The sequence below is a fragment of the Anaerocolumna xylanovorans DSM 12503 genome (assembly GCF_900143645.1).
GTDB lineage: Bacteria > Bacillota > Clostridia > Lachnospirales > Lachnospiraceae > Anaerocolumna > Anaerocolumna xylanovorans.
The window spans coordinates 1-43,200 of record NZ_FRFD01000020.1; the positions used below are offsets into that span (position 1 = coordinate 1).

38 protein-coding genes, 3 tRNA genes, 1 rRNA gene and 1 pseudogene are annotated in these 43,200 nt (G+C 35.9%); 21 read left to right on the top strand and 22 right to left on the bottom strand.

Features of this window, described 5'->3' with window-relative positions; all coding sequences use genetic code 11:
• The 5 genes from BUF11_RS23415 to trmB all read right to left on the bottom strand — a co-directional run.
• The coding region (locus BUF11_RS23415) for a DUF6273 domain-containing protein (protein ID WP_073591295.1) at positions 1–463 on the bottom strand (463 nt) is incomplete at its 3' end.
• A 424-nt stretch (positions 464–887) separates the two neighbouring features.
• A tRNA-Lys gene (locus BUF11_RS23420) sits at positions 888–960 on the bottom strand.
• A gap of 226 nt (positions 961–1,186) precedes the next feature.
• Positions 1,187–1,504, bottom strand: coding sequence for a thioredoxin (gene trxA / locus BUF11_RS23425; RefSeq protein ID WP_073591296.1), 318 nt, complete (start codon positions 1,502–1,504; stop codon positions 1,187–1,189).
• Positions 1,505–1,529: 25 nt separating this feature from the next.
• On the bottom strand, positions 1,530–1,676 hold the full coding sequence (locus BUF11_RS24570; protein ID WP_175562142.1) for a hypothetical protein: 147 nt from the start codon (positions 1,674–1,676) through the stop codon (positions 1,530–1,532).
• Between the two features lie 77 nt (positions 1,677–1,753).
• Positions 1,754–2,401: a tRNA (guanosine(46)-N7)-methyltransferase TrmB gene (gene trmB / locus BUF11_RS23430; RefSeq protein ID WP_073591297.1), complete on the bottom strand. Its 648-nt coding sequence runs from the start codon at positions 2,399–2,401 to the stop codon at positions 1,754–1,756.
• Positions 2,402–2,822: 421 nt separating this feature from the next.
• On the opposite strand from trmB, the gene BUF11_RS23435 reads away from it, so the two are divergent.
• The 10 genes from BUF11_RS23435 to BUF11_RS23480 all read left to right on the top strand — a co-directional run bounded on the left by BUF11_RS23435 (position 2,823) and on the right by BUF11_RS23480 (position 13,252).
• Positions 2,823–3,134, top strand: a complete 312-nt coding sequence (locus BUF11_RS23435; RefSeq protein ID WP_073591298.1) for a hypothetical protein — start codon at positions 2,823–2,825, stop codon at positions 3,132–3,134.
• A gap of 25 nt (positions 3,135–3,159) precedes the next feature.
• Positions 3,160–4,194 carry a V-type ATPase subunit gene (locus BUF11_RS23440; RefSeq protein WP_073591299.1) on the top strand — a complete coding sequence of 345 codons (1,035 nt, stop codon included), beginning with the start codon at positions 3,160–3,162 and terminating at the stop codon, positions 4,192–4,194.
• A 16-nt stretch (positions 4,195–4,210) separates the two neighbouring features.
• Positions 4,211–6,112: a V-type ATP synthase subunit I gene (locus tag BUF11_RS23445; RefSeq protein ID WP_073591300.1), complete on the top strand. Its 1,902-nt coding sequence runs from the start codon at positions 4,211–4,213 to the stop codon at positions 6,110–6,112.
• Between the two features lie 26 nt (positions 6,113–6,138).
• Positions 6,139–6,561 (top strand): ATP synthase subunit C, encoded by a 423-nt coding sequence (locus BUF11_RS23450; protein ID WP_073591301.1) that lies wholly within the window; start codon positions 6,139–6,141, stop codon positions 6,559–6,561.
• An 88-nt stretch (positions 6,562–6,649) separates the two neighbouring features.
• Positions 6,650–6,958, top strand: a complete 309-nt coding sequence (locus BUF11_RS23455) for a V-type ATP synthase subunit F (protein WP_073591302.1) — start codon at positions 6,650–6,652, stop codon at positions 6,956–6,958.
• Positions 6,959–6,970: 12 nt separating this feature from the next.
• Positions 6,971–7,540, top strand: a complete 570-nt coding sequence (locus tag BUF11_RS23460) for a V-type ATP synthase subunit E (RefSeq protein ID WP_073591303.1) — start codon at positions 6,971–6,973, stop codon at positions 7,538–7,540.
• A gap of 78 nt (positions 7,541–7,618) precedes the next feature.
• Complete coding sequence (locus BUF11_RS23465; protein ID WP_073591304.1) at positions 7,619–9,385, top strand: V-type ATP synthase subunit A; 1,767 nt, start codon at positions 7,619–7,621, stop codon at positions 9,383–9,385.
• A gap of 14 nt (positions 9,386–9,399) precedes the next feature.
• Positions 9,400–10,785: a V-type ATP synthase subunit B gene (locus BUF11_RS23470; RefSeq protein WP_073591305.1), complete on the top strand. Its 1,386-nt coding sequence runs from the start codon at positions 9,400–9,402 to the stop codon at positions 10,783–10,785.
• A gap of 59 nt (positions 10,786–10,844) precedes the next feature.
• Positions 10,845–11,462, top strand: a complete 618-nt coding sequence (locus BUF11_RS23475; RefSeq protein WP_073591306.1) for a V-type ATP synthase subunit D — start codon at positions 10,845–10,847, stop codon at positions 11,460–11,462.
• A gap of 329 nt (positions 11,463–11,791) precedes the next feature.
• Positions 11,792–13,252 (top strand): D-alanyl-D-alanine carboxypeptidase family protein, encoded by a 1,461-nt coding sequence (locus BUF11_RS23480; RefSeq protein ID WP_073591307.1) that lies wholly within the window; start codon positions 11,792–11,794, stop codon positions 13,250–13,252.
• A gap of 51 nt (positions 13,253–13,303) precedes the next feature.
• Here the strand turns inward: BUF11_RS23480 and BUF11_RS23485 are convergent.
• The 3 genes from BUF11_RS23485 to BUF11_RS23495 form a co-directional block, all read right to left on the bottom strand.
• Positions 13,304–13,377 (bottom strand) — tRNA-Arg (locus BUF11_RS23485).
• Between the two features lie 100 nt (positions 13,378–13,477).
• Positions 13,478–14,374, bottom strand: coding sequence for a DUF3881 family protein (locus tag BUF11_RS23490; RefSeq protein WP_073591308.1), 897 nt, complete (start codon positions 14,372–14,374; stop codon positions 13,478–13,480).
• Between the two features lie 407 nt (positions 14,375–14,781).
• The gene (locus tag BUF11_RS23495) at positions 14,782–15,858 is read right to left on the bottom strand and encodes an HD-GYP domain-containing protein (RefSeq protein ID WP_073591309.1); all 1,077 of its coding nucleotides are present in this window, start codon (positions 15,856–15,858) and stop codon (positions 14,782–14,784) included.
• 420 nt (positions 15,859–16,278) lie between these two features.
• Between BUF11_RS23495 and adhE the strand changes: the two genes are divergently transcribed.
• Positions 16,279–18,894, top strand: coding sequence for a bifunctional acetaldehyde-CoA/alcohol dehydrogenase (gene adhE / locus BUF11_RS23500; protein WP_073591310.1), 2,616 nt, complete (start codon positions 16,279–16,281; stop codon positions 18,892–18,894).
• A gap of 66 nt (positions 18,895–18,960) precedes the next feature.
• On the opposite strand, the gene BUF11_RS23505 is transcribed toward adhE, so the two are convergent.
• From BUF11_RS23505 to rpmH, 14 genes and pseudogenes are all read right to left on the bottom strand, one after another.
• The gene (locus tag BUF11_RS23505) at positions 18,961–19,473 is read right to left on the bottom strand and encodes a DUF4446 family protein (protein WP_084558854.1); all 513 of its coding nucleotides are present in this window, start codon (positions 19,471–19,473) and stop codon (positions 18,961–18,963) included.
• Positions 19,474–19,486: 13 nt separating this feature from the next.
• Positions 19,487–20,383 carry a ParB/RepB/Spo0J family partition protein gene (locus tag BUF11_RS23510; protein WP_073591312.1) on the bottom strand — a complete coding sequence of 299 codons (897 nt, stop codon included), beginning with the start codon at positions 20,381–20,383 and terminating at the stop codon, positions 19,487–19,489.
• 29 nt (positions 20,384–20,412) lie between these two features.
• Positions 20,413–21,174 (bottom strand): ParA family protein, encoded by a 762-nt coding sequence (locus BUF11_RS23515; protein ID WP_073591313.1) that lies wholly within the window; start codon positions 21,172–21,174, stop codon positions 20,413–20,415.
• Between the two features lie 359 nt (positions 21,175–21,533).
• Positions 21,534–22,181, bottom strand: a complete 648-nt coding sequence (locus tag BUF11_RS23520) for a response regulator (protein WP_073591314.1) — start codon at positions 22,179–22,181, stop codon at positions 21,534–21,536.
• Positions 22,174–23,283 carry a sensor histidine kinase gene (locus BUF11_RS23525; RefSeq protein WP_073591315.1) on the bottom strand — a complete coding sequence of 370 codons (1,110 nt, stop codon included), beginning with the start codon at positions 23,281–23,283 and terminating at the stop codon, positions 22,174–22,176. Before BUF11_RS23525 ends, BUF11_RS23520 begins: the two co-directional genes overlap by 8 nt.
• A gap of 181 nt (positions 23,284–23,464) precedes the next feature.
• On the bottom strand, positions 23,465–23,902 hold the full coding sequence (locus BUF11_RS23530) for a GNAT family N-acetyltransferase (protein WP_073591316.1): 438 nt from the start codon (positions 23,900–23,902) through the stop codon (positions 23,465–23,467).
• A gap of 255 nt (positions 23,903–24,157) precedes the next feature.
• Positions 24,158–24,874 (bottom strand): 16S rRNA (guanine(527)-N(7))-methyltransferase RsmG, encoded by a 717-nt coding sequence (gene rsmG / locus BUF11_RS23535; protein ID WP_242952448.1) that lies wholly within the window; start codon positions 24,872–24,874, stop codon positions 24,158–24,160.
• A 110-nt stretch (positions 24,875–24,984) separates the two neighbouring features.
• Positions 24,985–26,921 (bottom strand): annotated as a pseudogene (gene mnmG, locus BUF11_RS23540) (tRNA uridine-5-carboxymethylaminomethyl(34) synthesis enzyme MnmG).
• Positions 26,887–28,263 (bottom strand): tRNA uridine-5-carboxymethylaminomethyl(34) synthesis GTPase MnmE, encoded by a 1,377-nt coding sequence (mnmE, locus tag BUF11_RS23545; RefSeq protein WP_073591319.1) that lies wholly within the window; start codon positions 28,261–28,263, stop codon positions 26,887–26,889. The pseudogene mnmG and the gene mnmE overlap by 35 nt, the downstream one beginning before the upstream one ends.
• 155 nt (positions 28,264–28,418) lie before the next feature.
• Positions 28,419–29,180 carry an RNA-binding cell elongation regulator Jag/EloR gene (gene jag, locus BUF11_RS23550; protein ID WP_073591320.1) on the bottom strand — a complete coding sequence of 254 codons (762 nt, stop codon included), beginning with the start codon at positions 29,178–29,180 and terminating at the stop codon, positions 28,419–28,421.
• Position 29,181: 1 nt separating this feature from the next.
• Entirely contained in the window at positions 29,182–30,456 is a 1,275-nt protein-coding gene (locus BUF11_RS23555; RefSeq protein ID WP_073591321.1) for a YidC/Oxa1 family membrane protein insertase, read from the bottom strand.
• A gap of 48 nt (positions 30,457–30,504) precedes the next feature.
• Positions 30,505–30,717 (bottom strand): membrane protein insertion efficiency factor YidD, encoded by a 213-nt coding sequence (gene yidD / locus BUF11_RS23560; protein ID WP_073591322.1) that lies wholly within the window; start codon positions 30,715–30,717, stop codon positions 30,505–30,507.
• The gene (rnpA, locus tag BUF11_RS23565) at positions 30,717–31,067 is read right to left on the bottom strand and encodes a ribonuclease P protein component (protein ID WP_073591323.1); all 351 of its coding nucleotides are present in this window, start codon (positions 31,065–31,067) and stop codon (positions 30,717–30,719) included. Before rnpA ends, yidD begins: the two co-directional genes overlap by 1 nt.
• Positions 31,068–31,126: 59 nt before the next feature.
• Entirely contained in the window at positions 31,127–31,261 is a 135-nt protein-coding gene (gene rpmH / locus BUF11_RS23570) for a 50S ribosomal protein L34 (protein WP_073591324.1), read from the bottom strand.
• Positions 31,262–31,769: 508 nt separating this feature from the next.
• Between rpmH and dnaA the strand changes: the two genes are divergently transcribed.
• The 10 genes from dnaA to BUF11_RS23620 form a co-directional block, all read left to right on the top strand.
• Positions 31,770–33,131: a chromosomal replication initiator protein DnaA gene (gene dnaA / locus BUF11_RS23575; protein ID WP_084558857.1), complete on the top strand. Its 1,362-nt coding sequence runs from the start codon at positions 31,770–31,772 to the stop codon at positions 33,129–33,131.
• Between the two features lie 265 nt (positions 33,132–33,396).
• A complete protein-coding gene (gene dnaN, locus BUF11_RS23580; RefSeq protein ID WP_073591326.1) occupies positions 33,397–34,509 on the top strand; it encodes a DNA polymerase III subunit beta in 1,113 nt (370 codons plus the stop codon).
• A gap of 32 nt (positions 34,510–34,541) precedes the next feature.
• Positions 34,542–34,751 (top strand): RNA-binding S4 domain-containing protein, encoded by a 210-nt coding sequence (locus tag BUF11_RS23585; protein WP_073591327.1) that lies wholly within the window; start codon positions 34,542–34,544, stop codon positions 34,749–34,751.
• Positions 34,752–34,903: 152 nt separating this feature from the next.
• Positions 34,904–36,034 carry a DNA replication/repair protein RecF gene (gene recF, locus BUF11_RS23590; protein ID WP_073591328.1) on the top strand — a complete coding sequence of 377 codons (1,131 nt, stop codon included), beginning with the start codon at positions 34,904–34,906 and terminating at the stop codon, positions 36,032–36,034.
• Complete coding sequence (gene gyrB, locus BUF11_RS23595) at positions 36,031–37,941, top strand: DNA topoisomerase (ATP-hydrolyzing) subunit B (protein WP_073591329.1); 1,911 nt, start codon at positions 36,031–36,033, stop codon at positions 37,939–37,941. Before recF ends, gyrB begins: the two co-directional genes overlap by 4 nt.
• Before the next feature lie 40 nt (positions 37,942–37,981).
• Entirely contained in the window at positions 37,982–40,588 is a 2,607-nt protein-coding gene (gyrA, locus tag BUF11_RS23600; protein ID WP_073591330.1) for a DNA gyrase subunit A, read from the top strand.
• A 127-nt stretch (positions 40,589–40,715) separates the two neighbouring features.
• Entirely contained in the window at positions 40,716–41,558 is an 843-nt protein-coding gene (locus tag BUF11_RS23605) for a fumarate hydratase (RefSeq protein WP_073591331.1), read from the top strand.
• A gap of 194 nt (positions 41,559–41,752) precedes the next feature.
• Positions 41,753–42,304 (top strand): Fe-S-containing hydro-lyase, encoded by a 552-nt coding sequence (locus BUF11_RS23610; RefSeq protein ID WP_073591332.1) that lies wholly within the window; start codon positions 41,753–41,755, stop codon positions 42,302–42,304.
• A gap of 309 nt (positions 42,305–42,613) precedes the next feature.
• Positions 42,614–42,701: transfer RNA gene (locus BUF11_RS23615), tRNA-Ser, on the top strand.
• A gap of 381 nt (positions 42,702–43,082) precedes the next feature.
• Positions 43,083–43,200, top strand: a 16S ribosomal RNA gene (locus BUF11_RS23620); the annotation flags it as partial.

The window sequence follows — 43,200 nt, forward strand, 5'->3', positions numbered from 1 at the left end:
ACCGAAGCCACCACCACCATACATACCCATCGAATGTCGATCTTCGCTTGTTGTTGTTTTGGTCTTTCCTTTGAAACCAGTATCGTTGTTTGGCGCTGCGGTTTTCAAGGTTTTTACTGCTGTCACCGAAATATTTACACACTACTTCTTCAATGCTTAGAAGAAATATGTAATCCCAAGTATCTTCTCCGCCTCTTGAACCGTACCACTGATTGTCGTGGTTTTTGTTCAATGCCGGAATGATTCTTGACTGTTCGGCCGCGGTGAATTTGTTATAAAACTCACTGTTAAGATATTTTCTTAGCGAGCAGTCAGCCCATGTCACATCACCAGCGCAATTATTATAGGGGTGTTGTTCGATCATGTCTTCAGTTATAATTAAGGCCGCATTGCCTTGTATATCAAGAATGCGCCAATGATAACCGCCAAATGGCACAACCCCGCCGATATTAAACTCCCTCATTCTCTTTCTCCTCGTGTAATATAAATTTTCTGTAGTTCTGTTTCAATGCGCCTGCAAGAGCAAATGCTCATTATCTTCGCGACAAATTCTGATTTGTCGTTGATTTGCATCAATTGTCTTTAACTATACGTTCTTTATGTAATTTTAAATTAAAATAGATAACTTTACCATCCCTCAAATACTATTTTTAAAAAACCCAAACCTTATTTTAATCTATTCCAGATTATAATATAAACTTAAGTATCCATTAAATACATATTTTCCAATCACTTTCTACTATATTAAAAAGCCCCCTTCATCCAATCTTTATTTTATAACCGACAAAATCATCTCTCCGACCTATCCAGTACCGACTTGCCATTCCGTACATAACAAAAAAGCCCTAACCCAGCAACTCTTACGTTTGCCAAACTAGGACTCAAAATGCGCCTCCAGGGGCTCGAACCCTGGACACCCTGATTAAGAGTCAGGTGCTCTACCAACTGAGCTAGAAGCGCTTATCTTGTTATTTGCTTGTTCGTATTTCCCGAACGCAAAAATGATTATATAATATCTATAAACAAATTGCAAGTATTTTTTTAAACTTTTTTAATTTTTATTTTTATTCTTTACAAAAGCTTTATTTTTCTACAATATTTACCCAATTTCATTCTCAAACCCGGCGTATAATATCGTATTATCAAACAGTGCCCTTCTGCAAACGAGAAAGGCACTGAGGATTGACTATTTTAATTTTTCAATTTTGTCGGTTAACTGCCCCTTTGGTACTGCACCAACTACGGTGTCTACAACTTCACCATCTTTAATAAATAAAAGAGTCGGAATCGACATAACTCTATATTTGCTGCTTACATTAGGTGCTTCATCCACATTGAGCTTACCTACCTTAACAGTTCCTTCATAATTCTCTGCAAGTTCTTCGATAATCGGAGCCATCATCTTACAGGGTCCGCACCAGTCTGCATAAAAATCCACGATTACCGGAACCTGGGATTTTAAAACCTCCTGCTCAAAATTATCATCTGTAAATTTGTGCGCCATATTAATTTCCTCCTTCGTTTATCTGCTATTTCCCATTACCTTTCTTTTTTAAACCCTTTCCCAAAATACCGTTTATTTCATCCAGGGAATTTTTCATCTGAAGCGCCCTTTTATTAAGTTCCATGTTGCCGCCAAATGACTTTGCTAATTGGGATTTTATTGTCTTCTTCATTTATAACCCTCTATCCAGGTTTCATATATTAGTATATGCATTTTTTTACGAATTGTACAGGGGTAATAAAAGCTTCTCTAATTCTGTTTTTTCTGCTGTATTACCATCCTGTGAATAGGGTTCCCAAGTGCAGAGAACTTTTCTTCATACTCTGTCATAACATTCCCTTCCATGTATTCACTGTTATGCAGATCATACGTATAATTCTTAATCTCCCATCCTGCAATTTCTGCTTCTTCCAAAGAAAAATCAAAGAGTTCCCGGTTGTCTGTCTTAAAGATAACTTCTCCGTTTTTCTTTAGCAGTTTTTCATATCTTGCAAGAAATTCTTTTGAGGTCAGCCTTCTTTTGGCATGTCTGTCCTTGGGCCAGGGATCTGAAAAATTCAAATAAATTCTATCCACTTCCTCTTTATCAAACACATCATTTATATATTCCGCATCCAGCCTCACAAAATATAGGTTTGGTAAAAAAAGCTCTTTTCTCTTTTCAATCCCTCTGATTAGGACACTGGAATATTTTTCGATACCCAAATAATTAATACCTGGGTTTTCTCCGGCAAGACAGCATATAAACTTCCCTTTTCCCATACCGATTTCTATATGAATGGGGTTATCGTTTTGAAAAAACTCGTTCCACTTTCCTTTATACTGTTCCGAATCCTGAACAACATATTCATTCTGCGCTATTTCCTCCCTGGAACCACGCACATTTCTTAGTCTCATATTTCATCTCCTACAAAATAACAAATTAATATTTTTTACGACTTAATTCTTATTGAAATTTTTGCTAATTCATTATATCATACAGATAAAGAATAACAAGTGGATTCTATATTGATTATCGGAAGTTGGAATTAAATAGTTATAATAGAGTGAGTTTTTAAAAATTTTTTTCAATTATATTTAATTAATTTTTAATAATTTCTCGAAATTTGTACATTTTAACGATAGCATTTTTAAATTTCTGTAGTATTATATAGCTGTGTTCCAGCTTAAAATAGGAGTCTTTTTAACTATTTTGATTTAGCAATAAAGCCACAGCTTTATATTTTTTCAAGGTTAATTCTATCCGGCCTACATTTATTACATATGCTGTGTATATTATGTGTATGCCAAACAGAAAATAAACGCAAGGAGGTTTAACATGGAAAATGTAATTGGTCTTTTACACGACATTGAAGAAAAAGCAAATCTTATCATTGCACGTGCCAACGACGAAAAAGTGAAATTACAGGAAGCCTTAAAGAATGATCTGGAAAAGTTGGATAAAGACGTAGCTGATAGCACTAACGCAAAACTTCTTGTATTAAAGAATCAGGTAAACAAGGAATTAGCCGCCGAAAAAGAAGCTATTACAAAAGATTGGGAAAAGCAAATTTCCGACCTGGAAGCTAATTATACTAGGAACCATGATTTTTATGTTGAAAAGATTATGCAGGAAATCATAAGTGAATAAATAATTAGTTGCAGGGAGGTTTGTTATGAGCAATTTATTAGTCTATAGCGGGATTGTTACAAAGACCAGAGCCCTGGAGGCAAAAACCGTAAAAAATACAGAGTATCAGTCAATAGCAGACTTTGAATCTATCGTCGATTTAATTGCATACCTAAAGTCCCATCCCGGTTATAATGAAATCTTTGCCGGAATTGATGAGAACCTCATTCATAGGGGCCAGGTTGAAAGTATGATAAACAACTGCCTGTATAAAGACTTTTCAAAACTGTACAGTTTTTCAAATCCCGACCAGAAAAAGGTGTTAGATATTGTCTTTCTCCGCTATGAAGTAAACATATTAAAATACTGCATGCATATGGTTTATAACCAGCACAGACAATACGATCTGGATATTATAACCGCTTTCTTTAATAAACATTCTAAGGTTGACATTGCTTCACTTGTCTCTTCAAAATCTATGGATGAATATGTGGAGCATCTAAAAGGAAGCGATTATCATTTTGTACTGACCAGCATTCAGAAAACGGATATAACCTCCTTTGATTATGAAATGAAGCTTGATATCCAGTATTTTATGAAAGCCTGGAAGCTAAAAGACCAAATATTATCCGGCGATAACTTAAAGTATGTTACTGCTACCTTAGGGCTTGAGATTGATCTATTGAATATCATGTGGCTATACCGCTCCAAGAAATTTTATAACCTTCAGGTAAAGGATGCATACGCCTATGTTATCCCGATAACTTACAAACTGAAGAAGGATAAGTTAATAAAACTGATGGAAACCTCCACCATTGATGAGTTCAGCGGGGTATTAAAGGCAACTCCTTATGAGTTTATGATTCCTTCTCTCGCAAATGGAACAGTTGAAAAGGTATATCAGAAAACCCTATATAAAGCCTATAAGCATTACAATGATAAATACCCGAATTCCATGGCACCCATCAGTTATTATTTGTATCTTAAGAGGACAGAAATTGACAGGCTTACATCCGCACTGGAATGTATCCGTTATAAACTGGACCCTCAGGATACATTAAAATACATCACAATTACTTGAATCGGAGGTGCAATAATTGATTGAAAAGATGAGATTTATCACCATTACCGGTCCAAGGACTGAGTTTGACAGAGTAGTAAGTATATATCTCAATAAATATGAGATTCATCTGGAAAACGCCCTGTCAGAACTTAGTTCCGTTCAAGATTTAAAACCTTTCGTTGAAGCAAATCCCTATAAGGATATACATTCGAAAGCTCTTGAATTGGCAGAACGGTTTAACAATAATCGACCTGAAAATCCCATTAAAATGACCCTTTCTGAAGCTTCAGCTATTATATTGTCTGCTTCCAGGGAAATGGAAGATCTGACTGCCGGGAAGAAAAAGCTTGCAGCCGAAAGAGAACATTTATTGGAACTTCAGAAGAAAATTGAACCTTTCCGCCATCTGGACTATGAAATTGATAAGATTTTGGCTTTCAAATTCATCAAATACCGGTTTGGACGAATTTCCCACGAATATTATACCAAGTTCTCCAAATTTGTATACGAAAGCTTAACCACTTTATTTGTGGAATGCCAAAAAGATCCAGACTATGTCTGGGGGGTATATTTTGTTCCTGAAGCCGAAGCTGATAAGACGGATACCATTTATTCCTCACTTCATTTTGAGAATATATCCATTACTTCAGAATATGAAGGAACGCCGGAGCAGGCATATAACGCCCTCGCTAAAAAGCTGGAAGAAAACCAGGCAAAGACCGACAGTATCAATGCTGAAATGACCAATCGTTTAAGCAGCCGCTCTGACCAGATTCTTAATGCCCACGAAACAATATGTGTATATTCCAATAATTTCGAGGTCCGGAAAATGGCCGCCTGTACTACAGTTTCCAAAAGAAACACCTTTTACTTTATACTCTGTGGATGGATAGAGGAAACTAGTGTAGAAGCTTTGATCCGTGATATTAACAAAGACAAAAACATTTACTGCATGGTAGAAAAAGATATCGCTAATGTTTCTACAAAGCCTCCCACAAAACTTAAAAATCCAAAAATATTTCAGCCCTTTGAAATGTTTATTAAAATGTATGGCTTGCCTGCCTATAATGAAATGGACCCTACATTTTTTGTAGCCATTACTTATCCCATTATTTTTGGTATCATGTTCGGCGATGTAGGACAGGGTTTATGCCTTGCCATCATCGGTGCATTAATTTATCGGTATAAAAAAATACCACTGGCGGCCATTATTTCATCATCCGGTATCTGTTCTACTATCATGGGCTTTCTGTATGGCAGTGTTTTTGGATTTGAAAATATCCTGCCCCATATATGGTTAAATCCTATGGAAAATGTCATGACCGTGTTGTTCACTGCCGTAGCTTTTGGCTCCACAATAATTATTATCACCATGCTGATAAATATTATAAACGGAATAAGGACAAAAGATATTGAAAAGATTTTCTTTGATAACAACGGTGTTGCGGGACTTGTATTCTATTCCATGGTTATTGTATGTGCTGTACTTATAGCAACCGGCCATCCGATGCCAGCAGGCGTTTTGCTTGCAGTTTTCCTTGGTATTCCCCTGATTCTTATTTTCTTAAGAGAGCCTCTTACTCATCTTATAAAAAGGAAACCGGAGATATTGCCGAAAGATAAAGGAATGTTTTTCGTAGAATCATTCTTTGAATTATTTGAAATTGTTTTAAGCTACCTTACAAATTCTATTTCCTTTCTGCGTGTTGGTGCCTTTGCAATCAGTCATGCAGCGATGATGGGTGTCGTAATGTTACTGGCAGGCGCCCAATCAGGAAACCCTAATATATTGGCTGTAATTATCGGTAATATTTTCGTAGCGGGCATGGAAGGCCTTGTTGTTGGTATCCAGGTTCTGCGTCTTGAATATTATGAGATGTTCAGCCGGTTTTATACGGGAACAGGAAAAGGATTTAAGCCATATAAAAGTAAATAATAGTATAATTTAAGGAGGAACATATTATGACAATGACAGCAAAAATGATTTTAGTAGTAGCTTTGGTATTAAGTATCGTTATTCCCTTTGGAGCATTCTTACTTAGTGAAAAGAAAAAAGGTAATTTTAAAGCATCTGTAATCGCAAACTCACTTTTCTTTTTTGGTACATTAGTAATCGCACACATCTTGTTATTCACCGGTAAGGTATCCGCCGCTGAGGCAAATGAAGCTGCTAATGCATCTGCAGAAGGCTGGAGATATATGGCTGCCGCTCTTGCAACCGGCTTATCCTGTATCGGTGGTGGTATTGCCGTTGCATCCGCTGCCTCTGCCGCTTTAGGTGCTATGAGTGAAGATTCCAGTATTTTCGGTAAAGCGCTTATCATGGTAGCTCTTGCAGAAGGTATCGCACTCTACGGATTAATCGTATCTTTCTCTATTTTATAATAAAAAATATGACAAGAAGGAGTGTGAAATAGCCTTTTCACACTCCTTCGCATAAGGCTTTTCTCTTACTAATTAAGGAGGTAACTGTATGCGTATGTTTCTTATCAGTGATAATGTTGACACCTACACGGGAATGCGCCTTACAGGCGTGGACGGAGTTATCATACATTCAAAAAAGCATTTAAAAGAACAACTGGATAACGCGCTTGCAGATAAGACCATCGGTGTTCTTCTGATTACAGAAAAACTCAGCCGTGAGTTCCCTGATATTATAAATGATGTAAAATTAAACCGAAAGCTTCCGCTGATTGTTGAAATTCCTGACCGTCATGGAACAGGAAGAAAACCTGATTTTATTACTTCCTATGTAAATGAAGCAATTGGAATAAAATTGTAAAGGGAGATGTCTATGAATTTAGATGAGAAATTAGAACAATTTTATAATTCTGCTATGGAAAGTGCCACCAATCAGAATATTGAAATAATAGAAGAATATCAGAAATCTTTGCAGCAGATATATAGCGAGCACAAAGAAGAGGAATTAAGAAAATCAGAAGCTACTTACCGCGCTGAATCTGAAAAACTGCTTCGCGAAAAAAACAAAGAAGTTGCCAGTGAATTAATTACCCTCAAAAGAAAATTGAGTGACCGCTCACAGGAACTTAAAACCAATCTGTACGAGGATGTATCTGCCAAGCTGCAGGGATACATCAAAACCTCTGATTATAAAGACCTTTTGGTTAAGCAGATAAAGTCTGCAAAAGAATTCGCAGGTCAGGATAAGATTATAATTTACATTAATCCTACTGATGCTGACCTTAAAGCCTCCTTAGAAGCCTTGACAGGTGCCGAATTAACCATAAGCAATCGCGATTTTATAGGAGGAACCAGAGCTGTTATTCAGGAAAAGAGCATTTTAATAGATAATTCATTTCTGACCAGAATGGAAGAATCCAAGAATAAATTCGCTGTAAATTAATCTTTTTTGGTTAATTTATGAGCCAGTCTTATAACTTTAAAATGCCATATGAAAGAAGAAAGGGGAGTTATCTCCATTATGAATATAACAGGAAAAATATACGGAATTAACGGACCAATTGTATATGTGGCAGGCAATCAGGGCTTTAAAATGGGCGAAATGGTTCTTGTTGGCAAGGAAAAGTTGGTTGGAGAAGTAATTGGTCTTACAAAGGACCGTACCACTATTCAGGTATATGAAGAAACCACCGGCATGAAGCCCGGCGAGCTAGTATATTCAACCGGTGCTGCTATTTCCGTAACTTTAGCACCTGGTATTATCAGTAATATCTTTGACGGTATTGAGCGTCCCTTAACAGAAATCGCAAAAATCTCCGGAGCCTATATATCCAGAGGTGTAAGTGTTGACGCCCTTGACAGTCAAAAACTTTGGGATGTACATGTAACGGTAAAGGAAGGGGATAAAGTATACGGAGGCACTATTATTGCCGAAGTTCCTGAAACCCGCGCTATCCTGCATAAATCCATGGTGCCTCCCGGTACCGACGGCGTTGTAATAAAAGCCGTAAAAGACGGACAATACACCATAAGTGATACCATTATTACAATCCGGACACCGGAAGGTGAAGAAAAAGATATAACCTTAACACAGAAATGGCCCATCCGTGTTCCAAGACCCACACAGAAAAGATATCCGGCTGACCGTCCATTGATAACCGGACAGCGTATTCTTGATACACTGTTCCCCATTGCAAAAGGCGGTACTGCTGCTATTCCCGGAGGATTTGGAACCGGTAAGACCATGACACAGCATCAGCTTGCTAAATGGTCCGATGCAGATATTATCGTATATATCGGCTGTGGCGAGCGTGGAAACGAAATGACAGAAGTATTGGAAGACTTCTCAAAGTTAGTGGATCCCAAATCCGGTAATCCCCTGCTTGACAGAACAACCCTTATTGCCAATACCTCCAACATGCCGGTTGCTGCCCGTGAAGCCAGTATTTATACCGGTATTACCTTAGCGGAATATTACCGTGATATGGGTTATCATGTAGCAATCATGGCTGACTCTACTTCCCGTTGGGCAGAAGCTCTTCGTGAATTATCCGGTCGTCTTGAAGAAATGCCCGCAGAAGAAGGCTTTCCGGCTTATCTGGCCTCCAGATTATCCGCTTTCTATGAAAGAGCCGGCTTTATGCAGAATTTAAACGGAACAGAAGGAAGCGTATCCATTATCGGTGCCGTATCTCCTCAGGGCGGTGACTTCTCAGAGCCTGTTACCCAGAACACCAAGCGTTTCGTCCGCTGCTTCTGGGCACTTGATAAATCTCTTGCTTATGCAAGACATTTCCCTGCCATTCACTGGCTGACCAGTTACAGCGAGTATTTAAATGACTTAGCTCCCTGGTATACAGAAAATGTCGGAAGAGACTTTGTAGACTGCAGAAATCAGATATTAGCCCTGTTGACACAGGAAAATCAATTAAATGAAATTGTAAAGCTGATTGGAAGCGATGTACTTCCCGATGATCAAAAGCTTGTTCTTGAAATTGCAAGGGTAATACGTCTGGGCTTTGTACAGCAGAATGCTTACCATCCTTCTGATACCTATGTACCGCTTGATAAACAGCTTAAAATGATGCACACCATACTCTATCTCTATTCCAAGTCAAAACAGCTCATTGGCATGAACATGCCTATGTCCCTGTTAAAACAGGAAGATATCTTTGATAAAGTTATTTCAATAAAGTATGATATTGCAAACGACGAACTATTCAAATTTGATCACTATACAGCTATGATTGATGACTTCTATAATCGCATCATGGCCAAGAACGGTTAAGGAGGATATAAAATATGGCTATTGAATATTTAGGATTAAGCGAAATAAACGGCCCCTTAATTGCTATTGAGGGTGTACGTGATGCCTCCTATGATGAAATCGTAGAACTTACTATAAACGGAAGGAAGAAAATAGGAAGAATCGTTGAAGTATACGAAGACAAAGCAGTTATACAGGTTTTCCAGGGGACAGAGGAAATGTCTCTTAATAACACCCACACCAAGCTTACCGGCCATCCCCTGCAGGTTGCACTTTCTCCTGAAATCTTAGGCCGTGTATTTAACGGTATCGGTCAGCCTATTGATGGACTTGGCCCTATCATACCCGAGGTTATGAAGGATGTAAATGGTCTTCCCTTAAATCCCTGTACCAGAGAGTATCCAAGAAACTATATCCGTACAGGTATTTCTGCAATTGACTGTCTGACAACCCTGATCCGTGGTCAGAAGCTTCCTATCTTCTCCGGAAATGGTCTTCCTCATGACCAACTGGCAGCTCAGATCGTTAAACAGGCTTCCTTAGGTGAAAACAGCGATGAAGAATTCGCTATCGTATTTGCCGCCATGGGCGTTAAACATGATGTTGCTGATTTCTTCCGCCGTACTTTCGAGGAAAGCGGTGCTACGCCTCACGTTGTAATGTTCTTGAACCTGGCAAATGATCCTGTAGTAGAAAGATTGATTACTCCGAAGGTAGCATTAACAGCCGCAGAATATCTTGCCTTTGAAAAAGGAATGCACATTCTCGTTGTATTAACCGATATGACCTCCTTTGCAGAAGCAATGCGTGAGGTTTCCTCCTCCAAGGGCGAGATCCCCAGCAGAAAAGGTTATCCTGGTTACCTTTACAGTGAATTGGCAACCATCTATGAAAGAGCCGGTATCGTAAGGGATTGCAAAGGTTCTGTTACACAGATACCCATTCTTACAATGCCTAATGATGATATCACTCATCCTATCCCTGACCTTACAGGTTACATTACAGAAGGCCAAATTGTATTAGACCGTTCCATTTACCAAAAGAATGTATATCCTCCTATCAATATTCTTCCTTCCCTGTCACGTCTTATGAAGGATGGTATCGGTAAAGGATATACCAGAGAAGATCATCAGGACCTCGCTAACCAGTTATTTTCTTCTTATGCCCATGTAGGAGATGCAAGAGCCCTTGCCAGTGTAATTGGTGAAGATGAACTTTCTCCCATTGATAAAAAGTACTTAAAATTTGGTGCAGCTATGGAACAGGAATTCATTACCCAGGGAATGGATGAAAACCGTACAGTTATCCAAACTCTTGATTTAGGCTGGAGACTGCTTCGTATGCTTCCTAAAGAAGAGCTTGACAGAATTGATACAAAGATACTGGATAAATACTATATCTCATCAGAGGCTTCCAACTAAGTACCTCAATTAAGCAAATCCATTTGTATGGATGAAGCAGAAAGGCATGGGTGTAATATATGGATCCGAATACCTTCCCCACCAAGGGAAATCTAATATTAGCCAAAAACTCTCTTGCCTTAGCCAAACAAGGTTACGAGCTTATGGATAAGAAAAGAAATATTTTAATCCGCGAGCTTATGGAGCTGATTGATAAGGCAAGGGATATCCAGACAGAAATTGATGGAACTTTTACCAGTGCATATGCCGCTTTACAAAAAGCCAATATTGAAATGGGCATCCGAAATGTAGAAGATTTAAGCTTCACCATTCCGGAAGAAAATTCTATCGAAATCAAACAAAGAAGTATTATGGGAACTGAGATTCCTTTAGTTGATTTCAAACTGGAGGATGAAAAGCCTACCTACTCCTTCTTTAATACCAGAGTTTCTCTGGATGAAGCAACCAGCAGTTTTCGTAAAGTAAAAGAGCTTACACTGCGTCTTGCCACAATCGAGAACTCTGCTTACCGCCTGGCGGCAAGTATAAACAAAACTCAAAAACGCGCCAATGCTTTGAAAAATATAACTATTCCTCATTATATAGACCTTGTTCATGACATTCAAAATGCTCTGGAAGAAAAGGAAAGAGAAGAGTTTACAAGACTTAAAGTAATTAAAAGCTGGCGTTCAAAATAGTTCCATATTATAAATATCAAAAACGCATTATTTCTATAATAAATTATTATAGAGGTAATGCGTTTTTATTTATTTTTTCTTAACCTTTCTTTTAATACTTGATACAACCTGTGAAATCATCTATAATAGAATAATGTAAAACAAAATATCCCATTAAGTATAAAACTAACGATAAAATAGATAAAATAAATACAAGAATAAATAGCTATAGGGATTTTTCTGTCCCCTTTATAGCTTAGTGAAGTAATGCCCAAATGGAAATCAATTTTCACATTCTATTTAAGCAATATCGCCGGATGGCCTGCGATATATACGAGAAAGAGGTTATTATGAAAAAGTTACGTGTTCTTATAAGCATAAGCGCACTATGCCTGCTTATTTTAAATACATCCTTAACCAGTGTTCAGGCCCAAAGTAATAGTGCAGATAGTACTGCAGCCACTCAAAAATCTTCTGGACAGGAAGCTCTTAATATAGGAGATAAGCCCTCCATCGCATCAAAAGCAGCCATTGTAATGGAAGCCTCCACCGGCACAATCCTATATGCCAAGAATATACATGACAAGCACTACCCTGCGAGTATAACCAAAATACTGACGGCTCTGGTAGCTCTTGAAAATTCAAGCCCTGGTGAGGTTCTAACTTTTTCAAAAAATGCAATATATGATGTAGACTTAGACAGCAGCCGTATAGGAATTGATGTGGGAGAAAAGCTCACCATGGAACAAAGCCTTTATGCCGTTATGCTGGAATCCGCAAATGAAGTAGCCTATGGTGTCGCTGAGCATGTAGCTGGCAGCGTCCCCGCTTTTACTGATCTGATGAATAAAAAGGCTGCCAGTTTAGGATGTGTAGATTCTCATTTTGTCAACCCTCACGGACTGCCTGATGATAACCATTATACAAGCGCATATGATATGGCACTTATATCACGAGCTGCCATTAATAATGAAACTTTTCAAAAAATAACAGGGACCAAGACCTATGCCATTCCTCCGACAAACCTTCAGTCTGAAACAAGATATCTGGCAAATCATCACAAGATGGTCAAGGGATCCATCCCTTATGAAGGAGTAATCGGCGGAAAAACCGGATATACCCTAAAGTCCAAATATACCCTTGTAACCTTTGCAAAACGTAATGGCATGACCTTAATCAGTGTTATTATGTGCTGTGACAGTATCCCAAATGAATATGCCGATACAAAAGCTCTTCTTAATTACGGTTTTGAAAATTACAGCATTTATAATATATCCCAGGAACTGGACCCTGATAAGGAGGAATCCGATTCCTTATTTACCAAATATGCTCCGTTGTTTAGCAGAAAAACCTCTTCTTTAAAATTAAGTACAAAAGGAAGTGTTGTATTGCCTAAAGGCATCTCCTTTAAGAAGGCTGAAAAAGCAATATCCTATGTACCTGTGGAAGAAATAAAAAACGGTGATAACGTTATCGGATCCATGCGCTTTACTTATAAGAATACCTATATAGGATCTGCAGATATTCTTTATACCAAAAATACCTCTTCCTATATGCTGAATAATAATTTTATTCCTGAAACACCAAAAACTATCGTTACAAAGGGAGTTCAAATGCCTGTAGATACGAATGCAGACAAACACCGTCTGCAGATTGTGATTATATCCATAATCGTTATTGTAATTCTTATTTCCACAACCTTATATCTTATATTTATAGAACTTCCCTATAGGAAGCGCAGAAATGCCTATACGGCCAAAAAAAAGAAGTCCAAAAAACATTATTCAAAAAATGATTTCTTAGATCTTTAATAACACCCAATAAATAAGGCTGTTGAAGAATTTCTTCAACAGCCTTTATAGCGTTCCCGACACGATTTGAACGTGCGACCTATCGCTTAGGAGGCGATCGCTCTATCCTGCTGAGCTACGAGAACGTTTTTTTTATCTGCCAATTACAATCTTATTCTTAAAAAAGGCAGCAAAAACATTCTACTATTTTCGAGGCAAATAGTCAACCCCCAAAGCATAATAAAATTATAACTTAGCACTATTATAGTTAAAATCCACGTAACCCTGAAGCCATATATTCCCCTTAAATCTTCTTCCCACCAGGGGTTCCCCATATAAATCATCCTTATTAATAGCCACCTGAAAAATAACATCATTACAGGAAATGCCCAGATTGTATATCTCCTCTCCTGTAATATCATTTTTTAAAGTTTCCAGGTCAAGAATCGTTCCAAGGATAGTATAGTTATCAGACTCTGATCCATAAGGTGTAAAAGACGTTTCAACAATCGTATAAATATCCTCTACCTTGGCACGCCTTGATATCATGGCATACATATCGATATCATCTATTGTGAGGCTGTCTATTGCCTCTTGATTTCCCTTTTTCGCTTCCGATATTAACTGCCTTCTGTATTGAACCTCAGCTGAATTGCTTTTAGCCAGCTTCTCATCCCTTTCTAAAGGCAGTAAGACCTTTCCAGAAACAGAGAGTGCCGACAAAAATATAGGGTAAGGCCTGTCGAGTTGTTTTTTATCCTTTATCTCATCAAAATAATCAACAACGTTCTGCAAATAAAAAATTAAGGAAACACCTAATCTGACGTCATCGCTCATGCCTGTATATGCATCTGTATCCACCCTTTTAATAATAGATATGTCCTCTTTTGTGCTCATATATCCCCCCTTAATATAAGGGAAATAATGCTCCATATAGAATTTGCCTTCCTTATCAAACTCGCCTCTGACAGTGATACCTATTTGCTTGCTAAAGAGCTTGGTAACCTCAGCCAATGTCCTGCCATCCTGTAAAGTATAAACTCTCTTCTCAGAAGGTGCCTCTATAATTAAATTAATCAGATGTTCTAAATCCAATCTATCTTTAATGTTTGAAAAACCTATTGCTTTCAAAAAACTATGCATAATAACCTCTTTTCTGAATAATCAATCTCACTGAGTATTCACTAATACGTAGCAGTTTCCTTTTTATATCCCTTTGCTTCAGAAATGGGATATCTGGTCAGCATGTGAAACTTTATTTCACATTATACCCGTGCATACCGCAAACCTGCTTGTGGTATTGCCTGAATAAGAATGTGAAAACTTTTATTTCACATTACACCCGTGCATACCGCAAGGCTCCTTGCGATATTGCCTGAATAAGAATGTGAAAACTTTCATTTCACATTACCTCCTGCTAAATACAATAATTAGATTATCTTATTATATGGAGGTTAGCTTATTTAACATACCCATAAAAGAATAAATTCAATGAATATGAATTACTTATAACACATTTTATTAAAATTAACAAGATGTATTGTCTGGCTTTAGCAATAATCCTCTGCATCCAGCGCATCTACTATTACAACCGAAAGTTCTGCCTTTAAATCCCGTTCAACCCAAGTGTCATATCTGTTACCACTTGCATCCGTTAACATCCTTAAAACAGGTCTGGTAGGGCATTTACTGTTTTGCCTTAATACAATACCCTTTTCGCCTTCATTGGTTACAACAATCGTACCATTGGGATATGCCGCTACCAATTCAAGAAAGCAGTTAACGACTTCAAAATCAAACTTTATATTGGCTTGGCTAAGAATATAATCAAGTGTATCGTGCACCTTTAATTTTGGCATCATAAATCCATATGTCAGGCTATCAAACGTATCACATACAGCGACTATCTTGCTGCCAATCTTAATTTTATCTCCCTTTTTATGAAAAGGAAAACCTGTCCCATCATTTCTTTCATGGTGACAAAGAATGATATCCTTAGATGCTGCCGGCAGCCAACTCTCTTTTATAACAGAGGAATAGCCATAAACAACATGCTTCATTAACTCTTTCTGCTCTTCTTTGCTGCTTTTTAAATAATTAAAATTTTGATAATCAATTTTAACCAGATTATATCCCATATCATGCAAAAGGCTTCCGATAGCAATTTGTCTTACCTTTTCTCTTGTTAATTTCATCCTGAGCGCTATCAAAACAGACATAGCACTTACATTTAATGAATGTGCATATGTACTTTCACTTTTTTTACGAATACCCGAAATACTGTACAAAACATTCGGTGCATTGATAATATCACAGATAATGGTTTCGGCAATATTTTTAATTTCTTCAAGCTCTCCGTAACCCTGATAAGTATAACGGTCGATAATATCTCTTACAACTTCCTGGCATTCTTCTTTAATCTTTTCTTCGATATTTTCTTCTTCGTTTATACCCTTCGATAATTCATCTTCCACACAGATATAGCTATAGCCTAATTCTTTTAATTTCTTGGCATATTCTATCTTAACGGGGGACCCCGCTGTCATTATTATTATTCCGCTGTCCGAAATAATATCCCTCGCAAGCAATTCATGTCCCTTGATTGAATCAAGTAACACCTTTCTCATATAAGCACCTCAGGTATATACTAAAGGAATTAACCTCTTCCTTTGTATTCTATGATTAAATAATAAAATTAACTGCTATATAATACAATATCGAATAAATCCTTCTATGTCAATAAGGGTTAAAAAAAATAGTTTCTATATTTGTTAATTAAATAACAATATTGTTTTATGAGCAAATAATTTTTATGCATTATGTCGTTTTCTTGATATCTTGAAATCAGTGCTAATATCCAATTTATGCACAATGTATATTTTATTTACTGTTTGGGCATAATATTGGTTAGTAATTTATGCATCATCTACAACGCATTTGTTTGACAAAAGAATCATAATCTGATATATTGAAAATGTAAAAAGAAACAAATCAACTTGTTAATTATTTAACATTCATTAAAATATAACAAATCAAGGAGGATTCCTATGAGCGACAAAAATCAACCTACCCCCCAGGAGCATGTAGACCAGCTTGTAAAAAATGCTCAGATAGCTTTAAAAGAATTCATGAACTACGATCAGGAACAGATTGATAACATTGTTCACGAAATGGCTTTGGCAGGTTTAGCTAAACAGCAGTATCTTGCAAAATTAGCTGTTGATGAAACTAAAAGAGGTATTTATGAAGATAAGATAACAAAGAATATATTTGCAACCGAATATATTTGGCATTCCATTAAATATCAAAAAACCGTAGGTATTATTGAAGATAATGAAGAAGAAGATTACATGACAGTTGCAGAGCCTATAGGTATCGTAGCTGGTGTTACTCCGGTAACAAATCCTACTTCCACTACCATGTTCAAAATCCTGTCTTGTATCAAAACAAGAAATCCCATTATTTTCGGCTTCCACCCAAGTGCACAAAAGTGCTCCAAAGCTGCAGCGCAAACATTATATGAAGCTGCCCTGAAAGCCGGCGCTCCTGAAAACTGTATCCAGTGGATTGAATATCCTTCCGTAGAAGCTACCTCTGTGCTTATGAATCATCCGGGTGTTGCATGCATTCTTGCAACCGGTGGACCAGGCATGGTAAAGGCCGCTTACTCTTCCGGAAAACCTGCTCTTGGAGTTGGACCTGGTAATGTTCCTTGCTTTATTGAAAAAACCGCTGTATTAAAGCGTGCTGTAAATGACCTTGTTTTATCAAAATCCTTTGACAATGGTATGATTTGTGCTTCAGAGCAGGCTGCTATTATCGAAGCTCCTGTTTATAAAGAAGTAGTAGAACTCATGAAAAAGGCTGGCTGCTACTTTGCAACAAAAGAAGAAATTAAAAAGCTCGAACCCATTGTTATCAATGTTGAGAAAAGAAGTGTAAATCCCGCTATTGTAGGACAGTCCCCCGCTGCTATCGCAGCTCTTGCAGGCTTTACTATTCCTTCCGATACCAAGATTTTATGCACAGAAATCGATGGAGTAGGCATTGAATATCCACTGTCTATTGAAAAGTTATCCCCCGTACTGGCAGTGGTAAAAGCCAAAAATGTGGAAGACGGCATGGTTCTTTGTGAAAAAATGTTAGCAAATGGCGGTATGGGACACTCTTCCGTACTTCATTCGACGGATCAAAAAGTAATTGAAGAATTTTCTAACCGTATGAAGACAGGCCGTATTATTGTTAATTCCCCTTCTACTCATGGTGCAATCGGTGATTTATATAACACAAATATGCCTTCCTTAACACTTGGCTGCGGCTCTTATGGCGGAAATTCTACAACACATAATGTATCAGCAGTAGACCTCGTAAACATTAAGCGTGTGGCTAAGAGGAGAAACAATATGCAATGGTTTAAAATTCCCAGTAAAATATATTTCGAATCCGGGTCAACTGCTTATCTTTCCAAGATGCCTGATATAACGAAAGCTTTTATTGTAACTGACCCTGCAATGACTCAGCTTGGCTATGTAAATAAAGTACTTTATCAATTAAGAAAAAGAGAACAATACGTTCACTGTGAAATATTTGACCAGGTTGAACCCGATCCTTCCTTAGAAACAATCATGAATGGTGTAGAATCCATGAATAAGTTTAAACCTGATGTAATTATCGCATTAGGCGGCGGTTCAGCAATAGATGCAGCAAAAGGTATGTGGCTGTTCTATGAGAATCCAGAAGCTGACTTTAAAAATATGTCTCTTAAGTTTTTGGATATCAGAAAACGTACCTACAAATTCCCACAGTTAGGAAAAAAGGCCAAATTGGTTGCTATCCCTACAACCTCAGGTACCGGATCAGAAGTAACTTCCTTTGCCGTTATCTCAGACAAAGTTGAAAACAAAAAATATCCTCTGGCCGATTACGAATTAACTCCTGATGTAGCAATTATTGATCCTGATTTTGTTATGACAGTACCAAAAAACTCAACTGCCTGGACTGGTATGGATGTATTAACTCACGCTATTGAAGCATATATATCAATACTTGCTTCTGACTATACAGATGCCTTGGCTACACATGCAATAGAAATGGTATTCACCTATTTAAAGAGATCTTACGAATTTGGAGAAAAGGATCCTGTAGCAAGAGAGAAAATGCATAATGCTTCTACAATAGCAGGTATGGCATTTACAAATGCTTTCCTTGGAATTAACCATTCTCTTGCCCATAAATTAGGCGGTGAATATCATGTTCCTCATGGATGCGCCAATGCAATATTACTTCCTCATGTTGTACGTTACAATGGAACCTCCTGCCCTACTAAATTCACTTCATGGCCTAAATATGAAAGCTATATTGTAGGTGATAAGATTTATACTTTAATGAAAAAACTAGGATATGCACCTAAGAATAACGATGACGCTGTTGAAATTTTGGCTGCAGAAATTGAAAAGCTAAATGCCTTTTTAGGAATTCCTGCAACCTTAAAGGAATATGGAATTGAAGAAAAACTTTTCCTTTCCAGGGTTAATGCTTTAGCAGATTTGGCCTTCGGCGATCAGTGTACAACTGCCAATCCCAGACTTCCATTGGTATCTGAATTAGAGGAATTATATCTAATCGCTTACTACGGAAAAGATAATATACCTGCCAAGAAATAATAAAACATCATAAGAAAAAGGCCGCCCTTGAGGTTGGCCTTTTTCTTTATAAATTATATTGTATTTCTATTCCATATAATTTTTAGTCTTTTTTGCTTCCTCAAGGGCTAATTTTTCCTCGGATGATAATACTACAAAAGACTCTCCTTTAATAATTTCTTTCACATAAGTGTAACAGCCTTCTCTGGTGGAATGCATTGAATTCAGTAAGAAACCATCATTTTCATCATTCAGAATGGCAAGAACAAAGCTTAGCTTGCCTCCCATTTCCTGAAATGCATCATACTTCACAATACCAATTTTCTGATAGGTAATCATTAAATTCTCAAATATTTTCTTTATCTGGTCCGTATGAAGCTTACTTTCTTTTCTTAGTTCCTCTAATTGTTTAAATTTATCTTCAAACTGCTCTTCAAGACTTTTTCCTTCTGCACCTTCCATGAACTTCTTATAACTTTTTTTCAACTTACTTGATTTTACAAATAAAACAATTAAACATATGAGCATTATTATGATGCTGACCGCCATCACCACTAAAATATAATCCAGATAATCACTTATGTAATCAGATAGTAACATGAACATTCTCCTTTTAACGTATAGTTTCAAATAAATCAAGTAGTCTTTCTAATTCTTCTGATGAATAATATTCTATTTCAATTTTACCATTATCATCATCTTTCCTTTTAATAGATACTTTGGTACCCATTATTCTTTTCATCTTTTCTTCTATATCTCTGTAAATGGCTATACTTTCCGTCGATATTGCAATTTCTTCTTTCAGCTCATTTGTTCCTTTTAATACTTTTTTCACTAACTTCTCAGTTTCTCTGACACTAAGCTTTTCGTCAAAAACCTTTGTTGCCAGCTGATATTGAATTTCCTCTTCCTCAATAGCCAATAGTGCTCTTGCATGACCTCCTGATATCATATCATCAATGAGCATCTGCTGTACCCTGCTGTCCAGCTTTAATAGTCTCATTGCATTGGTGATTGTAGTCCTGCTCTTTGATACCTTTTCTGCAACTTCATCCTGTTTTAAGTTAAATTCCTTAATTAAATTTTGATAGGCTAATGCTTCTTCAATCGGATTAAGATCTTCACGTTGTATATTTTCTATAAGAGCTATTTCAACTATTTCCTGCGAACTATAATTTTTAATTATTACTGGAATTTCTTTAAGACCGGCTAATTTTGCTGCCCGCCATCTTCTTTCACCGGCGATAATTTCATAATACTTATCTCTTTTTTGTACAATAAGAGGCTGAATCACCCCATACTGCTTAATGGATTCCGATAATTCCTGAATAGCATCTTCATCAAAATGCTTTCTTGGTTGCTTTCTATTCGGTTCTATCTCATTAATCGGAATCAATGTTTCACGTGAAACATCTTGCTTGTCCTTTTCTTCCTTTGCCATTACCTTCTCAATTCTATCCGGAATCATAGAATCAAGGCCTTTTCCTAAACCTTTTTTTGATACAGCCATATAACTCTCCTTATGTATGATCTACTATTTTATCGCTTTTCTATCACTTCATCTGCTAAATCTCTATATCCTTCCGCTCCTGCTGACTTCGGATCATATAAATTTATCGGAAGCCCATGACTTGGTGCCTCGGCTAATCGTACATTTCTCGGTATTATCGTTTTATATATATTTTGCTTCAAATTTTCTTTTACATTTTCTACAACTTGCAGGGACAGATTCGTCCTTGCATCAAACATAGTAAATACTACTCCTTCTATTTCTAATGTTGGATTTAACCTTTGTCTTACCAGATTGATTGTATGTATCAGCTGTGATAAACCTTCCAATGCATAATATTCACATTGTATCGGTACCAGGATAGTATCTGCTGTTGTCATTGCATTTATAGTTAATGTATTTAAAGAAGGAGGACAATCAATTATTATAAAATCATATTCATCCCTTATTTTATCAATTTCTTTTTTTAATATAAACTCTCTTTCTTCAACTCCAATTAATTCAATTTCTGCACCTGCAAGGTTCACATTGGAAGGAAGCAAAGACAATCCTTCATATATATTTTTTATTAAACAATCAGCGATATTACAATTTCCGATTATTAAATCATAGACTGTATACTGCAATTCATCTTTTTTAACACCAAGTCCGCTTGATGTATTTCCTTGAGGGTCAATGTCAATGGTAAGTATTTTCTTTCCTTTCTCCGCAAGACATGCAGAGAGGTTTATGGTTGTAGTTGTTTTACCTACACCCCCTTTTTGGTTTGCAATTGCTATTATTCGTCCCATTTTTCCTCCTAAAAACGATAATCCTGCGTGATTGAAAATATTTCAGACAACCGTCTATTGTTTTTCTTTCATAAAATAAACCTTTTCTCTTTCAAATATTCATTTTACCTTTATCATTAGTCTTTTACAATTATAACATTAATAATTTTTTTTATCTATAATATAAGTCATATTTTTTCTAATTAATTTAAAATTATATATAAATCTTTCTAAAATAGGACTAGTATGTTTCACGTGAAACATTCTACCTTAAAAGGGCAATAAAAAAGCTCCATAATTTTTTTTGTAATCTCAATAGTCTTAACCAACAACTTATTGACAATATACTAAAAATTTTATGGAGCTTCTTCAATCATTCTTTATAATACATCTACAATATTATTCTTAATTGCATATACCGCTGCTTGCGTACGGTCTGAAACAGATATTTTTCTAAAAATATTAGATACATGATTTTTTACTGTCTTTTCACTTATTGAAAGATTATAGGCTATTTCTTTATTAAATAATCCTTCTGTTATTAATCTTAAAACTTCCATTTCTCGCTTTGTAAGAAGATTTTCACTGGATGTCATATCTTCCCTACTCTCCAATTTCTCGTTAAGTAATGGAATCATATTGGGCTGTATAAAAGTCTCTCCTCCATACACTGCAAATATTGCTTTTCTTAATAAGTCGCTTTCAGAATCTTTTAAAACATATCCATTTACTCCGATTTCAACGGCTTTTAACAAATACTCAATTTCATTATGTATTGTTAAAATAAGAACTTTTGTAGTGGATTTCATTTCCTTTAATTTCTCAAGTACTTTTAATCCACCCATTCTTGGCATATTGATATCAAGCAGTAATACATCCGGTTTCTTTGTTTCAATTTGTTCTAAACACTCAATACCATCCCCTGCTTCACCGATAATCACGATATCTCCATCTAACTCCAAGAGCTGTTTTAAGCCCTCTCTTATCATACGATGATCATCTGCTATAACTACCCTTATACTATTCATTATTTCCCCTCCTAATATTAATTAAAGGAATCTTTACTTCTATTTTTGTTCCTTCTTTTTCTTTTGATTCTATATTAAAGTTTCCTGATAATATAGATACTCTTTCCTTCATCATTGACAAACCATAACCAGAAAAAATATTCCCGCTGGCTTTATTTAATGTATCATTACTAATACCTATCCCATCATCTCTTACCTGAACTCTTACCGCTTTTTCACAATAGTATATATCAACCCAAATACCATTTGCTTTTCCGTGTTTAATAGAATTATTTACGGATTCCTGGATAATTCGAAACAAAGTCAAATTTATCGAAGGTAATAACTGCCGTTCTTTATTATGTATTTTTAATTTAACTTTTATATTATAATTATTAGAAACATCTCTTATATATTTCTCAATAGCAGGAATCAAACCCAAATCATCCAAGGTCATTGGCCTTAGTCCGTAAATAATATTTCGCATATCATTTATTGTAGTTTTAATAGTTCCAACCATTGTCTGGAGCTCCAGCTTAGCTCTTACCGGATCTATATCAATCAATCTCGTACATAACTCTGTCTTATGCATCATTGTCGTAAGATTCTGCACGGTTGAATCATGCAGATCTCTTGCAATTCTCTTTCTTTCATTTTCCTGTGTTTCTATAATGCTTAATCCCAACTCATAACTTATTTTATCGTTTCCTTTTGCTCCTTCAAAAGTATCCTTGTGTATATCGTAAGTCTCTTCACAAAGATTCCCCTTTAAAGTGTAAAAGCAATTTTTTATATTCTCGAGATTATTTTTCCTCTTTATACACTCTAAAAATTTTTCTTCCTCTTCTTTTATTTCCTTTTCAATTCTTTGCTTTTCATTTTTTAGATCAGCTACTTTCAAATCACTATCATTCATATTTAACAAATACACATCCTCAGATACATTATCCACTAAAAAAGATGATATACTTTTTTGTATCTTTTTCTTCTTTTCTTCTAAAATCTTTAAATTTATATTAATCTGATTCATTTCCCTTTGAACCATCTGCTCATTATCATCTATATAATATAAAGTATCTCTTAATTGCTCTACGAACCCCATATTATCTTCCTGATAAATCATACTTATTATTCTCCCATGTTCCATTCATATTTTAGAATATCAGGTTAATGTAAATGTGTTAAATTATTAAATATTTTGCCTTCTGATTTATTTCTAATATATTTATTTTATACCACTTTTTACAATTTTTAAAGTACTTTTTTATTTTTTGACAAATTTCTATCATATTCTTTGCACAAATTTAGTGTTTACATCTTTTATAAAAATTTTCTTGCATAATTTGGTATTTTATCGTTTCATCCGGCATGTTACTATCTTCTATTATTTCAAATCCTATCTTTTCAAACAGATTTCCGTTCTTTTCTTTTGTTTCTGTATATATTTTTTCATATCCAAGCTGAAATCCTTTGTCCACTGCGAACCTTAAAAGGAATTCTCCATTTTGCTGATTTCTTTTCGACTCTATAATCGCAAGATTTTCAATCAGGCAGCCATTTTCTTTCTCTCTTAACATAACTGCACCGATTGGCTTATCCTCTTTTAATCCCTCAAATAAAATGAGATATACATTTAATCCGTTATATATTAAACTATTTCCATCCATACCAAAGACACTTTCCCAAATTGAAAAGATATCTGAAATATTTTTTTCATCACTTACAACTTTCCCTTGTATCATATTAATATCAAAGCCTTTCCTGTACCTGCAAACTTTGGGCCGCAGGCACAAATTTGCGTGTGAATTATTTTCTATTTCACACTAGCTCCCATGGCATAAATCGTCTGCTTGCAGATGATTTACTGCCTCAAATCAGGGTGTGAATTATTTTCTATTTCACACTAACACCCGTGCATATCGCAAGCCTGCTTGCGATACTTCCTAAATAGAAAGTGAAAAATGTTTTTTTCACACCATACCTCTTATTTATCTATTTTAGGATAAGGGTTCCTTTGAAGGTTTTCCGGCTGTTCTGGGATATTTCGTGGATGTATTCCCTGTTTTCTCAATTACCACAAAGGATCTTCCTATTGTTTCATTTAAAGAAAATTCCTTGTATCCTTTTATATTGCCGCCTAATCTCTTAACAGCATTTTGTGCTGCATCTAATTCTTCTTTCAGGTTCACTCCCTTATACGAGACAAATACTCCTCCTACCTTTACAAACGGAAGGCAATATTCCGATAGCGTTGAAAGATTGGCTACTGCCCTTGATACACATAAATCATACTTTTCCCTATATAGGTTGTTTCTTCCCAAATCCTCTGCCCTTCCATGTACTGTACCAATGTCCTTCAGATTCAATTCTGATATTACTTCATCTAAAAAATTCAACCTCTTATTCAGTGAATCCATCAATGTAATCTTAAGCCGGGGAAATACAATTTTTAATGGAATGCCTGGAAATCCGGCACCTGTCCCGACATCTATAACACTTAGCGGGCGATCTATATCATATATATTTACTATACTAAGGCTGTCAATAAAATGCTTTGTCACTACCTCTTCAAAATCCGTAATTGCAGTAAGATTCATAACCTTATTTTTTTCTATCATCATCTCGTAATACTGAACTAATTGCACCGCCTGTTCTTTAGAGATTGCAATACTTTGCTTATTTGCCTCTTCCAACAATCTTACTTCTTTATCCACCTTTATAACCATGCTCCTTTCGAAGTTCGAAGAATTTGTTCACAGCACAAATTCCTACCACCCATCCCATACCGCAGAACTGTCTGGAGACAAGTCCACTAACACTTTTCTTAATTATGCTTTCTCCTGAATTGTTCCAGATATACTAACAATACTGAAATATCTGCCGGTGATACTCCTGAGATTCTGGATGCCTGTCCAACAGAAGCCGGTCTTAATTTCATAAGCTTTTGTCTGGCCTCAATTCTTAGACTTTTCACCTGTTCATAATCCAAATCGTCCGGTATTCTTTTATTCTCCAGCTTTTTAAATTGTTCAACCTGCCTCAATTGCCTTTCAATATATCCCTCATACTTTATATTAATATTTACCTGATCGCGTACATCTTTAGGCAATGGTTTTCTTTCCAGATCAATTGGCTCCAGTAAATCATAATTTAATTCCGGTCTTCGTATTAATTCACCTATTGTTACTCCTGTCTTTAAGCTTTGGCTTCCATTCTTATTAAGAAAGTCCTGTACATAAGAGGTTGCTCCTATTAAGGCTTCATTTACCCTCTTCATTTCTTTCGCAATACTTTCTTCTTTCGTCAGGAGGACCTGATTCCTCTCTTCACTGATAAGGCCTATTTCGTAACCTATCTTCGTCAGACGGATATCTGCATTATCCTGCCGCAGTAATAACCTGTACTCTGCTCTTGAGGTCATCATTCTATAAGGCTCAAAGGTTTCTTTTGTAACAAGATCATCAATTAATACTCCAATATAAGCCTCGGAACGATCCAATATTAAAGGCTTTCTTTCAAGAAGTTTCATTGCCGCATTAATTCCTGCTATTAATCCCTGGGCTGCAGCTTCTTCATAACCCGAACTTCCGTTAAATTGCCCTCCGCTAAACAATCCTTCAACATTTTTAAATTCCAAGGATGCTTTCAGCTGATTCGGATTGATGCAATCATATTCAATAGCATAAGCATTCCGGACTATTTTGGCATTCTCCAGACCGGCTACACTTCTATACATCTGGTATTGGACATCCTCCGGTAAGGAGCTTGACATTCCGCCTATATACATTTCATTGGTGTAATTTCCTTCCGGTTCAATAAATACCTGATGCCTGTCCTTATCAGCGAATTTAACCACCTTATCTTCAATAGAAGGACAGTACCTTGGACCTGTTCCTTTTATATCTCCGCTAAATAAAGGAGAACGGTGTATATTATCACGTATAATTTTATGTGTTGATTCATTGGTATAAGTAAGCCAACAGGGGACCTGTTCCTTTTTGATGTCTTCTTCTTTATTGGTAAAAGAAAAAGGAACTGTTTCTTCGTCTCCAGGCTGTTCTTCCATCTTACTAAAATCAATTGATCTTTTATCAATCCTGGCAGGGGTACCGGTCTTGAAGCGGTACATTTCAATCCCAGCCTTCTTTAACGAATCTGTAAGATAATTTGCTGCTTTCAACCCATTTGGTCCGGTATAGTTACTGATTTCTCCGGTTATACATTTTGCATTTAAGTAGGTTCCAGTGCAAAGGATAACTGCCCTGCATGGATAGACTGCCTCAGAATATGTTTTTATTCCTGTTACCTTTTCATTTTCAATCAGGATTTCTGTCACTTCCGCCTGCTTTAATGTAAGATTCTCTGTATTTTCCAGAATTCTTCGCATTTCCCTGCTGTAATCCTGTTTATCGGCCTGAGCTCTAAGTGAGTGTACAGCCGGTCCTTTTGATACATTAAGCATCTTAGATTGAATATATGTCTTATCAATATTCTTACCCATCTCTCCGCCCAATGCATCAATTTCTTTTACTAAATGTCCCTTTGATGTACCTCCTATATTGGGATTACAGGGCATTAATGCAATGCTGTCCATACTAATAGTTACAATCATTGTATTCAAACCAAGTCTTGCACAAGCAAGAGCAGCTTCACAGCCTGCATGTCCTGCTCCAACTACTACGACATCATAGCTCTCATATATATGTGGCATAACTTCCTCCAAACCTTACTTTCCCATACAAAATTCCCTGAATATTGTATTGATTAAATCTTCATCAACCTGTTCCCCTGTTATCTTTCCTAAAGCTTCATAAGAACTCATCATATCAACGGCATATAAATCTTCCGGCATATCATCTTCTATCGTTTTCTGAACCATCTCAAGGCTTTCCAGGCTCATTCTTAATGCCTCTTCCTGCCTTAGATTTGTAATATATACTTCATCGTTATATTCTAACATACCCTTAAAATAAATATCCTTAATATACTCTTCTAATTCCTCCAGGCCTTCTTTTTCCCTGGCTGATATCAGAAGAACTTTCTTATCCGCTTTTTCTTTTATCTCTTCTACTGTAATAACTTGCTCTAAATCAGATTTATTTAACAAGATGACTGCATTTCGACTTTTAATCATATTGATAATTTCTTCATCATTTTCATCCAGCGGCTCTGAGGCATCAACGACATAAAGTATCAAATCACTTTCTTCACTCATTAATCTGGCTCTCTTTACTCCCATACTTTCTACCACATCGGTGGTATTTCTGATACCGGCTGTATCCACGATATTAAGGCATAAATCTCCTATCATAAGAGTTTCCTCCAAAGTATCCCTGGTTGTCCCCGGTATATCGGTGACGATTGCTCTTTCCGCTCCTATTAATGCATTAAGAAGCGAGGATTTTCCCGCATTGGGTTTTCCAAGTATTACTGTTTTAATACCCTCTTTTATCAATCTTCCGTTATTTACTGTATCCAGAAGTTTCTTAATATCTTTTTTGTAATTTATTATATTATTAAGAAGCTCATTCCGAAAGCCGCCAATGTCTATATGCTCAGGATCGTCAAGGCCAGCTTCCAGATATGCCAGGTCATGCAATATATTTTTTCGCAGCTCTTTTATTTTTTTATATACAGTTCCCTTTAACTGATTTAAGGAATTCTTTAAGGCATAATTATTTTTTGCATTGATAATATCTGATACCGCTTCTGCCTGGGATAAATCAATTCTTCCATTTAGGAAAGCTCTTTTTGTAAATTCACCGGGCTCCGCTATCCTTGCTCCACTCTTAATTACCTCTTCCAAAACTTTTTTTGTTACAATAATTCCCCCATGGCAATTAATCTCAACAATATCTTCCTTCGTGTAACTGTTGGGAGCCTTCATTACCATTACTAATACTTCATCTATCGTTAATTCATGGCTTTTTATATAACCATAATGAATTGTATGGCTTGGTACAGAGGCTAATTTTTTATTTTCGTTCTTAGCCTTAAATACCTTGTCTGCAACCATAATTGCATCCGGTCCGCTGATTCGGATAATACTAATTCCGCTGTTATTTACAGCAGTAGCAATTGCTGCTATTGTATCTGTATTCATACCTATATCCAAATAAACTAATATTCTGCCTTATCCTAAGAGAAAAAGAATTTCTTTGGCATCCTTTCTCTTTTATTTTCTTTTCTCTTTTTAACATTACCGCATATTCTTAAAAAAGGCGTATCAAAGCAATTACCTTCAATACGCCCTTTTTCTTATTCTAATTCACTTGTCTTAACTACATCTTCTCTCTGTTTATGAGTGTATCCGCTGTATTCTTTTTTAGGTTTATTGCCGTACTGCGGTTTATAATTACTGCTATGGTTATTATATTTATAATCTTTCGTCTGAGTACTCTTTTTCAAGGTTACAACTACTCTTCTAAAAGGCTCTTCTCCCTCGCTGTGGGTTTCCACATATTTATCGTTTTGTAAAACGGAATGGATAATTCTTCTTTCATAAGGATTCATAGGTTCAAGGGCAACAGACTTTTTTGTCCTCTTTACTTTAAATGCAATATTTTTTCCCAGGTTTTCTAATGTTTCTTTTCTTCTCTGCCTGTAATTTTCTGTATCAAGTTTTACCTTAATATATTTATCGCTGTCCTTATTTAACACCAGACTAACCAGATATTGAAGAGAATCCAGGGTTTGACCTCTTTTACCTATCAATACACCCATGTCTTCGCCCAATACATTAATATCCATAAAAGATTCTTCTTCATTATAATTAATATCGACAGTGGCTTTAACTTCCATCGCCTTAAATACTTTATTTAAGAAATCTTTTGCGGCATAATCAACGCCCTGCTTCATTCTTGCTTTGATTTTAGCTGGTTTATTGAACAGTCCCAAAAATCCGCTGCTCTCTTTTTCAATTACTTCATATTCTATTCTGTCGCTGGTCGTCTGCAACTTTATAAGTGCTTCTGTTATAGCTTCATCGACAGTTTTTGCAGTAATTTCTAACCAATCCATTTTATTTATCCCCCTTATTATCCTTGTTCTTCGTTTTCAGGAGATTAGCATTGGCCGAAATACTTCCCGGCTTATAAGAAACATCACTTTTCCCTGAATTCGAATCACCATAATTTTTCTTAACTACATTTGCATAAGCAGCAGTAGAACTTGTACTTTCAGGTGCCTGAACCTTTGATGAAATTGATTTTGTCTGTTTCTTAGCCAGGTCTTCTAAAGTAGCATTTGGATCAAGTCCTAATTTTGCTTTCTTTTTACTTGCCTTTTCCACATTTCTCTTTATCATATCGTCAATATCGACTTTTCCAAGAATTCTGTTAATAATAAACTGCTGACCAATTGCAAATATACTGCCTGCAATCCAGTATATGCCGATACCTACAGGGAACATAAAACAGAATACACCTGACATTATAGGCATTACATTATTCATCATTCCCATAGATGCAGACATAGGATTATCCTTATCAATAGGAGTCGGGTTCGCAGCCATCATCTGCTTTGTCTGGATAAACTGAAAACCAGCTGCTAAGAAAGGAATTAAAATTCCAGGAAACTTAAGTCCCGGTCTGTCAAGGATGTTTATTGTATTAAAAAGACTGTTTACATCAATAATTTTTATAGAATTTGTTCTAATTATTGTCTCAAGTGTAGGGAATTTCGTAATCAATTCATTCCAGTTATCAGAAGAGAATTTTGCCAATATATCAATTATATGATTTGGTGTTAAAGTTCCGCCTGACATTTCTGTGAAGGTCTTCAAATTAACCTGAGTAGTTTTTGCAAACTCTTTCATGATCTCGATATAGTTACCGTTATGAAGAATAGCTTCACCAATATTATTATACCAGACATTAATATCATTAACATAGGCCGGTATCCGGTATATTACCTGATATAATGCAAACATGATAGGAAGCTGTATCAATAAAGGAAGACATCCGGAAGTAGGGTTAGCTCCATACTTCATATATACAGACTGGGTCTCAGCCTGCTGCTTTTTCATAGATGCTTCATCTTTTTTTCCCTTGTACTTTGCAGTTATTGCCGTAAGTTCAGGATTCATTTTAGCAGAAAGTTTACTGAATTTCTGCTGTTTTATCGTCAGAGGAGTCATAAGGCCTCTTACAATAAAGGTAAACAAAACAATTACCAATGCTACATTGTGTATTCCAAACAGTCCTAAGAATTCATAGATACCATTTAATATCCATCCTAATAAAGTCGCTATGGGTCCTAATATCCCACTACTTTGGGTTAATACTGCCTCAAACAATTTTTTTCCTCCTTGGGTACTCTGAACTTGCAGTAAATAGAATTGCTGTTACGGCACCGGATCATATCCACCTGCATGAAAAGGGTGGCATCTTAAAATACGTCTTACAGCCAAATAGCTGCCTTTAAATACTCCATATTTTTCCAGTGCCTGAATAGCATACAAAGAGCAGGTAGGTACATAGATACAGCTTGACCTTCCCTTTAAGGGTGAAATAAATTTCCTGTAGAATCTTATCATTCCTATTAAAACTCGCTTCATCACGATTTAATTGTCTCTTTCAGAATTCTATGCATTCTTGCTAAATGCAGTAATGCACTGTTTATTTCCAAGTATTTTTTACCCTTAGCTCCTGCTCTTGCAATAACGATAATGTCTAAACCACTATTAAACATTTCCTCGTTTAATCTGTAACTTTCTCTGATTAATCTGGTAATCCTGTGCCTAATTACACTGTTGCCAACTTTTTTACTAACCGAAATTCCGATTTTATTCCGTTTTGTACTATTTTCCATTACATACATAATCAGATACGTATTGGCATAGGATTTACCGCTTTTATATACGGACTTAAAGTTGGCATTTTTTTTCATTGATTCTGATAATCTCAAAATATCACGGCCCTTTCTTTGCAATAGACGAAGAGAAGAAAAGGCCACAGTAATGCGACCTATGCTGATAATTTGTGTCTGCCTTTTGCTCTTCTTGAGGATATTACTTTTCTGCCATTGGCAGTACTCATTCTAGCTCTAAATCCATGAACTTTGGACCTGCTTCTTTTTTTAGGCTGAAATGTCATTTTCATAACGGGCACCTCCTTTATATATACCAAAACATAATGGTAAGCGTATTTATTCTATTTTAATAATATAAAATATTATGTTTATTATATCTTTGAAATGCTTGTACGTCAAGTGTTTCTTGCAGTCATTTATTACATAGAATGAAGATATGTAATATTCTTCCTTTATTTATTTCCATAAATAGTATAATTATTTCAAAAAAATAGAAAAATTTTTAAAAACACTCTTTTCACACAAAGTTATCCACAAATTGTTGATGATTTGTGGATAACTTTGTGAAATGGTGTGTATATTTTGTCCTTTTCTTTCACAAAATCCCTTTTTTGTTCGCATTTTAGGTTGTTAATATCCTGGATAATTTATTCACATAGATGTTATTAATGTATTTTCCCCTGGGGATATCTCTGCTTATTGACCATTTTAGTTACATATTATCATTGAAATATCCACAATTTTGTTATATCATATAAAGAAGAATGTATGAAATTTTATTTTAGGGAGATTAGAGTAATGAACGAAGTACAGGAAAAATGGGACGAAATACTGGAATATCTTAAAATCGAACATTGTGTAACCGATGTTTCCTTTAAAACATGGCTGCTTCCATTAAAAGTGTATTCCGTTAAAGGCAATTTAATAACCATTTCTATCGATGATAAAATGATCGGCCCTGACAGTAAAAATTTCATTAGTAGAAAATATGGAATACCCTTAAAGGTTTCTATTACAGAAATTATGAATCATAATTATGATATTGAATTTATATTAGAAAGCCAGATAGAGGTAAAGAAAGCCTATGATAAGGCAGACTCCTCTAGCAAAAATAAGAATCAAAAAAATGGGCTTTCTTTTTTAAATCCTCGTTATACTTTCGATACCTTTGTGGTAGGTGCTAATAACAATCTTGCTCATGCAGCATCTCTTGCTGTTGCAGAATCACCTGCTGAAATATATAATCCTCTATTTATATATGGAGGCGTTGGACTTGGAAAAACTCACTTAATGCATTCCATTGCCCACTATATATTAGAACAGAACCCAAACAGCAAGGTAATGTATGTAACCAGTGAGAAGTTTACAAATGAATTGATCGAATCCATCCGTAATGTCAATACAACCCCTACGGAATTCCGTGAAAAATACAGAAATATAGATGTTCTTTTAATTGATGATATTCAGTTTATTATCGGTAAGGAAAGTACGCAGGAAGAATTTTTCCATACCTTTAATACACTGCATGAGTCAAAGAAACAGATTATTATCTCCAGTGATAAGCCACCTAAAGATATCCTTACTTTGGAAGAGAGACTTCGCTCAAGATTTGAATGGGGGCTTACAGTTGATATACAGTCACCGGATTATGAAACAAGAATGGCTATCTTAAAGAAAAAAGAGGAGTTGGATGGACTACAGATTGATAATGAAGTCATGAAATATATTGCAACCAATGTTAAATCCAATATTCGTGAACTTGAAGGTGCCTTAACAAAGATAGTTGCACTCTCCCGTTTAAAGAAACAGGAAGTTAATGTTACTTTGGCAGAAGAAGCACTAAAAGACCTCATTTCTCCCGACAACAAAAAACAGCTTACTCCCGAATTAATTATAGATGTAATTTCAGAACACTTTAATATAAGCACAAATGATATTTATTCTATTAATAAGAGCAGAAACATTGCTTATCCAAGACAGATTGCCATGTATTTATGCAGAAAACTTACAGATTGCTCACTCTCAGATATCGGCAAAGTGATGGGTAACAGAGATCATACAACCATTCTTCATGGTATTGATAAAGTTGAGAAGAACATAAAAAGCGATCCCAGTATGCAAAATACTATTGATGTACTTACAAAAAAAATCAATCCTTAAAAGAATTTATTTTTTCCACAATGGGCTGTTAGCAGAATGTCATTAAGCTGTTAACAGCCTTGGGATAACTCTGAAATTCTTTATAAGGTTAAATTTTTATCCTGATACCCTATATAATTCATTCACAAGGTTATACTTTGTCCAAAGGCTTTTATTTTCTGATGTTTTAGGGCTTATACACAATCTAACATCCCCTATTACTACTGCTATAAAATTTTATTATATATATTTACATAAAAATGCCGGAAGGGAGTTATACACATTTATGAAGATTATCTGCCCCAAAGGGGAACTTTTAAACCGCGTTAATATTGTTTTAAAAGCTGTACCTACAAAAACGACTATGCCAATATTAGAAAGCATTGTTATAGATGTAAAACAAAACACTATAAAGCTGATTGCCAATGATATGGAATTAGGAATCGAAACAATTGCTAAAGGTGAAATTATTGAACCGGGGTCCATTGCATTGAACTCTAAAATCTTTTCTGAGATTATTAGAAAACTTCCTGATAATGATGTTACCATACAGACAAATGAAAACTATTCAACCCTCATAACCTGTGAAAAAGCCAGATTTACTATTTCCGGTTCTTCCAGTGAAGAATTTCCTTTTCTGCCGGATATCGAAAAGAACTGTGGGATTACATTGTCACAGTTTACATTAAAGGAAATTATAAGGCAGACCGTTTTTTCAATAGCTGATAATGAAAGCAATAAAATAATGACCGGTGAACTTTTTGAAATAACGGGAGATGACTTAAAAGTTGTTTCTCTGGATGGTCACCGAGTTTCTGTCAGAAAGGTAAAATTACATCAGTCTTATCAGGATATAAAAGTTATAGTACCTGGAAAGACCTTAAATGAAGTGAGTAAAATTTTGTCAGGTGAATTTGCTGATGAAATAGAATTGTATTTTACAGATAAACATGTAATATTTGAATTTGATGATACGATTGTTTTGTCCAGGCTTATTGAGGGCATTTTCTTTAAAATTGACCAGATGTTATCAAGTGATTATGAAACAAAAGTAAACGTCAATAAAAAGGAATTGTTAAGCTGTATTGACAGAGCCACCTTATTAGTCAAAGAATCTGATAAAAAGCCAATTATCATAAATATAGCAGATGGAAATATGCAGCTAAAGATGAATTCCTCCATTGGTTCCATGGATGAGGAAATTGACATTACCAAAGAAGGAAAAGATATTTTAATTGGATTTAATCCTAAATTTTTAATTGATGCTTTAAGAGTAATTGATGATGAGGAGGTATCCATATATCTTATCAATTCAAAAATGCCCTGTATCATAAGAGACAAAGAAGAAAATTATATTTATTTAGTACTGCCGGTTAATTTCAATTCGGCGGTCCAATAATTTAAGGTTATATATTGAGAAAAGAGGCTGTCATGGAAGTTATCAAATTAAGGGATGAATATATTAAGCTGGGACAAGCGTTGAAAGCTGCCGGGGTTGTGGATTCGGGAGTAGAGGCTAAGCTTGTAATACAGGATGGTCTTGTAAAAGTGAATGGTCAGACCGAAACGCAAAGAGGGAAAAAACTTTATGCAGGTGATGAAGCTGAGTATAAAAATCAAACCATAAAAATAGAAAAATAGTTCAGTTAGTGTGAAAAATAGAAAGCATTTTTCACTTTCTATTTGGGCAGTTTCGCAAGTAAACTTGCGAAATTCATGGGGTTAGTTTGAAAAAGTATTTACACCTTGATTTGAAGCAGTAAAACAAGATAATTTATGCCATGGGAGCTAGTATGTTTATTAAGACTTTGGAGCTTAAGGATTACAGAAATTATGAGAATCTTTCAATGGATTTCTCACAGGGTGTTAATATTTTGTATGGTGACAATGCCCAGGGAAAAACTAACATACTGGAGTCTTTATATATGTGCGGAACTACAAAATCCCACAGAAACAGTAAGGACAGGGAAATTATAAAATTTGAAAAAGAAGAATCTCACATAAGAATTATTCTGGAGAATAAAGGAATTTCTCATAAAATTGATATTCATCTCAAGAAGAATAAAGCAAAAGGTGTCGCCATTGACGGTATTCCCATTAAAAAGTCAAGCGAGCTTCTTGGGATAGTTAATTATGTATTTTTCTCTCCTGAAGATCTAGGTATTATTAAAAACGGACCTTCAGAAAGAAGACGTTTTTTAGATATGGAATTATGCCAGCTTGATAAAGTTTATTTTTATCACTTATCAAATTATCATAAAATTATTAACCAAAGAAATAATTTATTAAAGCAAATAAGTTTCAACAGGAAATTATTGGATACAATAAGTGTATGGGATGATCAATTAGTCTTTCATGGAATAAAAGTCATGGAGGGCAGAGAAAATTTTATTAGGACACTGAACCCGATTGTGGACAGCATACATAGCAATTTATCCGGTAAAAAAGAGTCTCTTACGATTCACTATGAGCCAAATACTGATAAAAATTCTTTTGAAGAAACCATTAAAAAGTTCTTGGAGAGAGATATAGCTCTAAAAAGTACAGGAACAGGTCCCCATAGAGATGATATCAGTTTCTTGAATGGTACGATAGATATCCGAAAATTTGGTTCACAGGGTCAGCAAAGAACAGCAGCTCTTTCATTGAAGCTGGCGGAGATTGAGGTTGTGAAAAGAATTACAAAAAATCAGCCGATTTTGCTGTTGGATGATGTACTTTCTGAGCTTGACAGAAAGCGGCAAAATTATTTACTTAACAGTATTCATGATATACAAACAATAATAACTTGTACAGGACTAGAAGAAATGGTTCAAAATAGGGTTCAATGTGACCGGATATTTAAGGTTACAGAAGGAACTGTTACCAGCATAAATTTTGATAAGATGGATTTCACCCAGAAAAAGACAGGAGGCAATGTATGAGTACGGAATATGGTGCAGATCAAATACAAATACTGGAAGGATTGGAAGCAGTAAGAAAAAGGCCGGGTATGTATATTGGCAGTACTTCCTCAAAAGGACTGCATCACCTGGTCTATGAAATTGTAGATAATGCAGTAGACGAAGCATTGGCAGGAGTCTGTGACAGGATTGAAGTTACTATCAATAAAGACAATTCTATAACAGTTGTTGATAACGGAAGAGGGATACCGGTAGGTATCAATCATAAAAAGGGAATACCTGCCGTTGAGGTGGTTTTTACTATTCTGCATGCCGGAGGCAAATTCGGAGGAGGCGGATACAAGGTATCGGGAGGACTTCATGGAGTAGGTGCTTCGGTTGTAAATGCTCTTTCTGAGTGGCTTGAGGTAATGATCTATCAGGATGGTACGATTCATAAACAAAGATTTGAAAGGGGCAAAGCGGTCTATCCTTTAAAAGTAATTGGTGATACTGACAAAAGAGGTACAACAGTTACTTTTTTGCCGGATAAGGAAATATTTGAAGAAACCGTATACGATTATGAGATTCTAAAGCAGCGCTTAAGAGAAATGGCGTTTCTTACCAAAAATTTAAGAATAGTTCTTACGGATGACAGAGAAGAAACAAAAGTTGAAAAGGAATTTCATTATGCGGGCGGTATCAAGGAATATGTGGAATATCTGAACAAGCACAAAGATCCTTTATATCCTGAAATCATTTATTGTGAAGGAACCAAGGATGATGTTTATGTAGAGGTTGCCATGCAGCATAACGGAACCTACACGGAAGGCTGTTATAGTTTTGTAAATAATATAACAACACCGGAAGGGGGAACCCATCTTGCCGGTTTTAAAAATGCAATTACCAAAACCTTTAATGACTATGCGAGAAATAATAAATACTTAAAGGATAACGAAACGAATCTTAGCGGAGAAGATATCAGGGAAGGTCTTACTGCTATTGTCAGCATTAAGATTCCTGATCCACAGTTTGAAGGTCAGACCAAACAAAAGTTAGGCAACAGTGAAGCACGAGGTGCTGTTGACGGTATCGTAAGTGAGCAGCTTACTTACTTTTTAGAGCAAAACCCTACGGTTGCTAAGATGATATTAGAAAAATCTATTTTAGCACAGAGGGCAAGGGATGCTGCAAGAAAAGCAAGGGATCTTACCAGAAGAAAGACGGCTTTAGAAGGCATGAGCCTTCCGGGGAAACTTGCCGATTGCTCCGATAAGGATCCAAAAAATTGCGAAATCTATATCGTAGAGGGTGATTCTGCCGGTGGCTCAGCTAAAACTGCCAGGTCAAGAGCTACCCAGGCGATACTTCCTTTGCGTGGAAAAATATTAAATGTAGAAAAATCAAGGCTTGATAAGATACTGGTCAATAATGAGATTAAAGCCATGATTACTGCTTTTGGAACAGGAATATCAGATGATTTTGATATCTCAAGGTTAAGGTATCATAAGATTATTATTATGACAGATGCGGATGTGGATGGCTCCCATATCAGTACTTTGCTGTTAACCTTTTTCTATCGTTTCATGCCGGAATTAATAAGACAGGGACATGTATATATGGCACAGCCGCCTCTTTATAAGGTTGAAAAAAGCAAAACTGTAAAATATGCATACAGTGACCCGGAACTGGACCAGATACTTACGGAACTGGGACGAGACGGTAATAACAAGATACAGAGGTATAAAGGTTTAGGAGAGATGGATGCAGAGCAGCTTTGGGATACTACCATGGATCCTGAAAAAAGAATTCTGTTAAGAGTAACCATTGATGAAGAAGAATCCTCAGAAATTGATATGACCTTTACAACCCTGATGGGTGATAAAGTGGAACCCAGAAGAGAGTTTATAGAGAAAAATGCAAAATATGTAAGGAACCTTGATATATAATCCGTATTTTGCTATACAAAGCATAGATGGAGGAATATAAATGGATGAGAATATCTTTGACAAAGTCCATGAAGTCGACTTAAAAAAGACCATGGAAACATCGTATATCGATTATGCCATGTCTGTAATAGCAGCCCGTGCGCTGCCAGATGTACGTGATGGTTTAAAACCGGTACAACGAAGAATATTATATGCCATGATAGAACTAAATAATGGGCCGGACAAGCCGCACCGTAAATGTGCCCGTATTGTTGGTGATACCATGGGTAAATACCATCCTCATGGGGATAGTTCTATTTATGATGCTTTGGTTAAGCTAGCCCAGGATTTTTCAACCAGATATCCTTTGATTGACGGTCATGGAAATTTTGGTTCTGTCGACGGTGACAGTGCTGCCGCCATGCGTTATACCGAAGCAAGATTAAGTAAGATATCAATGGAAATGCTTTCTGACATCAACAAAGATACGGTAGATTTTGTACCGAACTTTGATGAGACGGAAAAAGAACCTACCGTTCTTCCCTCCAGATTTCCAAATCTTTTGGTAAACGGTACGTCAGGAATTGCTGTTGGTATGGCTACCAATATCCCGCCTCATAATTTAAAGGAGGTTATTAATGCTGTAATTAAGATGATTGATAACAGCATTAACGAAGACAGAGATACCTCCATGGAAGAAATCCTTGAAATTATAAAAGGACCTGATTTTCCTACCGGTGCATCAATTTTAGGTGTCAGAGGGATTGAAGAGGCTTATCGTACCGGAAGAGGTAAGATTAAAGTACGTGCAGTAACCGATATAGAGACTATGGCAAATGGAAAGAACCGAATTGTTGTAACGGAACTTCCTTACATGGTAAATAAAGCAAGGCTTATTGAAAAAATAGCTGAATTGGTAAAGGATAAAAAAATTGATGGTATTACAGAGCTTCGTGATGAATCTGACAGAACGGGTATGCGCATTTGTATTGAGCTTAGAAGAGATGTGAATGCTAATGTAATGCTGAACCAGTTATATAAACATACTCAGATGCAGGATACCTTTGGGGTTATCATGATTGCGCTTGTAAATAACGAACCCAGAGTACTTAATCTTTACGAAATGCTTAGATACTATATTCTGCATCAGGAAGAAGTTGTAACCAGAAGGACCAGATATGATTTAAACAAAGCAGAAGAAAGAGCACATATTTTACAGGGATTATTAATTGCTCTTGACAATATTGATGAAGTAATAAGAATTATAAGGTCTTCTCAGAATACTGCTATTGCAAAAGAAAGATTGATGCAGAATTTTCAGTTAACAGAAGTACAGTCTCAGGCAATTGTTGATATGAGACTCCGTGCGTTAACCGGTCTGGAAAGAGAGAGATTAGAAGCAGAGTATAAGGAATTAATGGATAAAATTGATGAATATAAAGCTATTCTCGCCGATACAAAAAAACTTCTTTCCGTTATCAAAGAAGAAATTACGGTAATAAGAGATAAATACGGAGATGACAGAAGAACTTCCATAGGTTTCGATGAAGAAGATTTTACTACGGAAGATTTAATACCCAATGAGAATATTGTGCTTGCTATGACACGGTTAGGATATATTAAAAGAATGACAGTGGATAATTTCAAGAGCCAGCACAGAGGCGGTAAAGGTATCAAGGGAATGCAGACCATTGAAGAGGATTTTATTGAAGAGCTCCTGATGACCACTTCCCATCACTATATTATGTTCTTTACCAATAAGGGAAGAGTATATCGTTTGAAAGCCTATGAAATTCCTGAATCCGGAAGAACGGCAAGAGGAACTGCAATTATAAACCTTCTTTCCTTACTGCCGGAAGAAAGAATAACAGCTATTATACCCTTAAAGGATTACCATAAGAGTAAATATTTATTTATGGCAACCAAAAAAGGAATTGTTAAAAAGACGCCTATTATGGAATATCAAAATATAAGAAAAACGGGTCTCCAGGCAATTAATCTTAGAGAAGATGATGAGTTAATAGAAGTAAAGGCAACAAACAACCAAAAAGATATCATCTTGGTAACCAAACAGGGTCAGTGTATTCGTTTTAATGAAAAAGATGTGCGTAAGACTGGCCGTACTTCTATGGGCGTAATTGGAATGAATTTAGAAGATGGTGATGAAATTATAGGTATGCAGTTAAATACCCAGGGAGAATGTTTACTTTTTGTTTCGGAAAAGGGTATGGGTAAGCGTACGGAAATGAATGAATTCAGCGTTCAAAGAAGAGGGGGAAAAGGTGTTAAATGCTATAAGATAACCGAAAAAACCGGATATGTGGTTGGTGTAAAAGCGGTTAATGATGAAAATGAGGTCATGATAATAACCACAGAGGGAATTGTCATAAGGCTTATGGTAAATGGTATTTCAAATCTGGGCAGGATAACATCCGGTGTGCGTTTAATCAATATGGATATTGAAAATGATATTACGGTTGCCAGTATCGCAAAAGTGAAGGATACGAGTTCGGAAGAGGAAGTTATCAAAGAACTGGAAAAAGAACTGGAGGAAGAAACCAGTGAATCTTTTGAAAGAGAAGAAGCAGAGGAAGAAGAAATAGAAGATCTGGAAGATTACGATAATTCAGTTTCCGAAAATGATAAAGATGATGAAAGAGATGAATAAACACTAGGAAAGAGCCTAAGCAGAAGATGGAATCTATTATTTTATCTCTGGCTTGGGCTCTTTTTATTTTTAGTTTTATTTAACCAGTATTGCAGGACAGCTTGCGATATGCACGAAAGGAGTTATTATGAGAGTTATACATACAGATGTGCTAACCCAAAATATTAAAGAAATGTGTATTGAAGCAAACTATCAACTGTCTGCTGATATCAATAATGCCATAAGTAAAGGGGCAGGAGAAGAAAAAAGTATCCTGGGAAGGCAGATTCTCGGACAGTTGGAAGAAAATATGAAAATAGCAAGGGAAGAAGGAATACCAATTTGCCAGGATACCGGAATGGCAATAATATTTATGAAAATCGGGCAACAAGTCGTAATAGAAGGAAATCCCTTAGAAGATGCCATCAACGAAGGAATAAGACAGGGTTATAAGGAAGGATATTTAAGAAAATCAGTAGTTTCAGATCCCCTAATAAGAGAAAATACCAATGATAATACCCCTGGTATTATACATTATGAGATAATTCCAGGAGAAAATATTGAAATAACAGTGGCGCCTAAAGGGTTTGGAAGTGAAAATATGAGCCGCATTTATATGCTGAAACCTGCAGACGGAGTGGAAGGAATAAAAAAAGCAGTAATAGAAACCGTTCGTCTGGCAGGTCCCAATGCCTGCCCGCCCATAGTAGTGGGTGTAGGAATTGGAGGAAGTTTTGAAAAGGCAGCCATACTTTCCAAAAAGGCACTTACCAGAAGTATTGATAAATCTTCCGAAATAGAGCATATAAAGAATCTGGAGCAAGAACTTCTAAAAGAAATTAATGAACTTGGCATCGGACCGGGAGGTTTTGGCGGAAAGGTCACTGCACTGGGAGTGAATATAGAGGTATATCCGACACATATAGCAGCACTGCCGGTTGCAATTAATATTTGTTGCCATGTTAACAGACATTTATCCAGAATTATTTGAAAAAACAAATGATTTATCCACAAAACTATATAAAAAAAGCTCTGCTTTGTGGACAAACACTCTTGAAAGATAAGAAAAAGTGAATAAATACAGGCAAATGTGGTTTGCAGGGGTGTTAGACAGAAAAATGCATTGCATTTTTCATACCCCTTATCTATGCAGTATATAAAAATAAATATAAGTGGAGAATATGTATGGAAAAGTATATAAAAACTCCTTTAAAGGAAGAAGTTATTAAGGATTTAGGAGCAGGAGATTACGTATATATTACCGGTACAATTTACAGTGCAAGAGATGCTGCACATCAAAGAATGTATGAAGCATCTTTTAAAGGAGAAAGTATGCCCTTCCCTATAAAAGATAGTATTGTATATTATTTGGGTCCTACACCGGAAAAAGAAGGTCAGATTATCGGTTCCGCCGGACCTACCACTAGCAGCCGTATGGATAAATATACTCCTCTGCTATTGGAAAATGGCCTAAAAGGAATGATTGGCAAGGGTAAGAGAAGTGAAGAGGTGATAGAATCTATTGTAAAAAACAAAGGAGTGTATTTTGCTGCTGTCGGAGGAGCCGGTGCACTGCTTTCGAAAAAAATAAAAAGCTCAAGAATAATTGCCTATGACGATCTTGGTACGGAAGCAATAAGAGAATTGTATGTTGAAGATTTTCCAGTTATAGTAGTAGTAGACAGCGATGGAAATAATTTGTATGACATTGCTGTTGATGAATTTTTAAATTTATAGAAAACAATATTCTATTTTGAATATTATTTCGGAAAAACAAGTAAACTAAAGGCTGTAGTGTGAATTATAGGAAAGCATAATTCATTTTCTATTCGGGCAGTACCGCAAGCAGACTTGCGGTACGCATGGGATGTAAAAGTCTATAAAGAAGATGTAAAAGCTAAATATGCAAAATTGTTTGAAAATTGTTTAAAAAAAGATTGACAAAAGACAACCCGTTTGCTATACTAACTAATGCACCTGACGAGGTAATTTGTGGGTGCACAGTTGATAAAAATCAACCGAATAAAACCCGTTGGTTCAGTATCTGGAGAAATACTCAAGAGGCTGAAGAGGCGCCCCTGCTAAGGGTGTAGGTCGTTTGCGCGGCGCGAGGGTTCAAATCCCTCTTTCTCCGTTTTATTTTAAATGAATTTGTTGGAAAACAAAATGAAATTAATTTAAAATAAATGTTGACAAAGAAGAAACAACGTGGTAGAATATCTCTTGCTGACGCGTTAACAAATGAGAAAATTAATGCAGGAAGCAAAAAAGAACCTTGATAACTGAACAGTGAAACAACCCTGAAATTTTCTTTAAAATTTCATTCAAAATGGAAAGCTTCGGCTTTGGATTTTGAAAAAGAACAGTATCAGAAATGATACGACCTAAAAAAACAGTAAAGTAGTGTGTGATTTGCATCACAGACTAACGGAAATTAACGATTGTTTAAAGCTTGGTTTATGCTATAAACCAAAGCTTCTAAATAGCCAATGTTAATTCTGAAATGATTAAACTTTAATTTGAGAGTTTGATCCTGGCTCAGGATGAACGCTGGCGGCGTGCTTAACACATGCAAGTCGAACGGAGTTAAGAGTGGAAGTTTTCGGATGGAAACTTTTAACTTAGTGGCGGAC

Excerpts from the sequence above, each read along its gene's own strand:
- jag (WP_073591320.1), bottom strand. The coding sequence starts at position 29,180 with ATGGATTGGTTAGAAATTACTGCAAAAACTGTCGATGAAGCTATAACA.
- BUF11_RS23605 (WP_073591331.1), top strand. The coding sequence starts at position 40,716 with ATGAGAGTTATACATACAGATGTGCTAACCCAAAATATTAAAGAAATG.
- BUF11_RS23475 (WP_073591306.1), top strand. The coding sequence starts at position 10,845 with ATGGATCCGAATACCTTCCCCACCAAGGGAAATCTAATATTAGCCAAA.
- BUF11_RS23460 (WP_073591303.1), top strand. The coding sequence starts at position 6,971 with ATGAATTTAGATGAGAAATTAGAACAATTTTATAATTCTGCTATGGAA.
- yidD (WP_073591322.1), bottom strand. The coding sequence starts at position 30,717 with ATGAAGCGAGTTTTAATAGGAATGATAAGATTCTACAGGAAATTTATT.
- BUF11_RS23465 (WP_073591304.1), top strand. The coding sequence starts at position 7,619 with ATGAATATAACAGGAAAAATATACGGAATTAACGGACCAATTGTATAT.
- BUF11_RS23505 (WP_084558854.1), bottom strand. The coding sequence starts at position 19,473 with ATGTTACTATCTGATTACATAAGTGATTATCTGGATTATATTTTAGTG.
- BUF11_RS23610 (WP_073591332.1), top strand. The coding sequence starts at position 41,753 with ATGGAAAAGTATATAAAAACTCCTTTAAAGGAAGAAGTTATTAAGGAT.
- BUF11_RS23495 (WP_073591309.1), bottom strand. The coding sequence starts at position 15,858 with ATGAGAAAGGTGTTACTTGATTCAATCAAGGGACATGAATTGCTTGCG.
- BUF11_RS23440 (WP_073591299.1), top strand. The coding sequence starts at position 3,160 with ATGAGCAATTTATTAGTCTATAGCGGGATTGTTACAAAGACCAGAGCC.
- recF (WP_073591328.1), top strand. The coding sequence starts at position 34,904 with ATGTTTATTAAGACTTTGGAGCTTAAGGATTACAGAAATTATGAGAAT.
- mnmE (WP_073591319.1), bottom strand. The coding sequence starts at position 28,263 with ATGAATACAGATACAATAGCAGCAATTGCTACTGCTGTAAATAACAGC.
- BUF11_RS23510 (WP_073591312.1), bottom strand. The coding sequence starts at position 20,383 with ATGGCTGTATCAAAAAAAGGTTTAGGAAAAGGCCTTGATTCTATGATT.
- BUF11_RS23585 (WP_073591327.1), top strand. The coding sequence starts at position 34,542 with ATGGAAGTTATCAAATTAAGGGATGAATATATTAAGCTGGGACAAGCG.
- BUF11_RS23455 (WP_073591302.1), top strand. The coding sequence starts at position 6,650 with ATGCGTATGTTTCTTATCAGTGATAATGTTGACACCTACACGGGAATG.
- dnaA (WP_084558857.1), top strand. The coding sequence starts at position 31,770 with ATGAACGAAGTACAGGAAAAATGGGACGAAATACTGGAATATCTTAAA.
- adhE (WP_073591310.1), top strand. The coding sequence starts at position 16,279 with ATGAGCGACAAAAATCAACCTACCCCCCAGGAGCATGTAGACCAGCTT.
- trmB (WP_073591297.1), bottom strand. The coding sequence starts at position 2,401 with ATGAGACTAAGAAATGTGCGTGGTTCCAGGGAGGAAATAGCGCAGAAT.
- BUF11_RS23435 (WP_073591298.1), top strand. The coding sequence starts at position 2,823 with ATGGAAAATGTAATTGGTCTTTTACACGACATTGAAGAAAAAGCAAAT.
- gyrA (WP_073591330.1), top strand. The coding sequence starts at position 37,982 with ATGGATGAGAATATCTTTGACAAAGTCCATGAAGTCGACTTAAAAAAG.
- BUF11_RS23480 (WP_073591307.1), top strand. The coding sequence starts at position 11,792 with ATGAAAAAGTTACGTGTTCTTATAAGCATAAGCGCACTATGCCTGCTT.
- BUF11_RS23470 (WP_073591305.1), top strand. The coding sequence starts at position 9,400 with ATGGCTATTGAATATTTAGGATTAAGCGAAATAAACGGCCCCTTAATT.
- BUF11_RS23450 (WP_073591301.1), top strand. The coding sequence starts at position 6,139 with ATGACAATGACAGCAAAAATGATTTTAGTAGTAGCTTTGGTATTAAGT.
- BUF11_RS23520 (WP_073591314.1), bottom strand. The coding sequence starts at position 22,181 with ATGAATAGTATAAGGGTAGTTATAGCAGATGATCATCGTATGATAAGA.
- BUF11_RS23515 (WP_073591313.1), bottom strand. The coding sequence starts at position 21,174 with ATGGGACGAATAATAGCAATTGCAAACCAAAAAGGGGGTGTAGGTAAA.
- BUF11_RS23490 (WP_073591308.1), bottom strand. The coding sequence starts at position 14,374 with ATGCATAGTTTTTTGAAAGCAATAGGTTTTTCAAACATTAAAGATAGA.
- BUF11_RS23530 (WP_073591316.1), bottom strand. The coding sequence starts at position 23,902 with ATGATACAAGGGAAAGTTGTAAGTGATGAAAAAAATATTTCAGATATC.
- dnaN (WP_073591326.1), top strand. The coding sequence starts at position 33,397 with ATGAAGATTATCTGCCCCAAAGGGGAACTTTTAAACCGCGTTAATATT.
- BUF11_RS24570 (WP_175562142.1), bottom strand. The coding sequence starts at position 1,676 with ATGAAGAAGACAATAAAATCCCAATTAGCAAAGTCATTTGGCGGCAAC.
- gyrB (WP_073591329.1), top strand. The coding sequence starts at position 36,031 with ATGAGTACGGAATATGGTGCAGATCAAATACAAATACTGGAAGGATTG.
- BUF11_RS23525 (WP_073591315.1), bottom strand. The coding sequence starts at position 23,283 with ATGATTTATCAGGAAGATAATATGGGGTTCGTAGAGCAATTAAGAGAT.
- rpmH (WP_073591324.1), bottom strand. The coding sequence starts at position 31,261 with ATGAAAATGACATTTCAGCCTAAAAAAAGAAGCAGGTCCAAAGTTCAT.
- trxA (WP_073591296.1), bottom strand. The coding sequence starts at position 1,504 with ATGGCGCACAAATTTACAGATGATAATTTTGAGCAGGAGGTTTTAAAA.